The organism is Clostridium sp. D43t1_170807_H7 (assembly GCF_015555905.1).
Taxonomy (GTDB): Bacteria; Bacillota; Clostridia; order Clostridiales; family Clostridiaceae; genus Clostridium.
In genome coordinates, this window is record NZ_JADNLK010000002.1 from 1 (window position 1) to 57,671 (window position 57,671).

At 27.6% G+C, this 57,671-nt stretch carries 41 protein-coding genes, 2 pseudogenes and 1 other annotated feature (1 of these 44 running past the window's edge); of the genes and pseudogenes, 8 read left to right on the plus strand and 35 right to left on the minus strand.

All coding sequences use genetic code 11. The annotated features are described in order from the left end of the window. Positions 1-278: 278 nt before the first annotated feature. The 19 genes from I2E98_RS01325 to gltB all read right to left on the minus strand — a co-directional run bounded on the left by I2E98_RS01325 (position 279) and on the right by gltB (position 32,003). Positions 279-1,349, minus strand: coding sequence for a HAMP domain-containing sensor histidine kinase (locus I2E98_RS01325; RefSeq protein WP_195455036.1), 1,071 nt, complete (start codon positions 1,347-1,349; stop codon positions 279-281). A 2-nt stretch (positions 1,350-1,351) separates the two neighbouring features. After that, the gene (locus tag I2E98_RS01330; RefSeq protein ID WP_195455034.1) at positions 1,352-2,035 is read right to left on the minus strand and encodes a response regulator transcription factor; all 684 of its coding nucleotides are present in this window, start codon (positions 2,033-2,035) and stop codon (positions 1,352-1,354) included. A gap of 76 nt (positions 2,036-2,111) precedes the next feature. After that, complete coding sequence (locus I2E98_RS01335; protein ID WP_195455032.1) at positions 2,112-4,700, minus strand: ABC transporter permease; 2,589 nt, start codon at positions 4,698-4,700, stop codon at positions 2,112-2,114. A gap of 6 nt (positions 4,701-4,706) precedes the next feature. After that, the gene (locus I2E98_RS01340; RefSeq protein WP_195455031.1) at positions 4,707-5,381 is read right to left on the minus strand and encodes an ABC transporter ATP-binding protein; all 675 of its coding nucleotides are present in this window, start codon (positions 5,379-5,381) and stop codon (positions 4,707-4,709) included. Between the two features lie 293 nt (positions 5,382-5,674). Beyond that, on the minus strand, positions 5,675-6,604 hold the full coding sequence (gene rbsK / locus I2E98_RS01345; RefSeq protein WP_195467184.1) for a ribokinase: 930 nt from the start codon (positions 6,602-6,604) through the stop codon (positions 5,675-5,677). Positions 6,605-6,887: 283 nt separating this feature from the next. Next, positions 6,888-7,262, minus strand: coding sequence for a hypothetical protein (locus tag I2E98_RS01350; protein ID WP_195467185.1), 375 nt, complete (start codon positions 7,260-7,262; stop codon positions 6,888-6,890). Between the two features lie 125 nt (positions 7,263-7,387). After that, positions 7,388-9,133, minus strand: a complete 1,746-nt coding sequence (locus tag I2E98_RS01355; RefSeq protein ID WP_195467186.1) for an ammonium transporter — start codon at positions 9,131-9,133, stop codon at positions 7,388-7,390. A 119-nt stretch (positions 9,134-9,252) separates the two neighbouring features. Next, positions 9,253-10,740, minus strand: a complete 1,488-nt coding sequence (locus I2E98_RS01360) for an immunoglobulin-like domain-containing protein (RefSeq protein WP_195467187.1) — start codon at positions 10,738-10,740, stop codon at positions 9,253-9,255. 163 nt (positions 10,741-10,903) lie between these two features. Further along, the gene (locus I2E98_RS15905; RefSeq protein ID WP_243250891.1) at positions 10,904-11,866 is read right to left on the minus strand and encodes a discoidin domain-containing protein; all 963 of its coding nucleotides are present in this window, start codon (positions 11,864-11,866) and stop codon (positions 10,904-10,906) included. Between the two features lie 113 nt (positions 11,867-11,979). Then, positions 11,980-15,801 carry a fibronectin type III domain-containing protein gene (locus I2E98_RS01365; RefSeq protein WP_243250893.1) on the minus strand — a complete coding sequence of 1,274 codons (3,822 nt, stop codon included), beginning with the start codon at positions 15,799-15,801 and terminating at the stop codon, positions 11,980-11,982. A gap of 455 nt (positions 15,802-16,256) precedes the next feature. Further along, the gene (cplR, locus tag I2E98_RS01370) at positions 16,257-17,915 is read right to left on the minus strand and encodes an ABC-F type ribosomal protection protein CplR (protein ID WP_195467188.1); all 1,659 of its coding nucleotides are present in this window, start codon (positions 17,913-17,915) and stop codon (positions 16,257-16,259) included. A gap of 545 nt (positions 17,916-18,460) precedes the next feature. Continuing rightward, complete coding sequence (locus I2E98_RS01375) at positions 18,461-20,773, minus strand: cation-translocating P-type ATPase (RefSeq protein ID WP_195467189.1); 2,313 nt, start codon at positions 20,771-20,773, stop codon at positions 18,461-18,463. Between the two features lie 176 nt (positions 20,774-20,949). Further along, positions 20,950-22,461 (minus strand): bifunctional UDP-sugar hydrolase/5'-nucleotidase, encoded by a 1,512-nt coding sequence (locus tag I2E98_RS01380; protein ID WP_195467190.1) that lies wholly within the window; start codon positions 22,459-22,461, stop codon positions 20,950-20,952. A gap of 112 nt (positions 22,462-22,573) precedes the next feature. After that, on the minus strand, positions 22,574-23,872 hold the full coding sequence (locus tag I2E98_RS01385) for an MBL fold metallo-hydrolase (protein WP_243250896.1): 1,299 nt from the start codon (positions 23,870-23,872) through the stop codon (positions 22,574-22,576). 67 nt (positions 23,873-23,939) lie between these two features. Then, positions 23,940-25,067, minus strand: coding sequence for an SLC13 family permease (locus I2E98_RS01390; protein WP_195467191.1), 1,128 nt, complete (start codon positions 25,065-25,067; stop codon positions 23,940-23,942). A gap of 40 nt (positions 25,068-25,107) precedes the next feature. Continuing rightward, entirely contained in the window at positions 25,108-25,431 is a 324-nt protein-coding gene (locus I2E98_RS01395; RefSeq protein WP_195467192.1) for a thioredoxin family protein, read from the minus strand. 125 nt (positions 25,432-25,556) lie between these two features. After that, on the minus strand, positions 25,557-25,823 hold the full coding sequence (locus I2E98_RS01400; RefSeq protein WP_195467193.1) for a hypothetical protein: 267 nt from the start codon (positions 25,821-25,823) through the stop codon (positions 25,557-25,559). A gap of 129 nt (positions 25,824-25,952) precedes the next feature. After that, complete coding sequence (locus tag I2E98_RS01405; RefSeq protein ID WP_195467194.1) at positions 25,953-27,422, minus strand: glutamate synthase subunit beta; 1,470 nt, start codon at positions 27,420-27,422, stop codon at positions 25,953-25,955. Positions 27,423-27,434: 12 nt separating this feature from the next. After that, positions 27,435-32,003 carry a glutamate synthase large subunit gene (gltB, locus tag I2E98_RS01410; RefSeq protein WP_195467195.1) on the minus strand — a complete coding sequence of 1,523 codons (4,569 nt, stop codon included), beginning with the start codon at positions 32,001-32,003 and terminating at the stop codon, positions 27,435-27,437. Positions 32,004-32,550: 547 nt separating this feature from the next. Between gltB and I2E98_RS01415 the strand changes: the two genes are divergently transcribed. The 4 genes and pseudogenes from I2E98_RS01415 to I2E98_RS01430 all read left to right on the plus strand — a co-directional run bounded on the left by I2E98_RS01415 (position 32,551) and on the right by I2E98_RS01430 (position 38,464). Then, complete coding sequence (locus I2E98_RS01415; RefSeq protein ID WP_195467196.1) at positions 32,551-33,780, plus strand: dicarboxylate/amino acid:cation symporter; 1,230 nt, start codon at positions 32,551-32,553, stop codon at positions 33,778-33,780. An 88-nt stretch (positions 33,781-33,868) separates the two neighbouring features. Then, positions 33,869-34,876 (plus strand): cysteine synthase family protein, encoded by a 1,008-nt coding sequence (locus I2E98_RS01420; RefSeq protein ID WP_195467197.1) that lies wholly within the window; start codon positions 33,869-33,871, stop codon positions 34,874-34,876. A gap of 448 nt (positions 34,877-35,324) precedes the next feature. Next, a complete protein-coding gene (locus I2E98_RS01425; protein WP_195467198.1) occupies positions 35,325-35,894 on the plus strand; it encodes a hypothetical protein in 570 nt (189 codons plus the stop codon). A 122-nt stretch (positions 35,895-36,016) separates the two neighbouring features. Next, a pseudogene (locus I2E98_RS01430) lies at positions 36,017-38,464 on the plus strand (GxGYxYP domain-containing protein). 364 nt (positions 38,465-38,828) lie between these two features. On the opposite strand, the gene I2E98_RS01435 reads toward I2E98_RS01430, so the two are convergent. From I2E98_RS01435 to fsa, 3 genes are all read right to left on the minus strand, one after another. Further along, positions 38,829-39,401: a hypothetical protein gene (locus tag I2E98_RS01435; RefSeq protein WP_195467199.1), complete on the minus strand. Its 573-nt coding sequence runs from the start codon at positions 39,399-39,401 to the stop codon at positions 38,829-38,831. Positions 39,402-39,546: 145 nt separating this feature from the next. Further along, a complete protein-coding gene (locus I2E98_RS01440) occupies positions 39,547-39,951 on the minus strand; it encodes a hypothetical protein (protein ID WP_195467200.1) in 405 nt (134 codons plus the stop codon). A gap of 152 nt (positions 39,952-40,103) precedes the next feature. Beyond that, positions 40,104-40,748, minus strand: coding sequence for a fructose-6-phosphate aldolase (fsa, locus tag I2E98_RS01445; protein ID WP_195467201.1), 645 nt, complete (start codon positions 40,746-40,748; stop codon positions 40,104-40,106). A gap of 393 nt (positions 40,749-41,141) precedes the next feature. Here fsa and I2E98_RS01450 point away from each other — a divergent pair, with 393 nt between their 5' ends. Next, positions 41,142-42,554: a subtype B tannase gene (locus I2E98_RS01450; RefSeq protein WP_195467202.1), complete on the plus strand. Its 1,413-nt coding sequence runs from the start codon at positions 41,142-41,144 to the stop codon at positions 42,552-42,554. A 124-nt stretch (positions 42,555-42,678) separates the two neighbouring features. Here the strand turns inward: I2E98_RS01450 and I2E98_RS01455 are convergent, their stop codons facing one another. After that, positions 42,679-43,617, minus strand: coding sequence for an alpha/beta hydrolase (locus tag I2E98_RS01455; protein ID WP_195467203.1), 939 nt, complete (start codon positions 43,615-43,617; stop codon positions 42,679-42,681). Positions 43,618-43,745: 128 nt separating this feature from the next. On the opposite strand from I2E98_RS01455, the gene I2E98_RS01460 reads away from it, so the two are divergent. Next, complete coding sequence (locus I2E98_RS01460) at positions 43,746-44,252, plus strand: TetR/AcrR family transcriptional regulator (protein ID WP_195467204.1); 507 nt, start codon at positions 43,746-43,748, stop codon at positions 44,250-44,252. Positions 44,253-44,297: 45 nt separating this feature from the next. On the opposite strand, the pseudogene I2E98_RS01465 reads toward I2E98_RS01460, so the two are convergent. Next, positions 44,298-45,181: pseudogene (locus I2E98_RS01465) on the minus strand (UbiD family decarboxylase). Further along, on the minus strand, positions 45,174-45,743 hold the full coding sequence (locus I2E98_RS01470) for a UbiX family flavin prenyltransferase (protein WP_195467205.1): 570 nt from the start codon (positions 45,741-45,743) through the stop codon (positions 45,174-45,176). Before I2E98_RS01470 ends, I2E98_RS01465 begins: the two are co-directional and overlap by 8 nt. A gap of 321 nt (positions 45,744-46,064) precedes the next feature. On the opposite strand from I2E98_RS01470, the gene I2E98_RS01475 reads away from it, so the two are divergent. After that, the gene (locus I2E98_RS01475; protein ID WP_195467206.1) at positions 46,065-46,949 is read left to right on the plus strand and encodes a LysR family transcriptional regulator; all 885 of its coding nucleotides are present in this window, start codon (positions 46,065-46,067) and stop codon (positions 46,947-46,949) included. A 91-nt stretch (positions 46,950-47,040) separates the two neighbouring features. Here the strand turns inward: I2E98_RS01475 and I2E98_RS01480 are convergent, their stop codons facing one another. Further along, positions 47,041-47,439, minus strand: coding sequence for a MerR family transcriptional regulator (locus I2E98_RS01480; RefSeq protein ID WP_195467207.1), 399 nt, complete (start codon positions 47,437-47,439; stop codon positions 47,041-47,043). Positions 47,440-47,547: 108 nt separating this feature from the next. On the opposite strand from I2E98_RS01480, the gene I2E98_RS01485 reads away from it, so the two are divergent. Beyond that, positions 47,548-48,408 (plus strand): aldo/keto reductase, encoded by an 861-nt coding sequence (locus I2E98_RS01485; protein WP_195467208.1) that lies wholly within the window; start codon positions 47,548-47,550, stop codon positions 48,406-48,408. A 123-nt stretch (positions 48,409-48,531) separates the two neighbouring features. Here I2E98_RS01485 and I2E98_RS01490 read toward each other — a convergent pair whose 3' ends face one another. The 9 genes from I2E98_RS01490 to I2E98_RS01530 all read right to left on the minus strand — a co-directional run. Further along, on the minus strand, positions 48,532-49,083 hold the full coding sequence (locus tag I2E98_RS01490; RefSeq protein WP_195467209.1) for a hypothetical protein: 552 nt from the start codon (positions 49,081-49,083) through the stop codon (positions 48,532-48,534). Between the two features lie 34 nt (positions 49,084-49,117). Further along, positions 49,118-49,411 carry an RNA polymerase sigma factor gene (locus I2E98_RS01495; RefSeq protein ID WP_195467210.1) on the minus strand — a complete coding sequence of 98 codons (294 nt, stop codon included), beginning with the start codon at positions 49,409-49,411 and terminating at the stop codon, positions 49,118-49,120. Positions 49,412-49,562: 151 nt separating this feature from the next. Next, on the minus strand, positions 49,563-50,738 hold the full coding sequence (locus I2E98_RS01500; protein ID WP_195467211.1) for an aminotransferase class I/II-fold pyridoxal phosphate-dependent enzyme: 1,176 nt from the start codon (positions 50,736-50,738) through the stop codon (positions 49,563-49,565). Next, positions 50,735-51,217, minus strand: coding sequence for an Lrp/AsnC family transcriptional regulator (locus I2E98_RS01505; RefSeq protein WP_195467212.1), 483 nt, complete (start codon positions 51,215-51,217; stop codon positions 50,735-50,737). Before I2E98_RS01505 ends, I2E98_RS01500 begins: the two co-directional genes overlap by 4 nt. 43 nt (positions 51,218-51,260) lie before the next feature. Then, positions 51,261-51,551: a binding site (T-box leader), on the minus strand. A 340-nt stretch (positions 51,552-51,891) separates the two neighbouring features. Continuing rightward, positions 51,892-53,496 (minus strand): family 20 glycosylhydrolase, encoded by a 1,605-nt coding sequence (locus I2E98_RS01510; protein ID WP_195467213.1) that lies wholly within the window; start codon positions 53,494-53,496, stop codon positions 51,892-51,894. 167 nt (positions 53,497-53,663) lie between these two features. Continuing rightward, positions 53,664-54,902 (minus strand): flagellin lysine-N-methylase, encoded by a 1,239-nt coding sequence (gene fliB / locus I2E98_RS01515; RefSeq protein WP_195467214.1) that lies wholly within the window; start codon positions 54,900-54,902, stop codon positions 53,664-53,666. A gap of 112 nt (positions 54,903-55,014) precedes the next feature. Beyond that, positions 55,015-56,271, minus strand: coding sequence for a HAMP domain-containing sensor histidine kinase (locus tag I2E98_RS01520; RefSeq protein ID WP_195467215.1), 1,257 nt, complete (start codon positions 56,269-56,271; stop codon positions 55,015-55,017). Further along, a complete protein-coding gene (locus I2E98_RS01525; RefSeq protein ID WP_195467216.1) occupies positions 56,268-56,963 on the minus strand; it encodes a response regulator transcription factor in 696 nt (231 codons plus the stop codon). Before I2E98_RS01525 ends, I2E98_RS01520 begins: the two co-directional genes overlap by 4 nt. Positions 56,964-57,053: 90 nt before the next feature. Then, positions 57,054-57,671 carry the final stretch of an FtsX-like permease family protein gene (locus I2E98_RS01530; protein WP_195467217.1) on the minus strand. It continues 1,764 nt past the right edge of the window, so only the last 618 of its 2,382 coding nucleotides appear in the window; its start codon lies off the right edge, out of view — the gene reads right to left on this strand; it ends in the stop codon at positions 57,054-57,056.

A 57,671-nucleotide genomic window follows, 5' to 3' on the forward strand; every position in this document is an offset into this window, starting at 1 on the left:
GATATTGCAAAGTTATTTTTCTATTATTATCAAAAATTAGCCATAGGCTATTTTTTCATACCAAACTTTACACTATCATATTGTTTCACTTTTATAAATCTGTATGCAGTTATGTTTTTATTATTTCTATATGTCAATACTTCTATTTCTACCAATAAAAATAACAGAAGAAACCGTATCATTATTACTGATACGGTTCACTATAATTAATCCTAAATATCTTAATAAAAATCCAATTTTACAATTAAAGTATTTTTCTTTATTTAATTATAATGTTTTTATTCTAAATTTTGTAAAAACACAGAAAATGTTGTTCCTTTTGATTTTTTTGATGTTACTTTAATATAACCACCTTGTTTTGTTATTATTTCATTAGCTAAATAAAGTCCAACTCCTACACCTTCAATATCTTGAACCTCACTACACCTATAAAATCTTTTAAATATTTTATTTATATCTTGTTCTGATATTCCTATACCTGTATCACTAATATCTATCTTAGTAAACAACTCCCACTGTTCAACTACTATATCTATCTTCCCACCAGCATTACTATATTTAACTGCATTTTCTAAAATATTAAATAATGCCTCACTTGTCCATTTTTTATCATGATTTAATTTAATATCATCAGAACACTCTACTTTTATACTTATATCTTTTTCTTCTGCTTTTAAATAAACTCCACTTAAAACAGTAGCAATTGTATCTTTTATATAGGCAAAACTTTTATTTAATGAAATTATGTTATTTTCTAATCTAGACATTTTTATTAAAGCCTTAACTAACCAATCTAATTTAGAAACTTGAGATTTCATAGTACTTAAACACATTATTTGTTGCTCTTTACTTAATTCTCTTTCAATTAAAGTCTCATTATACATTGATATATTTGCTATAGGTGTTTTTATTTGATGTGAAATATCTGAAATTAAAGTCTTTATATTTTCTTTTTCTATATTTGCCTTATTTCTATCGTTATTTAAAATCTCAATTAACCTTTTTAATTTTTGCTGTATCTTTGACAATAAAGTATCTTCATTATAGTCAAATATTATATTTTCTTTTTTCTCTATAATACTATCTATAGTTTCACACATTTTATCTGAGAACTCCACAATAGTTTTTCTCAAAGAATATACTAATACTGATGATATTAAAATAATTATAAAAGTAAAACATCCAGTCATAATCATTATCTTTTTAACTTCTTTGTATAAATTAGGACTTATACTAATCATATTATCTAAACTTATCTTTGCTAAAAGAAAAAACAAACTACTTATTATTATTACAGTAAACATGAAAATGCTATAAATATTTTTATAAAAAAAATTCTTTACCCTCATGATTATTTATCTCCTGCCCAAGTATATCCAACACCGTATACCGTTTTAATATACTTAGGTTTTGAAGGATTATCTTCTATTTTACTTCTAAGCCTATTTATATTTACAGTTAAAGCATGCTCCTCTATATACTGATCATTTTCCCATATTTCTTCTAATAAAGCTTGTCTTGTTAATACTTGTCCTTTCTCTGTAACTAACTTCTTTAAAACTTTATATTCAGTAGGTGCTAACACTATACTTTCATTATTTTTCTTAACTGTCATTTTATCAAAGTCAAATGTAAATTCATTTATTTTAATTACTTTAGGAGTTTCATTATCCTTTCCGTATCTTCTTAAAACTGCCATTACTCTTTCTCTTAATATATTTATACTAAAAGGTTTAGTTACATAATCATCTGCACCAATTCTTAATCCTGTTATTATGTCAAGCTCCATATCACATGCTGTTAAAAATATAATTGGATTTTTATAATTTTCCCTTATCTTCTTACAAAACTCAAACCCACTTCCATCTGGCAAATTAACATCTAACAATATTATGTCTATTTCTTCAGTATTTATTTTTTCTTCTGCTTCTTTTAATGTAAAGACTGATATAACCTTAAATCCATCCATTTGAAAATTAAAAGACATTCCTTGATTTAACATTTTATCATCTTCAACTATCATAATGTTATACATACCATATCACCTCTATGTAATTATAGCACCCCACATAAAAGGTAACAATTACCTTTTATGCAGGATGCTTCAAATATTATTCTGCAATTCTTAATCTTTCAACTATACTTTCTTTACTTATATTTCTATATCCTATTAATGGAACTACTAACATTATTATTGATATTATACTCATTGCTACTATTACTGAGACTAAGTATATTCCAATTTTAAATCCTCCATATATAGGGAACATCATTGGTGCTAAAAAACTTGCAACTAATCCTAATGGAATAACTAAAACTGCTGTTAATATAATGTAATACATACCTTCAAATAAAATCATTTTTTTGCTTTGACTCTTTGTCATCCCAATAGATTCAAGCATTGAGAACTCTAACTTTCTTGATATTATTGAAGTTAACATTGTATTAATAACATTGATTATACCTATAAATCCTAATATTAATGCAACGGTTCCTCCAATTAATGATACTATTAATTTCATTTCCTCCATAGCATCTATATAAAAATTTTTAGAACCTAAGAAAAGCATGATATTTCCTGATTCATTTATAATTTTTTGAATTTCTTCATCAGCTTCAGCTAAATCAACATTATCTTTTAAATCAATATCAATACTCTTTATATAATTATTATAATCTGGAAATAACTCTTTAAATGCATTTTCTTCTATATTAAGCTCTGTCATATTACTAGCAGAGAATCCCCCTGTGTTATCTGCTACTACTGCCATAACTTTGAATTCTTTTGTAACTTCTTTAAGTACTCCATTTTCATCTGGTATTTTCACTGTTAAAGGTAATATATCTCCAGCTTCTATTACATATGATTCTCCAACCCCAACATTGTAAATTATATAATCACCCTTTTTAAATTCTTCCTCATCTATCTTTCCATCAATAACTTTAAACTTTTCTAACTCTTTATCTAATCTGTCTGCTTTTAAAGCTGTTAAATTAGCTATCATCATATCATCTGCAAATCCTAACATAGTAGTTCTAATATTTTGATTTCCTGACTCTATTCCTCTTTTAACTTCTTCTTTAAGCTTTCCACTTAAAACAAACTCAACACCAAAATCATATATAATACCATCTTCATCAGGTGTAATTGCTTTATAATTAATTCTTGCATCTTTAACTATATCTAACTCTTTTACTTTATTTATTAAATCTTCAGTTATTGCTTGATACTCAACCTTCCCCCAAAAATTACCTATAACATTACTAATAGTAATATCAGCAACCACTTCATTTTCAGCATGAGCTTCTGGATCAATTCCTAATGTTGCACTTATTGTAAATATAACTATCACAGCACTTAAAGAAATAGATAAGACTGATAACATAACTCTCTTCTTATTCTTAACTATATTACTCCAAGCCATTTTATTAAGCTTTGCACCATTAGTTCCCTTCTTATTTTTCTTCTTTAAATTTTCTGCATCTGAAGATACAAATCTAACAGCCTCTATTGGCGATACCTTGCCTGCAATCCTTCCTGGTTTATTACAGCTTATTAATACTGTAACTAAAGAAAATAATATAGATAATATAAAATTTAATGGACTTTTAGAAACTACAACTATATTTCCCATAAAAGTAAATGATAATGCCATTGGAATTATAAATGTTGCTACTGCATATCCTAAAACTAGTCCTATTGGTATACCTATAATTGATAACTTCAATGCTTGTCTTATTATTATTCTCTTTAACTGCTTTGAGGTTGTACCTATAGTTTTTAATAAACCATAAAATTTAATATCCTTACTTACTGATATATAGAATATATTATAAATAATTAAATATCCTGTAGCTATAATTAATACAATCCCTACTGCTATAGCTATAAATTGTTGAATTTCACTATCACTACTTATACTTTTTTCACTATCATACTTTGGATGAGCCTTAGCTTTTGTTCCATCTATTTCATTAGATATTCTATTAAGTTCATCTTGGACAGTATCATAACTTGAATTACTATTTATATTTTTAAGTGTTAAAAAAACTGCTGTTGTACCTTCAATTTCTGTTATACCTTTATTATATTTTGGTATAAATTCATTAGATACAAATGCTCTAATAGTACCTGTTCCTCTTACAACTAAAGATTCATAATACCCACAAAGATTAAAATCAATACTTTTTACCTCATTATTAATTACAATATCTAAACTAACGGTTTCACCAATATTTTTATCCATATTTAATACATCTAATACCCAACTTGGAAGTAATATATCATTAGCTTTTTTAGGATATGTACCTTCTATTGGTACAACCGCCATCATTTCATAAACATCTTTATCATCTGTAGAAAATAAACATACATTTTCAGCTAATAAAACTTCATTTTGTATAATATCTGTGCTTGCTAGTTGTATAATTCCCTTTTTCTTTATGTTATCTATATTATTTAATTTATCAATATTTTTTATATTAAAATCTATATATCCATCTGCATCAACACCATATGAGCTTACATTAGTATAAACTTTATTAGTATTATAAAAAGTTATTCCCCCAACTATAGTTGTAGTTATAAGCAAGGTAGTTAATGCTATTGCTAATATTGCAAATATATTTCTCATTTTATTTACTTTTAGACTTCTATTACTTAACTTTTTTATTATTTCTCTATTATTATTTTTTAGCACTTTCTCCTACCCCCTTTTTGTTACAATCTTTCCATCTTCAATTCTTATAATTCTATCTGCCATTTGTGCAATTTGTTCATTATGAGTTATCATAACTATTGTTTGGTTAAATCTTCTACTAGTTATCTTTAACAATCCTAAAACCTCTTGTTCTGTTTTTGAATCTAGGTTACCAGTTGGTTCATCAGCTAAAACTATTGAAGGCTTAGTTGCAAGAGATCTTGCTATAGCAACTCTTTGTTGTTGTCCTCCTGAAAGGTTATTAGGTAATCTATCCTCTTTTCCCTTTAACCCTAAAGTTTCAATAATACTATCTACATATTTTTTATCAACTTTATTACCATCAAGCTCTATTGGTAATACTATATTTTCATATACATTTAATATTGGTACTAAATTATAACTTTGAAATACAAATCCTATATTCCTACGTCTGAAAATTGTAAGCTCATCATTATTCATTGAAAATATATCTTTTCCATCTACTACTACTTTTCCTTCTGATGCTCTATCTAATCCACCTAACATATGAAGTAATGTACTTTTACCAGAACCAGATGTTCCTACTATTGCAATAAATTCACCTTTATTTATTTCTATATTTACATCATCTAGCGCCTTTACTAAATTTTCATCTTTTCCATAATACTTTTTTAAACCCATAGTTTTTAATATAGTCATAATATAATCTCTCTCCTCATATATCCTTTATATTTATTAATTACTTTTTTTTATTTCATAATTTTTATTACCTTTTCCTTACAATATAATAATATCATTAGTACTTATAATAAAACCTCACATCTTTGAGAGATTCTTATAATAAAATGTAACAATTTTGAAATATTTAGATTATTTTCTAGGATAGTACCTTTCCTAAATATAAAAATACAAGTTTGTACTTAATATATAAGTTTAAGTACAAACTTGTATTTTCTTATGTTTTAAACTATGTTTATGATATTTCTCTTAATTTAATCCTCCCCATATATTTCTTCTATTTCTTTTAAATATGGAATTGATGGCTGAGCACCTTTTCTTTGAACTGATATTGATGATACCTTATTTCCAAAGTTAACTGCCCCTATTAAAGTTTCTTTATTAATATTTCTAAAATCTAATTTTGAACTTAAACCTCCAATAAAACTATCACCTGCTGCTGTTGTATCAATTGCATTCACCTTATATGATGGTACTAATTTACAGAAATCTTTACCTATTACTGCAGCACCTTTATCTCCTAAAGTAATTACTACAAATTTAACTCCTTTTTCTAAAAACACTTTCCCTGCCTTATTTGCGTCTTCTAAAGTTTCAACTGTAATTCCTGTTAATACCTCTGCCTCTGTTTCATTAGGAACTATAATATCCGTTACTTTTAAAAGTTCTTCATTTATCTTCTTTGCTGGTGCTGGGTTTAATATTGTCACTTTTCCAAACTCTTTAGCCTTCTTAAATGCTTCTAGTGTCATTTCTTCAGATGTTTCAAATTGAGCTATTAATATATCCGATTCTTCAATCTTTTCTAATGAAGCTTCAATATCTTCCTTATTAATTGTCATATTTGAACCTGCTACAACTATTATAGAATTATTTCCATTTTCATTAACCATTATAAATGCCATTCCTGTTGATTCATTCTTATCTTCAAAGACATATTTTACGTCTATATTATCTTCTTTTAACTTATCTTTAAGAATTTCACCATTTTCATCTTTTCCTATTTTAGCTATCATAGCAACTTCAGCACCACATCTCTTAGCTGCAACAGCTTGATTCGCTCCTTTTCCTCCTGCTATCTTTTCGAATGATTTTGATAAAATAGTTTCTCCAACTCTTGGTATATCATTTACTTTTACAACTAAGTCCATATTCATACTTCCAAGTACACATACTCTATTCATAGTTTTTTCTCCTTTAATTTATAAATTTTAATTTCTTCCTAAATAGGTTAATTACATAATACACTTTATATAAACCCTTTTAAAACTTTTTAAAATTCTTTATTTATAAGTTTGTTTTGAACCAGTATTTATAATTAAAAAGTGAAGTGGGTAAGATAATTTATCCACTTCACTTTTTAATTAGTATACTCTTAAAATTGTTACTCTAATCTTCTATACAAATAAGTATTTTTTTCTTCTAAATAATTAAGTACTACAGATTCCAAGAGGTAATTTTTATTTTTTAATAAGGATAAAATGGATATAGATATGGATACGGATATGGGTAAATTGGATAAGGTGGTATAATATATGGAAACCTTAAAGGCCTTACCCTATTAATATTTCGCATTGGGAAATTTCTTCTATTAAATCGTCTAAATCTTCCTGGCTGCCTATATCCCATATACTGCTGTCTATTCATTTCATTCTCATAATCACTTTCCATTACCTCTTCTGCAACTAATACACTTACAGTATTATTATTTACCTCTTCAATAATTCCCTCTAGTCTACCTCCATTACTCATTATAATAACAGAATAATAAGATATACATTTTTTACATTCATCATATAGAGATTCTTCATCACGATATACGCCGACAACTTCTAATGACACTATTTAATTCCCTCCTTTCAGTAATATATTATTCAATTCTGAAATATAGGTGAATTAATTTATATATTTCTATTATTTAATATAAAGTCAAGAAATTCTGAATCTCCTAGCTCAAAAGTAAATTATTACTCTTCATCTTGTAATGCATCATATCCATGTTCATTAGTACGAATTTTAATTACATCTTCAACATCATAAATAAATATTTTTCCGTCTCCAATATTTCCTGTATAAAGTACCTTTTGAACAGTTTCAACCAATGTTTGAACTGGTATTTTACATATTACAACTTCAACCTTAACTTTTGGAAGTAACCTAGTATCTATAGCTCTACCTAAGAAATAAGTTAATTGTCCTTTTTGCATACCATATCCAAGAACATTTGTAACAGTAACACCTGTTATACCAAGCTTATCAAGAGCTTCTTGAAGTTCTGATAACTTAGTTTGGTTCATAATAATAGTAACCTTTGTCACCTTAGTACCAGAATGTTCATTATGCACTACTGGTATTGCTTCATCAGGTAAAACAGTATTTTCAGATTTTGAAACAGTAGTAACAGCTGATTTTGTGGCTTCAATTCCAGTTGCTAATCCTGCCATAGTAGTAACTGGCGCAAAATCTGGATAAGCAATATTTCCATGTTCACCAATATCAAGACCAGCAATTTCTTCTTCACGAGATACCCTAATTCCTATTGTCTTCTTAATTATGACCCAAACTAATAAAGACGCAGCAAATACAAATACACCTACGGCAATTATTCCCAAAAGCTGAATACCTAGTAATTTAAATCCTCCACCATAGAAAAGACCATTTTGAGTAGAAAGAGTTGTAACTCCTTCCTTTGCAAACAATCCAACGCAAATAGTACCAAAAACACCACAACCAAGATGAACTGATGTTGCACCAACTGGGTCGTCAACTTTTATTCTATCAAAAAACATCACTGCAAATACAACTATAACCCCAGCAATTGCTCCAATTATTAATGAAGCAGAAATACTTACATATGCACAACTACCAGTAATTCCAACTAAACCTGCCAAACATCCATTTATAGTCATTCCTAAATCTGGTTTACCTATAAAAATCCAAGAAGTTATAGTTGATGTTAATATAGCTGCAATTGCTGCTGTGTTAGTTGTCATAAGTATATGCATAACATCTGATGGTTTTTGAAAGCTCATTGTAGATCCAGGATTAAATCCAAACCATCCAAGCCAAAGAACAAATAACCCTATAACAGCTAATGACATATTATGTCCTGGAATAGCATTTACTTTTCCGTCTTTACCATACTTTCCAATACGTGGCCCAAGAATTAATGCTCCAGCAAGTGCTGCCCAACCTCCAACAGAATGAACAACTGTATCACCTGCAAAATCCATAAATCCAAGATCAGCTAACCAGCCTCCTCCCCATACCCAATGTCCTACAATCGGATATATAAAAAGTGTAAGAATAAATGAAAATATAATAAAAGATATATATTTAACACGTTCAGCAACAGCTCCTGAAACTATAGTTGCTGCAGTACCACAGAAAACTAATTGAAAGAAAAATTTTCCCCCAAAAGGAACATTTGATGTTAATGTATCCTTGTAATAAGAAAGGTCTGAATCTCCTAAAATAAATAGATGTTGTGTTCCAATTAAAGGATTGTCACCTCCAAACATTAGCCCCCAACCAATAATTAGAAATCCTAAAGATGAAACGGCAAATACAATAAAGTTTTTTGATAATATATTAACCGTATTCTTTGATCTTGCAAATCCAGCCTCAACAGCTGCAAATCCTAAATTCATAAAGAAAACTAAAATAGCAGTAAGAAACACCCACATAGTATCAACAATCATTGTATTATTCATATTTACACCCCCTAAAAAATAAGAAAAGGACAAAGGTATTCTTTCTTAGAACACCTTTGTCCTTTATATTTATTATATATTATTCTATTATATTTTTCAATACAATAAATGTTAATTTTTTACTTTTTCTTTTTTATTACTAAATATACTCCAGCACCAATAATTACAACTGCTACAGCTATAATTACTCCATAGAATACACCTTGTCCAGTCTTTGGTAAATCATTTTTATTTTCTTCAGTTATCTTATCATCATTAATAATATCATTATTACTATTATCTGATGAATCAGGATTATCTGGTACTTGTGGCTTATTTGGATTGTCAACACTTCCATTATCTTCTACATTCCCAGAACCTGAATTATCTGTTTCTGTATCTCCGTTATTTTCGTTATCAACGTCGCCACCGTTATTTCCGTTATCAATGTCAGCACCGTTATTTCCGTTATCAACGTCACCGCCATTATTTCCGTTATCTCCTGATGTATTATCATTTGAATCATCTGATTTTTCAATAACTAAAGTAATTTCTTTTTCAGTGACATTTCCAAATCTATCTGTTGATACTGCAGTTATATTATAAGTTCCTGGAACAGTTAAATCATAATCTCCTTTTATTTCAACATCAATAGCTCTTCCTAAATAATCAACTGCAGTTATATAGTCATTTAAGTCAACTGTATCTCCAGCAGTAATAGTTAATTTATCACTATCACTATTATTAACAGTTATCACTGGATTAGTTACAGTATCTACTGCTATATCTTCAACAATTACTGTTGTTTCTAAATATGAAGTATCTCCTTCATTATCAGATACACTGTATTTAATAGCATAAGATCCAACTACTTTAGTATTAACTTTCCCTTCAACAGTAACATTGTCAGTAGAAATTATTCCATCTTCTTCGTCAGTAACTTCTATGTAAGTTTTTGCATCAAAAGTATCACCTTTAGATATAACAATCATTCCATTAACTACTGAAGGTGAATTCTTTAATGCAATTATAGGTGATGAATTTATAGTTAACTTATCATCACTTAAATTAGCCATATCAATCCCAGTAACTTGCTTATTTGTATCATTAATTACATAACTATAAGAAACTCCATTATTATTTAAAGTAGCATCAATAAAATATGCTGAGCTTCCATTTGATACTTTAGAAACTTCTATTTCACATATATCTAATGTTCCACCAACCTTCTTTAAAGCATCACTAGAAACAGCGAAAATTTCTATTTTCTTATTGTCATTGCTCATTTTCACGTGAGTCTTTAAATCATTTGAACCAGAAGTAACAAGCCAATTAATGCTATCTGCCTTAAACTTAGCATTACCATTAATTTCTAAACTTAATTGTAATGATTTTATTACTGGTGTAAAATCATTTAATGATATTTTAACCTTATCTCTGCTTATTTTCTCAACATTTAACTCTACAGAAGGATTACTAACTTTATTATTATCTGCAGAACTATTTTTTGAATATGCAAATACACTTATAAAAAGTGCAAATATAATTGCTAAAGATATAATTTTTTTATTTAATTTTTTCTTAGAGTATCTTCTATCAGATCTCTTTTCGTAAATTTCCTTTTGCATAACAATCCTCCTTACGGCTCATTATTTTTTTATTTTAAATTAAAGCTTTATCTTACTAAAAAAACTAATATTCTGTTATATCAAAATGTTGGTAACAACAATTTGATATAACAGTTTTATATAACAATTGAAAAGACACGTTAGTTAATAAGAATATTTTTTATTATCTGCTTTCTGTAATCTTATTAACTGTAGATTCTTTAATTTCAATTGCTTTAACATTGTCAGAAGTTAGACTTCTAGTCTTTCCAGATGTTAAGCTTATTTGTGGTAATACATCTGGTACTGCAATTCTAAATGTATCACTCACAAGTCTTTGTCCACCTTCTAAGGCATCAGCGCTATCTGTTCTGTATAATTCAGCAAATATTTCAGTATTATCTTTCATAAACTCTGATGCATATTGTGGCTCAACCCAATAAATCCAATTTCCTTCAGCTATTTCTTCTAAATTACCATTATCAGGTACTTCAGCTAAAAGTATTCCATTATATTGATCTGCAATATGCTCTTCATTTTGATTTAATACTAAAGGTACATTAAATGCAGGATTTCCTCTATACTCACCTGTTATAACAATTGAACCTGCCGGTATTGATTTTTCTTCATTTTCAGTAGTTGTAGGATCATCAACTACATAAATATACTTATCTTTTAATATTCCGATACCATTCTTATAGTTAATATTGTCATCAGCTACACCTATTTCGATATTATCTCCAGGAGGTGTTAATATCTCAATCTCAGCTGCTGAAATATCCTTAGTTCCTAAAGCTGTTATCTTAACATATCTTGCATTATATGAATTTAATTGATTTCCACCAGTAACTCCTTCTTTATCAAAGTAAATAGTTTCTGTAGGATTATCTGCAGTTAAGCTTAATGTTCCTTCTTTAACAGTTGTCCAATTAGAACCGTCTTTACTTACTTCAATTTTAAACTTATTAAGAGCTGTACTTGCTACTGATTGCTTCTTAAATATAAATCCTGAAGTTTCCACTGGTGCTGTATATTTAATACCAACTAAAGTTTTCATTTCAGTTGTATCTAAGATTAAATATGGATTGTTATTTGGATTCATTTCTGTTAAGTGAACTGAACTATTATACTCAGCCTTCGTTAACATTCTACCTTCATAAGCCGTAGTAGCATCATCATCTAATGCAAGTTTTAAATCTGCATTACTTTCACATGAGTGAATATCATTACTATCTTCGTGCGTACTTATTGTATTAGTAGTTAAAATTGTACTAGACTTAGCAACTCCACCATCATTCTTTGATATTTGATATTTAATCTTGTAAGTGGTGCTTTGTGCTTATTAAAGTATGCTCTATCTTCATCATCAATTTGACCATTTCCATTGAAATCTTGAACTTCTTCAAATACACCTTTCTTAGCAAATCCAACTTGTACTTCTTGCTCCCATGCTAAAAGTGCATCATAAACTCTTTCAACTTGAGCATCTACATTACCTGCTAATCCTGATTCAATACCTTTTAATATTTCTGATGCAGGTAAAGTAAGAGTAAATCTATCCCCTTCAATATCTGTAGTATTTAAAACTGATGTTTTTTCATCGTAAGTATATATATTATTTGCATTATCTATATCACTAGCTTGTGCTGGGTATTTATTTTTAATATCTGCAACATAAGTCTTTAAGTCTGATATATATGTTCTAATCTTATCTTTAACTTCACTTTCTTTAGAAGCATCATTTATTAAATTATTAACATTTAAATGAGGAATTTCTGTAACTCCACTTAAACGTATTTGAACATCAGCAGTTGTAGATCCTTGAGTAACTCTAGCCATAACTTGACCACCCTTTTCAACATTTGCTGAAATTATTTCTGGAATTACTATTTCTGTTCTTCCTGGAGAAATTGTAGTTACTTTACTTATATATTCTCCTGGCATTCCATAATTTTGTAAGAATACTATATCAACTTTTGTATTAGGATCGCTTGAACCCATATATACAGTTATTGATTTAGATTCATTATTTTGGTCTTTTCCTGGTCTTGCAACACTACCTAAAGATTGATAGCTATTTTGCATTCCTAAAGATGGTGTTCCATTAGGAGTTCTAATGCTAGCATCTAATGTTGTTATTCTCTCAGAAACTTGCTTATCGTTAAATAATTTTTGTGCAATTTCTAACTCTTTTTCTAATATTTCTTTATCTGGATGATATTCATTGCTTATAGGATCAGGAGTATTTAATCTCTTAGCTAAATCATCTAACATAGGTTGAGTTACTGTATCTTTAAGAACAAGTCTTAAATCATCTTCATATAAGTTCTTAATATCATCTGCTATACTATCATATTCATAGAATCTAAGCTCAGATACTGCGTGCATAGTTCCAGCATATCCTGAAAAGTCAACTTTTATTTTCTTTGTAGTTATTGGTTGATCTAATTTAGCAATATAATAATTATTGTTGTTAGAAACTTTTCTCTGAACTGATTCTGTACGTACTTCATGTTTATTTCCGTTTTCATCCCAATAAGTAACCTTAACTTTATATGGAGAAATATTATATCCCTTCTCTAAAGTCTCTGCAAATGCTATTGAACCTATTGTATATGTATCATCAAATGTAATTTCTGAACCTCTATCAGCCCCGTAACTAGCACCGGTATCCCAATCATTAACTTTCCATGTAGTTGTAAAATCACCATCTACTAATGCATACTCTGAATCATATGTTAAAGCTGTATCATCTTTAGCCCAACCATCTTCATCTAACTTATTACGTACATCAATAATATGAGTAGTTCCTATTTCATTATCGCTAGTAGGTCTATTAATAAGCTTATACTCTGACATAACTGGTGGATTTACTGAAGTTGTACTAGCTATATATGTTTCACTCATCTTACTAGTTCCTAAATGGTTTGTTGCAGTAACTCTTACCTCATAAGAAGCATTATCATCAAGTTCATTTATTGTATAACTATGACTTCTTACTAACTTAGACTTATCTGGATTTACTACTTGTTGACTATCTTCAGTAACTTCAATTCTATCTTCATTTGCTTTTATCCAATTTTTATTTGTATCTCCAAGTTTTCTATAGTAAATATCAAAGTCTCTTGCTTGAGAGTGTTGCTCCCAACTTACTGTAAATGATTTATATCCTTGTTCTGTTGTTAAGTTTCTTGGTGGTTCAGGAGATTGTATTGGAACAACTTGTATTTCTGATACACTTCCCTTATCGCCATTGTAGTAGCTTTCAATTGGATTGAAATTTGAATCTACATTATCTGCTTTTCCATCAAAAGCTGATGGCACATCATTTTCAGTTAAGTAACCACTGCTCCAATCACCATTTAATGATTGAATACTTACTCTATATAAATCATAAGGCTTAATATCTTTATCTAATATATTTAAATTAGTTTCATTTGTTTGAAGTTTCTTTGTGCTAACAACTTGTCCATTTTCATTAAGCTTTTGATAAGTTACTTCATATGATGTTACATTTGGTTGTGCTTCCCATGATATTGTTATTCTTTCATCATGTAAGTTTGTTGATGTTTCAAGTGTTTTTATTTGAGGAATATTCATATCTGGCTTTGGAACTTCTTTATAAACATTATTTAAAAATTCTATCTTAGCTATTTCAGAAATGTTTTTATTTCCTCTATTCCCTGTTACATTAATAGTAATTTGTTTAACAGCTACTTGTTTTCCAAGATCTATTACTAAGTCTCCTGAGTCTGTGCTTCTAAAAGCTGCAACTGCTATACCTCCAAAGCTTATTGTTTCAACATTTCCATTTTCATCTTCATATGTTACAGTTCCTGCTTCTGGAAGAGCTGCATCTGCATTACTTGAATTTTCAGGTGCTTTAAGAACTATTTTCTCCATTACTACAGATTCATTATTTCCTGCTGATAAATCTATACCAATAGATAATGGTGATTCTTCAGTTGGAGCTTTTCCATCAGCTTTAGCTATTGTAACTGACTTATCATTATCTACAAGTATATCTCTTATATCTGTACCTGCCTCTAATTTTAAATTTTTATCATCAATATTAATTTTATCTACTTCTAATATTGCATCAGTATTTACTATTTCTACACTACCTTTAGTTAAACCTATATTTTCATTAACATAAGTTAAATCAGCAACATCGACTTTTCCATCTTTATTAATGTCATATTTTGAATTAGATGATCCTATATTTTCAAATACTAAATTGTAATCACCCATATCTATTTTGCCATCACCATTAACATCTCCGGCTAAAAATACTCCATTATACTTTAAAGCTTCATTATTGCTATTTCCTAAAACAACTCTCTTTGAAAAGTCTTTTATTTCTATATTATCTACTGTAGTGTCTATGTAACTTTCTGATTTAATTTCAGCACTATATGTTCCAAGCTCTAGTTTTTCAACTGTAATATGTACGAAGTAGATTGAATTATCTCCATCTTCTAATGGTTGCTTCTTTGAATTTAGCTTTTCAATTTTATAAGTTGACCCATTATCTAAAGTACCTTCTTCAATTGATAAATCTGATATTTGCCCTATCTTTTGATTTTCATTAAATAAGTTAATATGTATTGAATCAGTATTAATTATTGGCATAGCAAAATTAATATCGAATTCTAATTTTCCATATTTTTTTACTTGCGCATAGTTAGTAGCTTTATTTTCAATCTCTTTTTCATTTACATCAATTTCATCTATATTATTAGATTGTTCATCTTCTACATTTGAGTTGATTTCAACCTCACCACTCTCTAACTTATCATCAGAAGATATATTACTTTCCTCTAATGTTTGTCCATTACTTTCAGTTAATGATTCTTCAGAATCTGAATCATTAGCACTTTCATTAGCTGATTGATTTTCTTCAATATTGTTTTCTATTTTATCAGTATCTTCAACAATTACCTCTGTTGAGTTATTAATATTTTCATTAACATTAACAGAATCATCTACTTTAGTAGTTGAATTCATTGCTTCTACTGACATAGTAGATAAATTTGTTGCTGCCAATGCTGTTGCAATAGTACATGATACTATTTTTTTCATTTATGCCCTCTCCTTTTTGTTAAATTTAGTCAATATAACTTAGCATTCTACGTTTCATATTATTATTTATCATTTTAAAACCCTTTTTTTAATATTTTATTTAATAAAATTAAATTTAATATCATTTTTCATTTTTCAACTTCTATTCTTATTAATTATTATTAAAATATTTAAAATAATAATAAGTAACATATATTCAGCTTATCTCTTTTACCTATATTCTTATGAATAATTAATATAAAAAAATAAACTTCTATCATTACTTTGACTACCATAGCCATTAATTTCAAGCAATAAAAAAATGCATAAATCCTTAATTAGAATTTACACATTTTTAATTAATCTAACTCATATTGCACTTTTGTCAATTGCAACTTAACTCTCTTATAATTAATTTTATATGAAGCATCAATAAGTCTTCTACCTTCTGAAGTTTCATAATAAAAATATCTACATTAAGATTTTCTTTTTAATTTTACTTCTTTTAAGGAATTCACAAGTTCTAAATATTCTTCATTAAGTTTCTCCTTTTTCTCTTCATCAGATTCTATTGATAATAAAGAAATTACCTCCGATACCTTGTTTTCAAGAAGTAATATCTCATCATCTAAATGCTTATTTTCTGAATTCTTATTATTATTTTCAAAACTTTTAATGTATTCAGGATAAGTTCCTATAAATTCATGTATTTTTTTATCCTTAATTTCAATTATATGATTACATACATTAGATATAAACTCTATGTCATGAGATACTAATAATAAAGTTTTATTTGTATTAACTAAAGCATTTTCTAATGCTTCTATAGTTTTTATATCTAAATAATTAGTTGGTTCATCTAGTATTAATAAGTTATTATTAGATAATATTATCTTACATATAGCTACTTTGACTCTTTCTCCCCCGGATAATTCACTCACTATTTTATTTACAGAATCATTTTTAAATCCAAATTCACTTAAATTTATTCTTATAAAACTTTCATCCCACTTAGAATCTTTCTTTATATTTTCTAAAATACTACTTTCACTATCTAAAATATCTTGCTTTTGATCAAAATACCCTATTTTAACACAACTTGATATATTTATTTTTTCTGAATCATTGTTTAAAATTTGTTTTAATAAAGTTGTTTTTCCACACCCATTAGCTCCAATTAATGCAATCTTTGCTCCATTTCTTATATTTAAATTAATTTTATCTATTAAAACCTTATCTTCTACTAATAATTTAAAATCTTTAATTTCTATTAAGTTTTTAGAAGCGACTTCACTACCTTCATTTATATTTATAATAATCTTTTCCTTCTTCTTAGGTGGTACCTTAACTTCCATATGTTTTATTCTTTTTTCTATTGATTTTATATTATTCTCAATATGCTTTTTTCCTCTCTGATCTCCCATTTTAATAGTCTTTGCTTCTGACTTTCCCATTCCCTTAGGAGCTTTTTTTATTCTATCTCTCAATACTTCTTTTTCACTTATTACATTCTCTAATCTTTCTTTTTCATGTCTATAATTTTCATATTCTTTTTTTTGCTTTTCATAGTCTTCTTCTTTTAAACTTATATATTTACTATAATTACCCTTATAGACTTTTAATTTTCCATCTTCTATTTCTACAATCTCATTACATATGTCATCTAGAAACTTTCTATCATGTGAAACTATCAATAGTGCTCCATTATACTTTTTAAACATATTATCTAGACTCTTTATACTTTCCCTATCTAAATTTGAGGTAGGTTCATCAGCAATAATAAGGCTTGCATTTTCTTCTAAGGCACTTACTACTCTCATTTTTACCTTTTCCCCTCCTGATAAATAATCCTCATATTCATCAGGAACATTAAAGATTTTTTTAATCTTACTATTCTCACACATTCTATATCCATCATCTAATTGACTTATATAAGAATAACTATCTGTCAAAGTTATTGAGCCTTCATCAGCCTTTATTTCCCCAAGTAAAATCTTTAATAATGTTGTTTTTCCTACTCCATTTTCACCAACAATTCCCATTTTATCTTTTTCTTCTATCTCAAACTTATCTATATCTAATATTAATCTATCGCCATAATACTTTTTTAGATTTTTAATTGTTGCAAGCTTCATTTCACACCTCCAAGTACTTCTATAAAAAGTTTGTGCAAAATCTTTATTAATAATCTTTAATTTTATTTATTACGAACTAAGGAGCTGTATCAGATTGAATTAATAAATTCAGTCTGAATACAACTCCTTTTTAATTGTTCAAAATTTTATACACTAATTTTTATGTAAATATTGCTATTAATTTTGTTTTTACATGACAAAAAGAAGGTTAGATGCCTTCTGATATAATTTTCATATATAGTTTTTATTATGCACCTTCAACTTGAATAGATCTATTTATTCTTAAACATATACCTTCTTTGGTTGTTATATTAGCTGAAATATAATGTTCTTACTGAATCATCTTTTGGTATAATAATTTCTAAATTAATTGGGAATCCTAATTGATGGATGTGTATAATATTTTTTTTGCACACATTATTTTTCATGAAAATATTATGTGCAAAAAGGAGGATTCGAATTCGAACCCTCCTTTTTTTTATCGGCTAGTATCAAAATTTATTTTGATACAGCCCCATTTTTTTATTAAATTTAAAAATATATCTCTACTTAACTCTCATTAAATAATTTTTTATTAAAATTAAAATCGTACTTAATGTAGCCATTACTAAAAACACTGTTAATTCTTGCATACCTAACTTACTTAAATGCAATAAATTTCTAAATAAAATTGTTGCTACGAAAAATCCTATAGCAGTTGTTGTACATAAAAATACACGCATTTTATTAAATGGTCTACATACTCTTATTACTGCTAAAATACTAGTAAATCCAATCATATAATACATTAATGTTGTCATTTTGGCCTCTGCTATATCTAAAGCTGGAGCTAAGAAATATAGTACAATAATATTTATTATTATAACTACAGAATAAGGAAATGAATTTTTTAATACACTTTTTAAGAATTTTTCTTTTATTTGTTTTCCATTAGGTTCAAAAGATATAAAGAATGATGTATATCCCTCAATGGCAAGATCCACTAATGTAATTTGTATTGGAATAAATGGGAATGCTGTACAAGTTATAATATTTAATATTGATAACATTACTGAATATAATGTTTTTATAAAGAATATTGTAGCAACATTAGTAATATTATTTACAACTCTTCTTCCCTCCATTAAAACATCTTTTAAAACACTAAAGTCAGAATTTAAAAGCACAATTTGCGAAACTTGCTTTGCCACATCACTTGCTTCTGGTAATGTTATACTACAATCAGCCTGTCTTAATGCAATAACATCATTTACTCCATCACCTGTCATTGCAACAGTATGCCCTTTTGCTTGTAATGCTTGCACTAACAAACTCTTCTGATTTGGAGATACTCTTGCAAATATACTATATTCCTCTACTAAATCTATTATTTCCTCATCACTTTCTATAGTAGATAAATCAATATATGATTCATAATCCTCTAAGCCTGCTTCCTTAGCTATACTAGAAACAGTCAATGGATTATCACCTGAAATTATTTTTACAGTTACACCTTCTCCTTTAAAGAATCCAAGCATTTCTTTTGCATTTTTTCTTAAAAGATCTGATAATTCTATTGCAGCAATAATCTCTATATCTGGTAATACATCTTCTACTACATATTTAGAAAACCCTACAAGAAGTACTCTTTTTCCTTGTCTTTGTGCCTCTATTATATTCTCTTTAATTTCAAAGTTACTTTTAGCTGTTAATCTTTCAGGTGCTCCAACTATTATAGATCCTATATCCTTAAATGAAATAGAACTCCATTTTCTCTCAGATGAAAATGAATTTTTATAGTCAACTTCAAAGGTATCATTTTCTTTAAAATACTCCTTTAAAGCCTGAAAAGTACCGTTGTTATCTCCTATTTCATTAACAAATGCACTTAAGGCCTGATTTACTGAAATAGGCATTACATCTTCATTAAATATTTCAACATTTGAAACTTTCATCTTACCTTCAGTAATAGTACCAGTCTTATCAAGACATAATGTATCTACATGTGCTAATGTCTCAACACTATATAAGTCTTGAACTAATACTTTTTTCTTTGCAAGCTTAATTACTCCAGCTGCTAGGGATATACTAATTAATAAAACTAATCCCTTTGGTAGCATTCCTAGTAACGCTGCTGCTGTTGATACTACAGAACTTTTTATTACTTGATCTCTAAAGAAGAACGCCTGTACAAATAATAGTAGTCCTACTGGTATTATTATAAAACTTGTAAGTCTTGTAACTTTTCTCATAGAGTTTAGTAATTCTGAGTTTACCTTTTTATGCTTTTTACTCTTTAATGTAATTTCTGTTGCTAAGTTATCCTTACCTACTTTTTCAACCTTAGCATAACATTTTCCACTAACAACATAACTTCCTGAAAATAGTTTATCTCCAGGCATTTTTACTATTGTATCTGATTCTCCAGTAAGAAGAGATTCATTTACTTCTACTTTTCCGTCAATAACAACCGAATCTGAACAAATTTGATTTCCCATGTTTAGTATAGTTATATCATCTAAAACTACTTCATCAACATGAATAGTTTTCTCTCTTCCATCCCTTATTACATCAACCTTTGATACTGTAAGTACTGATAGCTTAGCTACCATATTTTTTGCATGTATTTCTTGAAAACTTCCAATACATATATTTAAAATAATTATTAACATAAAAGCTAAATTAGAATATGCTCCAACTGACATTAAAGCAATAGCAATAAGAAAATTGTACAAATTAAATAATGTAAATACATTACTTGATATAATCTCCCAATTAGATTTCACAGTTTTTTCTTCTACAATATTAATTTCTCCTCTTTCTTTTCTCTCTAATACTTCCGCTTCTGTTAATCCTAATATAGTTTGCTGCTCTTCCATAATAAACACACTCCATATCAATTTCTCTTATAATTACATTCACCATATACTTACATATCAATTAATAATAACATTTATTATATATCTTAAATGTAAAATCTATGTTAAATATTATTGATAATATATTATTAAAGGAACTATTGCATTGAAGAATTTGTGCAACAGTTCCTTTAATTCTACTTTATTGTGTAATTACTTTTTTCAACAACTTTAATATTTTGATTTTTTAAGAAATAATTAATTATAAGTTCACTTATATCAACATTAATTTCTCGAATAACTTCAGCGCCTTCATAAGATGGATAAATTGAAGTATTAGTAGCACGATAATTATTCATAACAACATTATAATACTTATCTAAATCAATATTCTTACCATCCTTTTTCATAGAAACTACTCTATCTCCAAAATTTCTTGATAAGTCAATTTCATAATCAAGTCCTCCAAAAGTATCATAATTATAGTTTTGAACCTTTGGAACTAAGAACCCATCACTAATTTTTACTTTTCCGTTATCAATGACAAAATAAGTCGCAGCCTTTTCAATAGCTTCCTTTAACTTATCTCCCCTAACTCTTAAAACCATTAAGGTATTAGGGTAAGGATAATTTATTAATACATCTCTAATAGATACATTTTTCTTAAATCCAATTGCACTATCAAATAATGATAAAGCTGAAAAATCTGCATCCGAAGCTTCTAATTGTACTTGATGTAAGAAATTAATAAATGGATGTCCATTTAATCTTGCTTCAAAAATATCATTCATAAGTATATCCTTATCAAATTCACCAATTTCTTTATCTAAGTAGTCTTTTAACTTTAACTCAACATTATTAAATATTTTTTCCATATCTTTATTAATCTCATCATTTAATAAAGAAACATCAACTAACTCATAATTTGCTTCTTTAGTTTCTGTATCTAGTATAATTTTACTGAACTTTTGTCCATTATGAAGTGGTTGTGCACAAACTACTCCATTTATTTTAGTTATAAATGCCCTATGCTGATGTCCACTTAAAACCATATTAATTGAATCATATTTTTCTAATAACTCACTTCCTTGGTTTTCCTTAGTAAGCTTTTCTGTAGGTATATTACTTCCATCTAAACTCTTTTCAAATCCTCCATGGTAACAAACTATAATGTAATCTGCCTTTTCCTTTAATTCCTTTTCATATTTCCCATACATATCAACTGGATCTAAAAATTCTAAATTAGTAATATTTTTTTCATGTTCCCAATTAGGTATAAAGGATGTTGTAAGTCCAATACATGCTATTTTGAATCCCTTAAAATCAAATATTTTATAGGGCTTAGTTTTAAGATCTAAACCTTCAATATTAGCATTTATTATTTTATCCTCAACAAGTTTATATGAATTATTTAAATAATCCAATCCATAATTAAATTCATGATTTCCTATAACATAAGCATCATAACCTATAAATTCTAATCCTTCTAATATAGGATTTTTATCTAATTTTTCCTTTGATAAATAATGTGCTAAAGCTGAGCCTTGTATTAAATCCCCACAATCAACTTTTAAAGACGCATCATAATTTTTTTCATCATTTAATATGTAACTTCCTATTTTAAGTATTCCAAGTGGCTGATCTTTTACATAGTTAGTTGGATAAACATATCCATGCAAATCACTTGTTTGATATATGGCTAACTTCATATATTATCTTCCTTCCCATTTAAATAGCTAAGCTGTATTAAATTTATTATTTAATTTTTTACTAAATTTTTAATACAACCTACTACTATATCTTCTCTTTAGTTTAAATATATTATATTGTTTGACCCTTTTTAGGTAATAAAACAGCTCCATTTTCATTATAAAGTTTTTCTGGACGATAAGAGTGAATTGGAACTAATAACTTAGGTTTAATTAGGTTAATTATTTTTATTAAATCATAAGGACGAGCATGACCACTACATGGTATATTCATAAACTCTATATTATACTCCCCGAACTGTTTAATAAATGGTTCATAGGCTGGATCAAACGCTCCTAGTGGTTGAGCATCAGTATGAATATAGATTCCACCACTTTTTAATTTATTTATATGTTCTAAAGCTAAAGTATCTAATTGCCAGAAATACTTACTTTCATCATTTAATAATTCTTCAAAATCCACTTTTAAATTTTCATCTAGCCCATATCCTTTATCATCTAATTGATAATAATAAGTTTCAATTCCAGATGCTTCTTTTACTACATATGAATAATATGCATCTAACACAACAGTTCTTGGATTACTCTTAATTATATTTAAAATTCTTTCTACATTTGATATATAGTAATTAAATGTTATTTGTTTATTAGGATTATTATTAACTACTTCATTAATTTTTTCTATAAGTTCTGGTTCATTCACTGCCTCTGTCTCTCTTATAGGATCTCCAAACTCTTGAAATGAAACACTTACTCCTTCTATTAATAATACATCACAATTTTCACTTGCCTTACAAAAATTTAATGTATCATTTTCTCTATATCCATGAAGTCTAATATCTCCTGTATACGCTATAGTTAAATCTGGTGTTTCTATTACTAATCCACTAGCTCCATAAGCATCATGATCAACAGGCATAACTTTAACTTTTATTTTTCCAACTTCAACAACTTCATTTTCTTTAACTCCAACTACTTCCCTTGTATTAGAAGCTTGTTTTTCATATAGAGGAAAAATAAAATCATTATTAATGTTCAAAGTATTTAGTAATGATTTTGTCCCTTCTAAAGTATATAGCGGTATTTCAGGATTTAAGTAATTAACTATTTTAGAATGGTCTAAATGAATATGAGATAAGAATACAGCAGTATTTTTAAAAGTATTTTCTTTTGATTCATATCCTATTAAAGGTATTTTAGGATCAAATATATTATTTAAATATGGCACTAAATTTTCATCCAATAATCCCTGTAAATCATTGGGTTGCACTTCTGCAGACGGATTATACTCGCTACCAAAATCAAAGAAAATATGACTATCTTCATATGCAATTTCTATTATTGTTCCGCCAATTGTTAAAACACCACTATGAAATGTTATTTTTGTCTTTTTATCCTTAAGCATAATCATAAAACAACTCCTCTTTGTTATATTTTATATCTAGTTATCTTTATAGTTATTAAAATTAATCTTCATTTTAAATAAAAAAATATATAATCAATCCTATTATAACTAATCCTAAAACATTATAAATAGTAAATTTTTTTATATAATCAGCGCCATCTTTTGGGTATTCGTTAATATAGAGTTTATAAGAAATTACGCTAGCAAGTGAAGCTATAATTGTTCCTAGTCCACCTATATTTACTCCTAATAATAGTTCCTTATAATACGGTGTAAATGCTGAAATAAGCATCGTTGCTGGAACATTACTTATAAACTGACTAGATATTATTGATGATATAAATGTGCTCTTTTCTGAAGACAATATATTTACCATAAAATTTTTAATTAAACTCATAGAAGATATATTACCTATAAATATAAAAAAAGCTACAAAAGTAATAAGTAATGAATAATCTACTTTTTTAAATAATCTTTTATTAAAAATCATTATAGCTATTATTGTTATTATAAAAGTAATTCTATAATCAATTAAATGAAATACTGAAAGTATTGTTATGAAAAATAAAACTGAATATATTATTATATCCCTATTATTTTCTATTTTTATATTTTCAACTTGAAAATATAACTTCTCCTTTTTTTCATTCATTGTTATAGCACCTAAAAATACAACTGATAATAAAACTAATGGAAATGTTATCTTAAAAAACTCCATAATATTAACATTGAAATAAGAGTAAATAAAAAGATTTTGTGGATTTCCCATTGGAGTTAACGCACTTCCTAAATTAGCGGCTAATGTCTGAAATACAATAAGCTTTAATGGATTTACATTAACTTTTTTAGCTATAATTAATGTTAATGGTACAAAAGTAATTAAAGCAACATCATTTGTTACTATCATTGCTGAAAAGAAAGTTAAAAATACTAACGTATATGTAATTGCTTTAAAACTTGTACATCTTTTTAATAATGAAGTAGCTATACTATCTAAAAGCTGTAACTCTTTAAATCCTGCTACTACTATCATTAAATTAAATAATAGAATTATTACTTTAAAATCTATATATTCAAACTTAGGTAATGATATAAGTGATGTTCCTATAGCTAATGTTATTGCAATTATTAATACTATTTCCTTTTTTATAAATTCTAAAAATATCCTTTTATCCTTTATTAAATTCAACTCTAAATTCATCTTAAAACCTCTATTCAATTTCTAAATATTTAAAATTAACCTAAAATATCATTTCATAATATCTTTTTATATTTCTTTCAAGCTCAAGTAAATCTACGTTTCTACCAATTCTCAATGTTTCTTTCCCTTCAATAAATAATAAAAATATAGGTAATGAAAATACACCATATTTTGCAGCTAAAGCTAAATTTTCCTCCCCATTAATTTCTCCACTCTTAATTTGTGGTAAACTTTTTAAAATACTTTCAATTTTATATTTTATTGCTTCACAAGCACCACAATCCATTCCTGTAAAATATAGTACAGCTATTTTATTATCATTAACTAAATTTATAATATCATTTTCACTAAATAATGTATTCAAAATATTTTTCACCCCTTTTATAAAAAAATTATATCTTTAATCTTATCTTTGCTCTTAAATTATATACCTATAATCTACAAAAAAATAGCTACTACTTAAATTTATAAGTAATAGCTATTTATCTTCTAATTATTATTTTTATAAAAATATTCTAAAATATCATCAAAAGTTTTAAACTCCAATCCAGCCGATTCACAACATTCAGTTATAGCTTCTTCCATCTCATTTATTGGAATATCCTTTATTGTCTTACACTCTATACCTTCTTTACAATATGATTCACAAATTGCCTTTTCTAATTCCTCTTCTGATACTCCCTCTTCTCTAAACATACTTAAAAATATTTCTCTAATATGATTTTCTCTCTCAATTGTTGTTAATATATTCTCCATATACCCTCCGAAACAAACTTTCAAAAATTATAATCCAATCATATTATATCATAATTTAAGCTTTTATAACCTAACTTAGAATGTAAATACTTAATTATAGTGACATCTCCTTATTATATAAAAAAGTTGTTATTCCATTAAATATTTATCTACTGATAAAGCAGCATTTCTACCTTCTGTAATTCCCCATACAACTAACGATGGTCCTCTTCTTGCATCTCCAGCTACAAATACCTTTTCCTTAGATGTTTTGTAATCTACATCAGTTGCATTAATACTTCCTCTATTGTTTAACTCTACACCTAAGTCATTAGCTATATAATCTTCAACTCCTGTGAATCCCATAGCAATTAAAACTAAATCAGCATTCCAAATCTTTTCAGAACCTTCAATTTCCTTAAGATTCATTCTACCATCTTCACCTTTAACCCACTCTACATCAACAGTTTTAAGAGATTTTACATTTCCATTTTCGTCTCCATAAAACTCTTTAACGCTAGTTAAATATCTTCTCGGATCATGTCCAAACTTTGCAATATACTCTTCTTGACCATAATCAACCTTTAATATTTTTGCATATTCTGGCCAAGGATTATTTTCACCTCTGGTTTTTAAAGGCTCACCCATTATTTCAAATTGATTTACAGATTTACATCCTTGTCTAAGTGCTGTACCAACACAGTCAGTTCCTGTATCTCCTCCACCAATTACTATTACATCTTTATCAGTAGCTAGAATATCTGCTCCTTTATTAAATGCTGAACCAATCACTCTCTTTGTGTTATTAGTTAAATATTTTACTGCAAAATGGATTCCATTAAGCTCTCTTCCAGGCACCTTTAAATCCCTTGGTTTAGATGCACCTATTGTTACAACTATTGCATCATATTCTTTATCTAATTCATCAAAAGTAATATCAATACCAACATTTACACAAGTTTTAAAGGTAATTCCTTCTTCTTTAAGAAGATTAACTCTTCTTTCTATAACAGTTTTTTCAAGCTTCATATTTGGTATACCATACATCATAAGTCCACCAACATGGTCTTCTCTTTCATATACAGTAACACTATGACCTAATTTATTTAAAAAGTCTGAACATGCAAGCCCTGATGGACCTGACCCTATAACAGCAACCTTTTTTCCTGTTCTTATTTGTGGTGGATTAGCTTTAATAACACCTTCACTAAAGCCTTTTTCTATTAAATACTTTTCATTAGCTTTAACTGTAACAGCATCTCCATGTAATCCACAAGTACAAGCATTTTCACATAATGCAGGGCATACTCTTGAAGTAAACTCTGGAAAATTACTAGTTTTTAAAAGTCTTTTTAACCCTAGTTCCCATTTTCCTAAATATACAAAGTTATTCCATTCAGGAATAAGGTTATGCAAAGGACAACCAGTTGCCATTCCATTTAACATTATTCCTGATTGGCAAAATGGAACACCACAGTCCATACATCTTGCCCCTTGATTTTTTCTCTCCTCTTCAGTAAGAGGTGTATCAAATTCATTCCAATGATTTATTCTATTTAGTGCATCCTCTCTACTACAATTCTTTCTACTAAATTCCATAAAACCTGTTGCTTTTCCCATGATACTCCCTCCTTACATTACCTTTCCTGTTTTTTCATAGAAAGCATTAACTAAAGCTTCATCTCTAGTAAATCCTTTTTCTTCATTTATTTTAACAAGCTCTAAAACTTCCTTATAATCCTTAGGAATTACTTTTTTAAATTTAGTTACATATAAATCAAAATTATCTAAAATAGTTTTAGCTTTTACTGATTTTGTAAGATTATAATGTTCAGTAATTATTTCTTTTAAGAAATTAACATCTTCATCATTTGGTTCTTCAATAAGTACCATCTCCTTATTAACTTTAGAAACAAACTTATTATTTTCATCTAGAGCATAAGCAATACCACCACTCATACCAGCAGCAAAATTAACTCCTGTTTCTCCTAATATAACAGCTCTTCCTCCTGTCATATATTCACAACCATGAGCTCCACACCCTTCAATTACAGCTGTTGCTCCTGAATTTCTTACACAGAATCTTTCACCAACAACTCCATTAAAGAATGCCTTACCAGATGTAGCCCCATATAATGCCACATTACCAACTATAATATTTTCAGCTGCAACTATTTTGCTATTCTTAGGTGGATATACAACTATTTTTCCTCCTGATAATCCCTTACCAACATAATCATTACCATCACCTTCAACTTCTAAAGTTAAACCATTTGGTATAAATGCTCCAAAGCTTTGCCCTGCTGCTCCTGTACATTTAATCCATACTGTATCTTCTGGTAACCCTTCTGTCTTATGTCTTCTAGTAATTTCAGACCCTAAGATAGTACCAAACGTTCTATCTGTATTTAAAATATCAAGTTCTATTTTAACTTTTTCTTTATTATCTAAAGCAGGTTTTGCAAGATCTAAAAGTACTGCTGAATCTTTAACTGAATCAAGCTTATGATCATACTTGTTCTCTGAATTGAATCTAACACCATTTTCAGAATCAACTTGTGATTTATCTAATACTAATGATAAATCAACTCTTTCAGCCTTCCAGTTATTAAGATTTTCTTTTTTCTTTAACTTATCTACTCTACCAACCATTTCGTCAATAGTTCTAAATCCAAGTTTAGCCATATATTCTCTTAGTTCTTCTGCAATAAACTCCATAAAGTTTACTACATATTCTGGCTTACCAGTAAATCTCTGTCTAAGTTCTTTATTTTGGGTAGCAATCCCAACTGGACAAGTATCTAAATTACACACTCTCATCATTACACAACCTAAAGTTACAAGTGGTGCAGTTGCAAATCCAAACTCTTCAGCTCCAAGTAATGCTGCTATTGCAACATCCCTACCTGTCATAAGCTTACCATCAGTTTCAACTCTAACTCTATCTCTTAAGTTATTCATAACAAGTGTTTGATGTGCTTCTGCAAGACCTAATTCCCAAGGAAGACCTGCATGTTGAATAGAAGTCTTAGGAGATGCCCCTGTACCTCCATCATAACCTGATACTAATATTACATCAGCACCAGCCTTAGCAACACCTGCTGCAACTGTTCCAACTCCAGCTTCTGCAACTAACTTTACAGAAACATCTGCATATATATTAGAATTCTTCAAATCATATATAAGTTGTGCTAAATCTTCTATTGAATAAATATCATGATGAGGCGGTGGTGAAATAAGTCCAACTGCTGTAGTTGAATGTCTTGTTTTTGCAATCCAAGGATATACCTTTGATGCAGGAAGTTGTCCACCTTCTCCTGGTTTTGCACCTTGAGCCATCTTTATTTGTAATTCATCTGCATTAACTAAATATTCTGAAGTAACACCAAATCTACCTGATGCTATTTGCTTAATTTTAGATCTCTTTGAATCACCATTAGCAAGTGGAATCCATCTTTCTCTATCTTCCCCACCTTCTCCAGTATTAGACTTACCGCCTAATCTATTCATTGCTATAGCAAGTGCTTCATGGGCTTCCTTAGAAATTGATCCATATGACATTGCTCCAGTTTTAAATCTCTTTACAATTGAAGATACTGGCTCCACTTCTTCTAGTGGAATAGGATTTGCTTCAAATTCAAAGTCTAATAATCCTCTTAAAGTTAATCCTTCTTCCTCTTTATTTATTAATGTAGAATATTCTTTAAATTTATTATAATCTCCAGTTTTTGTTGCTTGTTGTAACATGTGAATAGTTGCTGGATTGTATAAATGCTTTTCCCCAGCACTTCTTAATTTATCTCTACCAAAGTTATCTAAATCAAAATTAAGTTGTTTATATCTCTTGTTATAAGCTTTTTCATGCTTAGATAAAGCTTCTTTTTCTATATCTTTTAAAGTTAATCCACCAATTCTACTAGTTGTATTTGTAAAGTATTTGTCTATTACAGATTTATCTATACCTAAAGCTTCAAATATTTGAGCACCTTGATATGATCTAATTGCTGAAATTCCCATCTTTGAAAGTATTTTAGTTATTCCTTTAACGACAGCTGTATCATAATTATTGATAGCTTCTTCATATGAAATTGTAATGATTTCATCTTCAACTAACTCGTGAATACATTGATAAGCTAAATATGGATTAACAGCTGTAGCTCCATATCCTAAAAGTGTTGCAAAATGATGAACTTCTCTAGCTTCTGCAGTTTCTATAATAATATCTGCTAAACTTCTAACACCTTTTTTAATTAAGTAATTATTCATTGCTGCAACTGCTAATAATGAAGGAATTGGTGCATTTGATTCATCAATAAACCTATCACTTAATATAATTACATTTGCACCTTCATTAATAAGCTGAAGTGCTTCCCTACATAAATATTTTAATGATATTTCTAAACTATTTTCTTTAGTTTTATCAAAAGTAATATCTAAGGTTTTAATATTATATCCATGTCCATCCAATGATTTTATTTTTGCTAAATCTTTATCATTAATAATTGGATTTACTATTTCTATTTGTCTACAACTTTCAGGACAATCATCTAATATATTTCCTTTAGAGCCTAAATAAACATTAGTTGATGTCACAACTTCTTCTCTTATTGCATCTATTGGAGGATTAGTTACTTGAGCAAATAATTGCTTAAAGTAATTAAACAATGGTTGCTCTTTTAATGATAATACTGCAAGAGGAGTATCAATCCCCATAGCTGCCATTGGCTCATGGGTATTTTGAGCCATTTCATATATATTAGTTTTTAAATCTTCATATCCATATCCAAAAGCTTTTTGATAGGTTGTTCTTTCTTCTTTATCCATAAACTTTTGTTCATAATTATCTATATTTATACTTTTAAGTGGTGTTAATCTTTCATCTAACCACTCTTTATATGGATTTTCTAAACTATACTTTTTCTTAACCTCTTTATCTTCAATAAGTTCACCCTTAATAGTATCTACTAATAAAATTTTTCCTGGTTCTAATCTATCTTTTCTTACTACTCTTTCTTCATCTATGTATACTGCTCCAGTTTCTGATGAAAGATACAGATATCCATCATCTGTTATATAATATCTTGATGGTCTTAATCCATTTCTATCTAAAACTGCTCCTACTCTATCTCCATCAGTAAATACTATAGATGCTGGTCCATCCCACGGTTCCATTAATGTTGAATTATATTTATAAAAAGCTTTCTTATTTTCATCTATATTTTTAGATTTTTCCCATGGTTCAGGTATTAACATTAATATTGATCTAGCTAAATCCCTTCCACCCATGTATAAAAATTCTAATACATTATCAAAAGTTGCAGAATCTGACCCTTCTTTATTTATTATAGGTAATACTTCAGGAAGCTTATCTCCAAATACCTCTGAAGTAATAGAGCCTTCTCTTGAATAAATCTTATTAACATTACCTCTTAAAGTATTTATCTCTCCATTATGAACCATCATTCTGTTAGGGTGTGCTCTTTCCCAGCTTGGGAATGTATTCGTTGAGTATCTTGAATGAACTAAGGCTATAGCTGATTCAACATCTTTATCTAACAAATCATGATAAAATTCTCTTACTTGTGTTGATAACAACATACCTTTATAAACTATTGTTTTTGAAGAAAGTGATGCTATATAAGCACTACAATTATTTAATTCTTCTTCTGCATTAAAAGCTTTTTCAATATTTCTTCTTAATATATATAATTCTCTTTCAAACTCTCTTGTATCTTCTATATTATTAGGCTTATCTAATACAATCTGCATAATATTAGGCATAGACTCTAAAGCTGCTTTTCCAAGTCCACTATAATCTACAGGTACATCTCTTAATAATAAAGTTTTATAATCCTTGTCCACTAAAACTTTATTAATTATATCTAATGCTAATTCTTTTTTCTTTTCTTCAGTTGGAAGAAATAATACACCTACTGCATATTCTCCACTCTCTGGCAAATTAACATTAGATTCTTTACATACTTTCTTAAAAAAGTTATGAGGTATTTGAATTAAAATACCAGCTCCATCACCAGTATTTTCATCTGCTCCAGTTCCACCTCTATGCTTTAAATTTTCTAAAATATCTAAAGCATCATTTATAACTTTATTAGATTTTTTTCCTTTAATATTTACTACAGCCCCTATTCCACATGCGTCATGTTCAAAACTGCTGTTATACAGACCCCAATTTTCTTTCATATATAACGCTCCTTTTTTATAGTATATTTTTATGTCTGAAAACCGAATATGAAATTATATCTTTCAAAAAAATCTCATTTTTCAATTTTAATCCAATTATTGTATTATTAACATTATATACAAATTTATATGTAATTTCAAACTTTTATTATTATTTTTATATACTTTTCTTAAAAAAATTAATTATTATGTTCCTTAAACTTATTTTTATTAATAATTTATTATTTTAATCCTGTAATTTTTTTAATAATTTATAAGTATTTATTTTAAAATTTATGAATGTTATATTTTTTCTTCTGTCATTTTCTCGGAAAATTTTATTAAATTTTTATATAAAAATATTACATTATAATGATAATGTGACATCTCCTTATTTTTCATATTAATAATCTCTTCATAAAATACTTATTTTCTATATAAATACATAAGTTCATTGACATTCTAACCATTGCATAATATTATTAAAAGTCGGTAGTGATACCAACTTGTATACACAAAAGATAAAGTATGTAAAAATACTAACTTACAAAAGAAAGGTGAGATATAATTGAAATTTCTAAAAAATTACGCTTCTTCCTTAATATTACTTATGGCCATACTAATAGGTGGTTTTTTAGGTGTAATACTAGGCGAAAAAGCTATAATCTTTGAACCAATAGGTAATTTATTTTTAAATTTAATTTTTACTCTACTGGTTCCTATAGTTTTCTTTAGCATTTCTTCTTCTATAGCTAATATGGAAAGTTCAAAAAAGCTTGGTAAAATTCTAGGAACAACTATTATAGTTTTTGCTATTACAGCAATTATTTCAGGAATTATAGGTGTTATTAGCTTTAAATTATTTAATCCTACTAATAATTTAGATTCATCTATATTTAATAATCTTCTTAACTCTACAGGTTCTATAGAACAAGAAAATGTTGGCATAATTCAAAAAATAGTTTCAAGTATTACTGTTAATGATTTTTCTGAACTTTTATCTAGAAATAACATGTTAGCTTTAATCTTATTTTCTATTCTTATTGGATTTGCAACTATGCTTTCTAAAGAAGATGGAAAGCCATTTGCGGCATTTTTACAAAGTGGCTCTGTAGTAACTATGAAAATGATGGGATTAATTATGTATATTGCCCCATTAGGACTTGGTTGTTACTTCGCAACAGTTGTTGGACAACTAGGTAGTCAAATACTTGGTGGATATATAAAGGTGTTTATTTTATATATTGTTGTTTCTATCATTTACTTCTTTGGATTCTTTACTATTTATGCTTATATTGCTGGTAAAAAACAAGGTGTAAAAATATTTTGGAAAAATGCTACTCCTCCTGCCGTTACAGCATTAGCAACTTGCTCTAGTGCCGCTTGTATTCCTGTTAATATAGACGCAGCTAAAAAAATGGGGGTTTCAGATACACTTGCAAATATCGTTATGCCACTTGGTGTTAATATTCATAAAGATGGTTCTATAATTGGCGGTATCTTCAAAATAATGTTTTTATTTGGAATCTTTGGAAGAGATACTAACAATATAGAAACTTTACTGTTGATTCTTGGTGTGGGCTTACTTATCGGTGCAGTAGTTGGAGCTGTTCCTGGTGGTGGTGCAATTGGAGAAATGCTTATTTTAAGTATCTTTGGTTTCCCTGCTGAAAGCCTGGCAATAATGCTTGTTATAGCTACAATAATAGATGCACCAGCAACATTATTAAATTCATCTGGTAATACAGTTTGTACTATGATGATTTCTAAATTCATGAAAGAAAATTCTAATAAGTAATTCTTTTAAATTATATATGAAATAACTTTTACTAAAATAAAAAGTTATTTCATATATTACTATTGAAACAATTTTTTCAGGAGTTTTTATGAGAGATATATTTAGTAAAATAAATGATTTAGAAAAACTTATAGGTAATACTCCTTTAGTAGAAATTTTATTCAAATATAAAGAAAAAAATATGAAAGTTTATGCTAAACTTGAGTATTACAATTTAACTGGAAGCATTAAAGACAGAGTTGCTATATATATGTTAAAACATGCTTATATAAGTAAAAAAATTAACGAAAATGATCTTATTTTAGAAGCTACTAGCGGTAATACTGGTATATCCTTTGCAGCCATTGGAACTTATTTAGGTCATAATGTTCATATCTATATGCCAAATTGGATGAGCTCTGAAAGAATCAAATTACTAGAAAGCTATAATGCTAAACTACATTTAGTATCAAAGGATGATGGTGGATTTCTTAAATGCATATCTTTAACTGAACAATGTAAAGCCAATTGTCCTGATATTTTTTTACCTCAACAGTTTTCAAATACTGATAATATACATTCTCATTATCACTCTACAGCTCCTGAAATATACTCAACATTAAAAAGACATCATATATCACCTTCAATCTTTGTTGCTGGAGTAGGTACTGGTGGGACAATAATGGGTATATCTAAATTTTTAAAAGAAAAAAATCGCCATTTAAAGGCTTATCCTATTGAACCTGCTTCATCACCAACGCTTTCAACAGGTACTCATTCAGGTTATCATCGCATTCAAGGAATTTCAGATGAATTCATTCCTTCAATAGTAAATTTACATGAATTAGATGATATTATAAGTGTTGATGATGGTGACGCTATAATTATGGCTCAAATGCTTTCTAAAGAATTAGGACTTGGTGTTGGAATCTCCTCTGGTGCTAATTTTATAGGTGCTATTAAAGCTTTAGATATTAACAAATCTGTTTCAGGTGCTATAACTATTTTTGCTGATGATAATAAAAAGTACATCTCTACTGATTTAATGAACAAGGAACCTGTTAAAGATGGATTTATTTCTTCTGACGTTAAATTCCTTGACTTTAGAGTTTTATAGCTTGAATGCCGTGATTACGAAAATTAATGATATTACCTCCATGAATTGTGTAATTTGCGTTAAGAATTTATATTGTTTTTTTCGGGAAAAGTGCTAAAGCTTCGAAAGTCACCTTTGTTCCCTCATCTTCTTAACGCTCTTTTTCCTCCAAAAACAATTAAATTCTAAAACTTAATTACAATATTCACTCCGATAATATCATTAATTTTTCTCTATCACTGGCTTTTAGGCTAAATATACAATTTTCTGCATAACCACTTAGAAGATAACGACTTCTGCTATATTTACTCTGAAAAATTATTAATTAAAAATACTTTAACTTTGATGAAATACATTTAATTAAAAAGATAACTATAATATCAGAATAATTTATAGTATAAATCATGAATACAAACATCTATCTTAAGCAAACTATAAGTATAAAAGAAAATTTAAGGAGATGTTTGAAATGAGAAAAAGATTTAAAATCTTATCTTTATTACTATTATCTTTATTATTATTTGGGTTAGTTGGATGTGGTAATAATAATACTAATAATAGTACAACTAATGATTCTACTAAGAAAAATCCACCTACCAATCAAGAATATTATGACTACTTAACAGAAAGATATAATCATTATTTTAATAATGATGCTCTTGACACTACATATGATATTTATGTAGATGATTTTACATATGATAATACATATGATGAATTTATAACTGAATATAATGATTCTTATGATCAATTAAAAACAAACTTAGAGGATTTTAAGAATGACTTGGAAAATAATGTTGTAAAAGGAAACGATGAGGTTGATAAATATAATCAAGAAGTAATAACAGCTACTGATAAAGCTATTATTGCAGTTGATGATTATACTGGAACCTTTGGTGAAAAAACAAAAGATTATGCTACTTTATCTAAAGATGAAGTAATAAAAGGTTTAAGATCATTAACATTAGGTGCACATGATGCTAGAGTAGATTTAAAAAACTTAATTGATGATGCTAAAAATAAACTAGGAATAAAATAAAACAAAGTTAGCCCCGGTTTTTAAGTAAATCGAGGCTACTTTTATTTTACTATATATAAGAAATATATTTTCATTATTTCTTATAATAAATAACAAACGATACAATTAAGAGGTATATACTAATGAAAAAAAGCATTAAACTTTTCTTTATTTTTTTATTAACAGCTATAATTTTATTATCATCAATTTCATATCCAGTTAAATCTTTATCTGATGTTAATATTATTCAAGATTCAGATAGAACTAATTCGCTACCAAGTCATTTTCGTAAGACAACTGACATATCAAAAGCTACCGCACTTAAATCAATAAATACAAAAGGATTAGATAAATTAAATATATCCGGCAGTGGTCAATTTACTATATCTAACCTTCCTTTATTGATTGAAAATATTGATAGCAATCTTTCTATAATTGTTGTTGATTTAAGGGAAGAATCACATGGCTTTATAAACAACACCGCCATTAGCTTTTCAAACTTAAATAATAATGCAAATTTCGGACTTTCCTTAGAAGAAGTTATAAAAAAAGAAAATCAAGATTTATCTTCTATTAAATTAAATGAACCTTTAACTTTACATAATAACAATATTACTATTACACCAAATATAGTAACAAATGAGCGTACTGTAGCCGAATCTAATAATATATCATATCTTAGAATTCCTGTAACTGATGGAAATTTACCTAATGATGATATGGTTGATTACTTTATTAAGTTTGTAAAAAATCAACCTGAAAATACTTGGCTTCATTTTCACTGTAAAGCTGGTGCAGGTAGAACTACAACCTTTATGATAATGTATGACATTATTAAAAATGGCAATGATGTCAGCTTGCATGACATTATTGGGCGTCAATTATTATTATCAGATATTACACCAAAAAGCTTCGTAGATTTTTATGTAGGTAAAAGATATGATTTCTTAAATAAATTTTATAATAAATATAAAACTTGCAAACTTTCAATTTCTACAAGTAATTTAACTAATAATATAAATTCTATAAATAAAAATATCAACTTAGTAAATTGTAGTTGTAATACTTCTATTGAATCTAATGATTCTTACATTAAAGGTAATATAATTCCTAAATTTCTTTATGTTATATCTGATAGTAATATGACTAAAGCAGAAAAAACAATGATTGTAACTCTTCAAGGACTTATAGCATCAAAATCAGAAAATCAAATATATATTCTAAGTTCTAGTGAGCCTGATTATAAAATATGGCTTGAGGATTTAAATAAAAATTATAATGTAAAATATAAAATAATTAAAGACCCTTGGAAACTTATAGATAAATTTAAGTCTCAAATTAATGGATATGTTTTATATAGTACTGTAAAAGAGCCTTCAATAAATAACGCTTGCACCTTTGCATCTCTGAAAGACTCCATAGCCATTGATGAATCTATAGAATCTACACTAAATGATCATGGCATAACAACTTTAATTAAAGATTGTAGAGATACGGATAAATATTGGGCATTTAATAATCTTTGGAATTCTGGATTAAATCATTCTACTGTAATAGAATTGCCTAGTGACAAATACATGTCATTACGTGACTATGCAATTCTTTCAAAATCATTGATTTTTTACGAAAATGATGTAAATGATAGTTCTTTAAGAGAAGCTATTTTTAGCTCTATGGATGATGGTGGTAGAATATTAGGCTGGGGACCTGATGAACATACTAATGTTTCTATTGCTTCTAGTTTTGGAATTGATATGATTGCTGCAGATTGGTCTTATAACCTTTCAGTATTAAGCTCATATCCATCAATACCTAAGAATCAAAAAACTAGTGAAGATATGATTCAAGAAGATGGAATTCATTATGTTACTTTTATAATGTCTGATGGTGATAATCAACAATGGCTTCTAGGCAGTAATTATAATACTAAAGACTGGTTTGGTTCTCCTTATAGAGGTAATTTCAATTTAGGCTGGTCTTTAAGTCCTTCATTATATTATTTAGCTCCTACAGTTTTTAATAAATATTATGAAGCTGCAAGCTCATCAAAATTTAATGATAATTATGTAGTTGCTGCTTCTGGTAATGGATATATATATCCTAGTAAATATCCTAATGATAAACTAACTAGCTATACTAAACGACTTAATGACTACATGGAAAATGTTGATCAACATAGTGTATTAATTCTTGATGATGAAACTTTTTATAAAAAAGATTTATGGGATAAGTATACTTGTAATTCTAATATAGATGGTCTTCTTTACTTGAATTATGATATAAACAATGCCTATAAAGGTAAAATAATTTGGTCTAACAATAAGCCTATCATTTCTTGCCGCGACTTACTTTTGGGTGGTATAGAAGATTAAAATCAGTTGCTTTCTAACATTAACAATAGAATTAATTTAGGCTATACAAACATTAAAGATCCAAACTCTTATACCTTTGTATATGTTCATGTTTGGAGTAATACAATGGATAATGTTAATGATGTTATAACTAAATTAAATAAAAACCCTAAAGTTAGAATTGTAACTCCTGATACCTTCGTTAAGTTAATCCAAAACAATATTTCACATAATCTATAAAATAAAAATCTCATAGATAATTATAAAGTTTCTATGAGATTTCCTTTAAAAATCCTCTATTACAATACGGAAGATAAAGATATATTACTATTAATTAACTTAAATGTTAGTTGTTAAATTAAAGTCTTAAAAATATTAAGGGAATAGGTTCCTCTCTTTTTATACATAAGATAAAGCTTAATATATATTACGTAAATATACTTAATTATGTTACATATTCAATCATTTATTTTTACTATACGCTTATAAACTTTTAGTTATAAGACCCTATTTACTTTTATATAACAGTACACACTTTATTGTTATCTCATAAAAATAAAAGGCCTTATTAACCTTCATTAACAAAACCTTACAGACTTTATTATTATCTTATACCAAATACAGGTTGATTATTATCTCTAGCTAGTATTTCTTCTGCCGCCTTAATATAATAAATAGATGATATTAACTCTAATAAATTAGCATTATTTATTAATATATTAGGTTCTAAAGAATATGGAAATTCTCCCTTAAGTTTTTTATTATAAACGGTATTATACCTGGTAAATGCTATTTGTATAAATAAAATTTTCATTAAGAAAAAAATATATGTTGCTTCTAAAACAGTCTTATCTGGAGTAACTTGTGACATCGTATCGCTATTGTTATTATTACTATTATTTATATCATTATTGTCTTTATATTTACTATAAATAACTTCCCTTCCTTGGAAATTAGCTTGTATTAATAATAACTGTCCATATATAATAGTTAATGTTCCCTTTAATTGTATCTCCAATAAAAGTAATGACTCTATATCTTCCTCGCTAAACTCTTCAGTATTATATGTTGAACTATTATTACTATTATAATAATTAGCATCTTTACTTGAATTACTTTTTCTATTATAAGAATTTTTATATTTATATGATTTATTTTTTCTCTTATTTTTAGCCATTTTTATATTTCCTATAATTAATATTCACACTTTATCATATTATAAAAATTTTATTTTGTTATTTAAATTCATTGCAAAAAAATTTACTACATCCTTATATAAATTATCTATGTCTAAAAAATATAATAGATGTAGTAGCTAAATTTTATTTTCTATCTGTTATTTGAATAGCCTTAGCTAATACTTGAGGTGGATTTGATTTTGTCATAGCTTCACTTAAAACAAGGAATATAACATCACCTTTTTCTACCTTAAATGTCTTAGGATCAACTTTTTTAATATCTATTTCTTCCCCTTCCTTTGGACATTCATTTGGAAGTATTAATGTCTCATTATTTACAACTGCTATTAATTCTTGACTATTTACAGTAAGCCCTTTAAGATATCCCTTAACCTTTATGTTTAAAGTATTGTCTTTTTCATTTTTTTGAACTTCTTCTACCTCTCCCATAAAAATCATATTAGGTTCTGGTCTCTTACTTGCAAAAACATTACAACTACATATTAATAAAAATAATAATGTTAATACCAATACTCTCTTGTGTTTCATAATATCCTCCTTAGTTAAATTTAGTCAATAATATTATTATTCTTCTAAAAAATGATAAGTATACATTATTAATTTCTAATTCTTAATTTCCACTTTTCTCTATCCCAGGGGAGCCGTAAACTGGGCCCCTGGGGTATAGCTATTTACCATAACTATTTTTGAACTTTACTATAATCGCTTATAAATCTTTCAATTCCAGCTGTAGTTAATGGATGCTTAGCCATATCTTCAATTTGTGCATATGGTATTGTTGCAATATCTACACCTGCTAATATACATTGAAGAATGTGTTCTTTTGTTCTTATACTTGCAGCTATTATTTCTGTTTCAAAACCATAGTTTTCTTTAGCTATAATTAAATCATTTATTAAATCCATTCCATCTAGTCCGATATCATCTAGTCTTCCAACAAAAGGACTAATATAAGTTGCCCCAGCTTTAGCTGCTAAAACTCCTTGATGAACACTAAATATTAAAGTAACGTTAGTTTTTATTCCTTCTTTAGATAAAACTCTAACTGCACTCAACCCATCTAAAGTCATTGGTATTTTAACAACTATATTTGGGCTTATCTTTGCTAATTCTCTTGCTTCTCTAATCATTCCTTCAGTATCTAAACTCATAACTTCTGCACTTATTGGTCCATCTACTATTTTACAAATCTCTGGAATCACTTCTGCCATTGTTTTATTTTCTTTTGAAACTAATGATGGATTTGTTGTAACTCCATCAATTAACCCCATATCATTTGCCTTTTTAATTTGTTCAACATTAGCTGTATCTATAAATATTTTCATAACTTTCTTTCCTCCCATAAATTCACTATTATATTTAATAAAATTTTTAACATTATATTAATTTAATTTTTCAACTATATTTTATATTTAAAACCTAAGCTTTATTCCCTAAATAATTTACTGCTTCTTTTTTAACATTTAATTCCTTTTTATTAATATTTTATATTAATTTTACATATTTCTCAACTTTTCCCATATGAATTTTAAAATTATTACAAAAAATAAAGGGAGCATTTTTTTATTTTTTTATAGTATATACACTTTCTAATTATCCTTCACATAATAAGAATATATTCCACTGCGGAATATATTTAATTATAAATTGAATTGCTTATACCTTAATAATAAATTTAAAATTATATAGATGAATATTATTGAGAGGAGTTATACATAATGAATTATGATCTAAAATTTGATGATAAAAAATATACTATACAAACAATTACCCTAGACGATAAAACACTCGAATATCGTGCTTTCGAAAATATAATATATGTTAAAAATCCAGTAGATACTAACTTTCAAAAACTAAGCATATTTGTACCTGAAACTTATTATGAAGAAAATTCAATAGGTATCTATAACTTAAAAACTGCACCTATTTTCTTTCCAAATACAGTAGGTGGTTATATGCCTGGCTCTCCTGAAAGACCTGGTATTAATAAATTTTCTAATAAACCAAATGCTACTTTCTATGCACTTTTAAATGGATATATTGTTGTTTCTCCTGGTGCTCGTGGCAGAGGGCTAAGAGATGAAAATGGTAAATTTACAGGAACCGCTCCTGCTTGCATTGTTGATTTAAAGGCAGCAGTACGCTACCTTCGTCATAATAAAGAAATTATTCCAGGTGATGTAGATAAAATAATATCTAATGGTACTAGTGCTGGTGGTGCTTTATCATCACTTCTTGGTTCAACAGGAAATCATTCTGACTATGAACCTTATTTAAAAGAATTAGGAGCTGCTGATGAAAGAGATGATATCTTTGCAGCATCTTGTTACTGTCCAATAACTAATTTAGAAAATGCAGATAAAGCTTATGAATGGGAATTCTGTGGTTTAAATGATTATCATAAAGTGAAATTTGAAAGAGTAGAAGGTTCTTCAAATCCTAAAATTGCTCCTATTAATGGAGAAATGTCAAAATTACAAATAGATCTTTCTACAAAATTAAAAGCGTTATTCCCTAAATACTTAAATAAATTAAATTTAAAATCATCAACCGGTATACCATTAACAATTGATGACGAAGGAAATGGAGCATTTAAAGATTATATTAAATCTTTTGTTATTAAATCTGCTCAACTGGAATTAGATAACGGTAGTAACTTATCCGACTTAGAGTGGATTACTATAGTAAACAATGAAATAATTGATATAGATTTTGATAAGTATATAAAATTCCGTACTAGAATGAAAGATACACCTGCATTTGATAATATTGCTATGGGAACTCCAGAAAATGAGTTATTTGGTACACCTGAAATTCAATATCGTCACTTTACTGAATTTAGTAAAAATTATTCAACAGTAAATGGTGAATTAGCGGAAGAACACCAAGTTAAATTAATGAATCCTATGAATTATATTTCAGATAAATCTTGCAATACAGCTAAGAATTTTAGAATTCGTCATGGAGCTATTGACCGTGATACTTCACTTGCAATTTCAGCTATTTTGGCAATAACTTTAGAAATGAATGGAATAAATGTAGATTATCATCTTCCATGGGGAATTCCTCATGCAGGCGATTATGATTTAACTGAACTATTTGCTTGGATAGATGAAATAGTATCAAAATAAATTATAATCCAATTAAATAAATATATATTTTTACATCAATAGCCTAATAATAGGAAGAGTAGATATATGGTTATTATAAGTAACTCTACTCTTCTTACTATTCATTCACTAATTAATATTTTTCTTAATCTAACTTTTTAATTCTTACATCTTGCCAATTATCTGTGTTCTGCAATATTTCTGGTGAATCTCCACCAAAAATTCCACTTGCCTCTTTGTCATTCATCAAAGTATATCTAAACCAAGCAGTCATATAGCTATCAGCATAAATTAGCATATCTCCATGATCAACATTTTTTCTTCTTGCCATAATTGATTTTATATTATCACTTAAATTTTCATAGTTTTTTATTAAAGAATCTAATGGAGCTATGGTTTCTGAATCACTCTTACCAGTGCCTGCAACCATAAAATAAGGTATGCTTATCTTACTTACATCATAATTCCATTTAAGTGCATTAGCTAATTCTAAAGATGTTGTACTTGCTGTATAAATTGACGTAAATCTAGTACTATTTTCAAAATTACTTACAGCATTTATTGCACCTACTCCACCTTGCGAATGTCCCGATATTCCTATATTTTCTATATCTAACTTATTATAAAATATACTTTCCTTATTATCATTTAATGATAATATATAATTCAAAGTAATAGAAGAAGATTCACCAGTTGCAGTGTTTGCATCATCATTTCCTATAACAATAAATCCCCAGGAAGCTAAGTGTTCAAAGGTTGCTCCATATTTAGAGTATGGTACACCTGTACCATTTACAAATAATACAACTGGATATTTCTTATCACTTTTTTCTTCAACTTCTTCAGGATACCATATCTTATATTTATTAAATAATTCTTCATTACTATCAATTTCTAGAGAATTAACAGTATATTCTCCATAACCTGTATATTTATTTTCTAATACTCCACTTGTTATAATCTTATTGAAATACGTACTACTAATAGGCTTTGATGCCAAGTATTTTAACATCATTAAAAGAATACATATTAATAAAAAAATAATTACAAGCATAATTAAAATAATCTTTATAAACTTTTTCATCTTACACCTTCCCCCTTTACAATTTTATGATACAGTTGTATCCTCAAACTTGAGACAAGTGTATCATACACTTTATTTTAAAACCATATTTTTTAAAAAATGAGACAAATTAAGAGGTTTTGTATCAGATGAAAATAAACGAAAATACTACATATGTAAAAAAACAAATTACTCAGGCGCTTTTAACATTAATGGAAACTACAGCTTTTGAAGAAATAAAAATAACTGATATTGCTAAGTTAGCTATGGTTGGTAGAGCATCATTTTATAGAAATTTTGCTAATAAAGAAGATGTAATTCAACAATATCTTATACATCTCATTAAAGAGTGGGAAGCAAAGGTTAAACTTGAAAAAAGAGAAAATGCAGATTGGATAGAAAACTTATTCGGCCTTTATAAAAACTACAGTGAAGTTTACACATTGCTATATAAGTCTAATTTGTCACATTTAGTTTTAGACAATATCAAAGCTGTTTGTGGTCCAAAAACTGAACAAGATAATTTGCAAGCTTATTTTAATTCATGGCTTGCTTATGGTTTATTTGGTTGGATTAACGAATGGATAGCAAGGGGAATGAAAGAATCTCCGGAAAAAATGGCAAAACTAATTAAAGAGGCAAATCAACCTTCTTAATTTAATAAGGACATCAAAAATTATTCTGATGTCCCTTAATTACTCTTAATTATAATCTTCTATTTTAAACTTCTCTAAATCAACTTCAGTAAATTTAGCTCTCTTAAACTTATTCTTTAATTCATAAGGTACTGTACAATCAAATATAGTTTTGCAAGCTATTCCCCTATCTCTAATAGTCCAGCTATATTCAGGACTTTGTGAAGGATCTAATGGATGACATCTTACCCCTGGAATAAATATTGTATCAATATCTCCTTGATACCTAGTATTTAATGCCCATAAAACATCATTACTATCAAATGGATCTACATCTTCATCAACTAATATTACAGTCTTTAATTCTGAAAATGCTGATAATGCTAATAGTGCTGCTTGCCTTTCTCTTCCTTGATCACTAGCCATACTCTTTTTAATTTGTAAAATAGCCATATACTTTCCACCACCAGCTGGATGAGCATATACATTTACTAGTCTACCTGGCATTGCTTTTTCGACCATTTGAATTATACTTGCTTCTGTTGGAATCCCTGCCATTCAAACCCTTCATCAGTTGCATAATGTACAACTTCTTGACATGGAGCATTTTTATTGTCTATTATAATTGGATTTATTGGATTTTTTACCGCTTCATTTAATAAAAAACCTAACTTCTTCGGTTCACAATCTAGAAGCATTCCAACTCTTTCTCTGCTAGCTAGAAGCCCTATTATAACTTTAGCATCCTTATGTCCTTTTATATTATTAAATATCATTGCAGGCCCTATTTGGGTTGGTCTTTTTACAGTTCCACCAGCTCCAATGTATCTGTATACCCCTGCTAATTCCCCGTGTGGATTTACTTCTACATCACTTTTCACTAATTGACCCTTAATATTTTTTAAATATTCAATAGCACTTCTTAAATCATTGATTTCTACCTTATTCATACTTATTATCCTTCCATCTTAAATCATTGCCTATATTTATATTAAATTGATCTAATATTTTCATAACATGATGATTTATAATATCATCTAAAGATTTAGTATTTGAATAAAATCCTGGCATAGGAGGCACTATTCTAACCCCTATTCTTGAAAGCTTTAACATATTTTCTAAATGTATTGGACTTAAAGGAGTTTCTCTTGGTGAAATAACCAACTTTCTTCCTTCTTTAATCATTACATCTGCTGCTCTATCAATTAAATTATTTGAAAATCCATTACTTATACTGCTTAATGTTTTCATACTACAAGGAAGTATAATCATACCATCTGTTATAAATGAACCACTAGCAATACAAGCCCCTAAATTATCGTTATTATGTACAAAATCTGCTAAACTATAAACATAATCTAATGAATAATCTGTTTCAACTTCTAAATTATTAATTGCCCATTTACTCATTATTAAGTGAGTTTTTATTTCCTCTATATCCTTTAAATATTCAAGCAACCTAACTGCATATACAGTACCTGTTGCTCCTGTTACTCCTATAATTAAATTCATTTTTCCACCTCAATTAATTTAGTAGTAACCTTTAAAAATTCTTCTTTTGAATATACAGATATTTCTCTAACAATTAGTATAATATTGTTTCTAATCTTATATTTATATTTTTATAATTACGTTTTATTTTTATCATATTTAGCAAAGTATTTTTAAAGTTGCTACTATATACTGAAATTATATTTAACATTCAAACCTGGAACAATTCTTTAATTAATATGTTTTTATTCCAATTTGGAATAATTTCTAAGTATCTGTATATAAATGAATTATTATCATGATATAATATAGATATATTAAAGAAATTATGGTGATTAACTTATGAATATAGAAAGTCTAAAATACTTCTTAACTGTAGAAAAATATAACAGTTTTTCCTTAGCAGCTGAAGAATTATGTATATCTCAATCTTCATTATCTAAACATATAAAAAAGTTAGAAACAGAACTTAACTGCATACTTTTTGAAAGATGTACTAGACATGTTAATTTAACTGATGCTGGAATTTCTCTAAAAAAGTATGCTTCAAATATAATTGCTAACTATGATGAATTATTAATTGATATAAATAAGTTTACTTCTTCTTGCCCTAAACTATCTATTGGATATATTCCAGTAATAACCCAATATAATATTGCTAATCTTATTGGCGACTTTAAGAACAAAGTTACAAACTTACAATTAACTTTTCATGAAGGTGAGCATGTTGAAGTACTTAATTTATTATTATCTCAAAAAATAGATTTTGCATTTTTAAGAAGTGATATATTAGATTATTCGAATTTAGATATTACACCTTTAGCTCAAGATGAACTTGTACTAATTGTTCCTAAATCTCACCAACTTTCAAAAAGGAAGTATGTTTCTATTTCTGAATTATCAAATGAAAGTTTTATCTCTTTAGGAAGAAACTCTGGGGTTTATGATTTCTTTGTTAGTGAATGTAATAAAGCTTCATTTGAACCTAATATAGTTTGTTTTAATAGTAGAATAGAAAACATAATAGGTCTTGTTTCTGCAGGTATGGGTATTTCTCCTCTTATGAGAAAAACCGTAGAATGTTTTGATAAAAAAAATATTTCACTTGTTCTTTTAAAAGAAAAAATATATAGCAATTTATGTTTAGTTCATTTAAAAGATAAGAAATTATCTAAAACTGAAAATGAATTTAAAAACTCTTTAATTAAAAACACGCCTCTGAGATAAATCCATATATTGGATTGACCTCAGAGGCGCGCGCTTTATGTCGAATAGTTAATTTTTAAGAATTTCTAATTCTCCTTCATCCATTTTAATATTAATCTTCATCATCTATCAAATTACTATAATACTTAGTCTTTCCTGATAGCACATCATCATAAAACTGTTGTTTCCAGTTTATATACTCTACACACTCTTGTAATTCATTAATTCTATCTAATAGTTCATCCTTTTGCTTATCAAGCATTATTTTACGCTCAGGAATACTAGATTCACCTTCTAGACATAACTTAATATAAATTTTCATATCCTGAATACTCATACCACACTTTTTAAGGCAGGTTAAATTTCTTATCCACTCTATATCATTTTCATCAAAAACTCTATAATTATTTTTATCCCTTTTTACATTTGGAATTAGCCCTTCATTGCAATAATATTTTAATGTTTCATAAGTCATTCCTACTGCTTGACATGTTTGCTTCATAGTATACATAAAAATCCTCCTAAAAAAATTTTAAACTCCCCCTTGCCCGGTTGTTACTACCGAGGTATACAATCGCATTGTAAAATTAATTTATAGATAAATCAAGGAGGGTTTATTATGGAATATGTAACTTTAAATAACGGTGTAAAAATGCCACTTTTAGGCTATGGGGTTTATCAAGTAACAAAAGAGGAATGTGAAGCTTGCGTGCTTGATGCAATAAAAATAGGATATCGTTTAATTGATACTGCCCAAAGCTATTTCAATGAAGAAGCTGTTGGAAACGCAATAGAAAAATGTGGAGTTCCACGTGAAGAATTATTTATCACAACTAAAGTATTGATTAGTAACTACGGGTATGATAAAATTAGAGAATCTGTACTTAATTCTATGAAAAAATTAAAAGTAGATTATCTTGATTTAGTTTTACTACATCAGCCATTTAGTGATTATTATGGAGCTTATCACGCTCTAGAAGATTTATATAAAGAAGGAAAATTACGTTCAATTGGTGTAAGTAATTTTTATCCTGATAGATTATCTGATATATGTGCTTTTAATGAAATTATCCCTCAGATAAATCAAGTTGAAACAAATCCATTTAATCAACAAATTGAAGCACAAGAAAATATGATTAAAAATAAGGTTCAAATTGAAGCATGGGCTCCATTCGGTGAAGGAAGAAACAACATGTTCAATAATCCAGTTTTAAAGAAAATATCTGATAAATATCAAAAAAGTGTTGCTCAGGTAATTTTAAGATGGTTAACTCAAAGAGGTGTTGTTGCATTGGCTAAATCTGTTAATCTAAATAGAATTCAAGAAAATTTCACAATATTTGACTTTAAGCTATCTGATGATGATATGAATACAATAAAAGAGTTAGATACTAAAAATAGTTTATTCTTTAACCATCAAGATCCAAATACAGTTGATATGTTCGTAGAGCTTATAAAGCAAAGAGCTGATATGGAATAATCAATACTATATATTAATTACTTACTCATAAAAATAGGTAGTGATATCTACTACCTATTTTTTTATTTTATGTTAAGAAAATCTCCATAAGTTATTCTTAGTATTAACTTATGGAGATTTCATTTAGTTTGGATATTGTGGTAACACCATTCCTTCTTCCCAAATTAATAATTTATCACTTTGATTTTTTCCTATATAATAAATATTTTTTATATTCTTATTTACACCAGTATTTTCAATTTTCAATTCATTTACTAATGATTCTAAATTTTCTTTTCTCTTTTCTTCATTATTATATGAATCATCTTCATCATTATAAAATTCAACATTTCCATTTTCAATATTTACTATAAAAGTCGTGCTCTTATCATCATCAATATTAGCCCTTTTAGGTACAATTGTTCTACTTAATCCGACTGATGCACTTATTCCTTCTGTATCATGAGTAATAAATTTAGCACTTCCAACAAAATACGGTTCATTTGATTTTACAGTAAAATATATAATATTATTATCTAATTGATATAACTCAGTTATTTCTATATCTTCACTTTTTATTTCATAATTAGTTATAGTAAATAATTGTTGATAAACCCAATTTCCTCCATACGCTGTAATAACTGCAATTATAATTCCTAAAAATAAATTTACTAATTTAATTTTTTCATATACCATTTTAATTTTTTTGCCTCATTTTTATTTTCATTTTTTAATAAATCTGATTCCAAATTATAATTGCATGATACTTCAAACGCAACTTCATCATATGATTCAAACTCATTTTTTTACTTTTCTCTAAATGCTTGTACCATAAATGTTTAGCAATCTGACAAAGCCAAACAGATACTCTACACTCCCCCTTGAAGTTCTTTATAGTCTTCGAGGCTTGATAAAAAGTTTCTTGAGTTAAATCTTCAGCTACATCTTTATCCTTAGTTAAACATAATAAATACTTATAAACAGTCTTTGCATAATTAAGATATAGCTCTTCAATTTGCTTCATTTCATCACCTCCACTATATATGTACTAACTTTTAACATTTCGTTACATAAATTATAAAATTTTTTATAAAAAAATAGCTATTAAAAATAATTAAAATTTAATAGCTATCATTTTATTAAGTTTATATTTATTATAAACACTCTATATAAGCTTATTTATTATTTACTTCTTCGTCTAAGAACTTTTCAATTCTCTTAAGTGCTTCAATTATGTTTTCCATAGAAGATGCGTAACATGCTCTAATAAAACCTTCTCCACATTCACCAAATGCATTTCCTGGAACTGCTAGTACCTTTTCTTTTAATAAAAGTTTTTCACAGAATTCATCAGATGTCATTCCTGTAGATTTAATACATGGAAATACGTAGAAAGCTCCAAGTGGCTCAAAACAATCTAATCCAAGTTTCCTAAATCCATCAACAAGAACTCTTCTTCTTCTATTATATTCCTTAACCATCTTAGTAACACTTTCATCACCATTCTTTAAAGCTTCAATTGCTGCAAATTGTGCTGTTGTTGGTGAACACATTATTGCATATTGATGAATCTTTTTCATAGCATCTAAAAGTATTGGATGTCCACATACATAACCTAATCTCCATCCTGTCATTGCATAAGATTTTGAAAATCCATTTATAACAAGAGTCTTTTCCTTAATCTCTGGAAAACTTGCTATAGATACATGTGGTTTATCATAAGATAATTCTGCATAAATTTCATCTGAAATAACAATTATATCCTTGTCCTTTAATACTTCAACAAGTGGAGCTAATTCTTCTCTTGTCATTATTGCACCTGTTGGGTTATTAGGGAATGGTATTATAACCACTTTTGTTTTCTCAGTAATTGCTTCTTCTAATTCTTGTGCAGTTAATTTAAAGTCATTTTCTGCTTTAAGATTTATTATTTTTGCTGTTGCACCAGTAAATGCTGTACATCCTTTATATGCAACAAAACTTGGCTCTGGAATAATAACTTCGTCCCCAGGCCCTGTTAATGCTCTTAATGCAATATCTATACCTTCACTTCCACCAACAGTAACTAAAATCTCATCCTTTGGATTATACTTTAAATCAAATTTTCTATATAAATACTTAGCTATTTCCTCTCTAAGTTCTATAAATCCAGCATTAGAAGAATAGTGAGTATCCCCTTGCTCTAATGAATATATTCCGGCTTCTCTAACATTCCAAGGAGTAACAAAGTCTGGTTCTCCTACCCCTAAAGATATTACGCCGTCCATCTCATTTACTATATCAAAATATTTTCTTATACCTGAAGGAGGCATTTCTCTAACTTCTTTTCTTATCATCTTCTCTAGTATCATATAAATATTACCTCCCTATTTGAAGTTTTCTTCTCTTTAAATATAGTTCCATGATCTTTATATTTCTTTAATACAAAATGTGTTGCTGTTCCAATTACATTATCTTGTACTGCTAACTTTTCTGATACAAACATAGCAACTTCCTTCATTGTTTTTCCTTCTACTATAACAGTAAGGTCAAAACCTCCTGAAGACATTAAGTAACATGCTTTAACTTGATCAAAATTATATATTCTTTCTGCTACCTTATCAAAACCTTCACCTCTTTGAGGTGTTATTTTAACTTCAATAAGAGCAGTAACTGTTTCTTTACCTGTATTTTCCCAATTTATAAGAGTAGTATATCCAGCTATTATACTTTTTTCTTCATAGTCTCTAATAGCTTCTCTAACTTCCTCTACAGTTTTCCCCGCCATTACGGCTATTTGCTCATCACTATATCTACTATTTTCTTCTAAAATCTCTAAAATTTCTTCCATAACTAGCCCTCCTTAATAATAAAAAAGCCTCATCCCTCTATAAAAAAGGGACGAAGCTATAAAATTCCGCGGTACCACCCTCATAAGTAAATTTCTTTACTCACTCAGTAAGAATACTTCTATAACAACTCTTTATTTAATAACTAAAGTTGCAAATTAGTATTCTATTCCTTATAACGTTAGGATATACGTCTTTGCCTACATTAAGAATACTTCTTAGTTCTCAGCAAGCGATTCAAAGGCTGCTTCATAAAAGTATTATTACTAAGTTACACCTACCCTTAGCTCTCTAAAAATAATTACTTAGATTACTCTTCCTTATCATAATCTTTAATTTTTATTTTCTAATTAGTTAATTGAACTTTCATCTTCGATTGTTAATGAGAATATGTTTCCTAAAGTGAAATTCCAAATTTACAATTTGGTTAATTAAACTTTCATCTTCGATTGTTAATGAGAAGATGTTTCCTAAAGTGAAATTCCAAATTTACAATTTGGTTAATTAAACTTTCATCTTCGATTGTTAATGAGAAGATGTTTCCTAAAGTGAAATTCCAAATTTACAATTTGGTTAATTAAACTTTCATCTTCGATTGTTAATGAGAAGATGTTTCCTTTATAATATTATCTATTATATCCATTTTTAAGTCAATAAAAAATAATTTATTTCTTTATTATAATTCTGTCCATTTATAATAATTTACACCTTCAACTGTTAACCTTTTTTCTTGTGAAGCTAATCTTACCTTATACTCATCCCAATTCCTATTAGCTTTAGCTGTCCATCCTATTTCAGCATATCCTGGCAATCTTGGATATATCATATAATCCATTTGATCTTGTGTTGATATTGTTTCTGTCCATAATGGTGCTTCTAACCCTAAAACTAAATTTTTTGGTGCATAATCTGTTGGATCCCATTTATATGCTACATCAACTGGAATATATCCTGCCCAATCAAGACCATAAGGTGTTTCTTTATTATATTTCATATCTAAATAAGTTTTACCTGCAATTGATACAATTATTTTCATATTCTTTTTTACAGCCTCTTCATTTGAATCTTTCCAATTTTGAAGTATTACACTTGAATTTATTTCTGGAGAAGTATCTATTGGATCCCAACCTATTGGTGTCTTTCCATACTTCTCCGCTATTTTAGCTACTCTTCCTACAAAATAATCATAATCTTCCTTTTTAGTATTAAGTGCTTCATCTCCACCAATTTGAAGATATTTTGATGGTGATATTTGTGAAACCTCCTTAAATACATCATCTATAAATTCATAAGTCTTTTCACTATGGGCCATAAAAGAACTAAATCCAACTTCTGTTCCCCTATATAAAGCTGCTCTTTTACCATCTGGATTCAAGAATCCATAAGAAGCTAATGCTGCATTTGTATGACCTGGCATATCAAACTCTGGAACTATTTCTACATATCTTTGCATTGCAAAGTTTACTATATCTTTAAACTGCTCTTGGGTATAGTATCCACCTGGTCCTCCACTGACTTCAGTGCTTCCACCTATAAGTGTTAAGTCCGGATATTTCTTTATTTCAAGACGCCATCCTTGATCATCACTTAAATGTAAATGAACCCTATTTATCTTATATTGAGCCGCTAGGTCTATTTGTCTTTTTATTTCATCAACAGTAAAGAAATGTCTTGCAACATCTATCATTAATCCTCTATAACTATACTCTGGTTTATCTTTAATTACTGATGCTGGTACAATCCATTCTATATTATCAACAACTTTGTTACTATCAATTTCTGGAGGTAACATTTGTCTTAATGTTTGAACCCCTCTTGATATTCCTTCTGGTTTGTAAGCTGTAATTTTAATAACTTTTGGAGTTGTATTCATTTCATATCCTTCATTACCTAATTCTTTACTTGAATTAATAGTTGTTAAATAAATACTTCCATCAACGGGCTTATCACTTACAATAATTTGCAAATCAAATCCCGTTGATGCATTTAGTTTTTCTCTTATAAATTCTGCAATCCACCTAATTTGTTCTGTTTCTTCATCAGTATTACCTTTTATATAAATTATACTATCTTTTGTTAAGATAAATCTTCCTTCTTTACTTTGGTAACTCATTGGTTTTGGAATAATATTAATTTTACTACTACTCCCTTCTTCATTGAAAACCTCTCTTACATAGTAACTATCTCTAATATATATTTTAAAACATATCATAGATATAATTACTATTCCCATTACTATTAATAGAAGTTTTACTTTATTCCATCTAACTATATTTTTCATATGTACACGTCCTTAAAATTTATATTTTTTAATAGTTGAATTTATTAAGTTTTACAATTTTTATTATTTGTCTTTATTATCATAATAATACAAAATCATTTACATATTTTATATAAAAAAAGCTACTAATATTGATTTTATATACCTCAATATTAGTAGCCTTAAACTTATAAAATATTCTTTGCAAACTCCATATTATCAAATTCTTTTCTCTTAATATAATGTAATGAATCTATTAAATAACTTTTATGATGCTCAATAGTTTTTGAGAATACTTGTATAAAATTAACTATTCTTTCATAGCTTTCAGCTTTGTTATCTAAGTATAGTCCAACTAAATAAAATCTTATGAAACTAAATCTTATTATAAGCATCATATAACTATCAAAAAATGACATAACTTCATTAAACGGGAACATATTATTATAAATAAAATTAACTAAATAATTTTCTAAAATGTAACTATATTTATCAAAATACTTTTCATTATATTCTTCAAAAGCTTTTATATAAAATCCTGATTTACCTTGTAAATTTTCTTCTTCATCAAAATTATATCCATTTAGCATTTTACTTGTATATTCCTTAAATCTAACACTTTCAACATCCTTGTCTACTCTTAATATCTTAAGCATCTTTCTAAATAAATCTATTTGTATAATATGATTCATGTTACTATTTCCTAATAACAGGCTAAGATCATCATCTAGATATGATTTAGCAACTAACTCAACGTTATAATTCTCTATAAATTTATTAATATTCTTAATTTCAACTTCTTCAAGCTGCTCTATAAAACATCCCAATGAATATAGTCTCTCACTTATAGTAAATCTCCTATCTTGAATAATTTTTATACAAAACTCTCTTATTTCTTTAAAATATTTTAAAGGTGTATTTTTTACTTCTTTTAAATTTGTATTTATTTGTGCAGATATTATATGTTTTCCTAGCTCTTCTTCTCTATTTAAAAATTTTATTCCTTCTTCTTTTAATAAAATAAGCCTTGCTGCTTCTGGGCATGCCACATCTAATGACATTTCATAAGTTTCATCTATTTTATTAGTTACTCTTGGAAAGCATGTACAAACATTTGAAAGATAATCTTCACCTAGATTTGAATGAATAACACAATAATTTTCTTCATCTAAGAAAGGACATCTTTTCTCTTTTTTTAATTTAACTATTCCATAGTCAATATCTTCACTACTATATCTTTCGTTATTTTGAATATTTTTTTGAAACATTCTCTTCATTTCTGGATCTTGAACTTTAAAATATCTTTTAAATGTTACTTTATCTATATCTATATTCCATCCAATGCAGCAGCTATCTTCACATTTTCCACCTATGCATTTAAAGTTTTCAAAATATACTGGATATCTTTTGTTAATCTTTTTAGCCATTGTTTACTTCCTCTAATTATACTGATATTTAAATTAAATTATATCATATATAAAATATTATTTAATATTGTTAACACAACACTTATCTTCTAATTAAATTAATATAAACTTATTAATTTTTAGGTAATAATAATGTAAATTCACTTCCTTGTCCTTCTACAGACTTAACCATAATACTTCCACCTTGGTCTTCTAAGATCTTTCTAGTTAAATACAATCCTACTCCACTACCCTCAATATGGTCTTGCTCTACATTTTTACACCTGTAAAATCTTTTAAATATATTATTAAACTCTTTTTTATTTATTCCTCTTCCATTATCTTTTATAAGTATCTTAATATAATTTAAGCTTTCTTCAATATCTAAATATATTTTTCCACCTTCATTAGTATATTTTATTCCATTTTCTAAAACATTAAAAATAGCTTCTTCAGTCCACTTAGTATCGTGTTTAACTACTATATCTTCTTTTATTTCTCCTAATTTAATATTTATTTTTTTATTATTAGCCTTAATATAAGCACTATTATAGGCTCTTATAATAGTATTAGTTAAGTTATTATATTCAGGCTTTAACCTTATCATTGCAACTTCTAATCTAGATATATTAACTAATGAGTCTATTAGAGAGTGTAACTTATTTATATTTTTATTGCTCATCTCGAAAAATTCTTTTTTCTCCTCTAAAGTTAATTCATCCTCCTCTAATATAGAATTACACATACTTATTGATGCTAATGGAGTTTTTAATTGATGTGATATATCTGTTACTAAAGCCTTCGAACTTTCTTTTTCCTCTTCTAACTTGGCATAGTTAAAACTTATATTTCTTCCTAATTGACCTAGTTGTGAACTAATTACACTTACAATTCCTTCATCATTAAATTCATCTTTATAATCAAGATTACCACTTATAAAATTATCTAATATATTTGATATTCTTCCTAAGTAACCAAATATGTATTTAATAAAAAATATCATAATAGAAGCAATTATTACTACAATAATAGCTACTGTAATTATGTTGTTAATCATATATGAATTTTTATATGATATAAAAGTAGGATCCTCACTCATTTTAACCTTCAAATTATACCCATATTTATTTAATATCTCTTCACCTGTTTTCTCTGAATCATTACTACTGTCATTAAATAATAATGCATTTACTATGTTAGACTCTTCATCTGGATATTCCTTAACTAAATTTCCTACTACTCTTTGGAAAGATTTTATTTGAGTATTATGAATAAGATTAAATTGTTTATACTGAAAATTTAAAAATCCACCTATTAAAAATAAAGTTATTATAAACATTACTATATATACTCTTTTTATTTTTGGTTCAAATATAACTTTATTCATCATATCTTATTGCACTCCTCATTCCACCTATAACCTACTCCCCTTATATTCTTAATAAACATAGGATCTGATGGAATAGGTTCTATTTTTTCCCTTAACCTTCTTATGTTAACTGCAACAGTATTTTCATCTACAAATATTCCATCCTTATCCCATAATGATTCTAACAATTGCTCTTTAGTAACAACTTGTAATGGATTATTTATAAGACAATTTAATAGCTTGTACTCATTTTTGCTTAAAATAATTTCTTCCTCATTATTAATTAACTTCATTTCATCAGCATAAAACTTTAAGTGCTTACATTGAATACCTCTTTTATTAGTAGTTTCATTTGATACTCTTCTCATTAAAGCATTTACTTTTGATATTAAAACCATAAGACTAAAAGGCTTAGTTATATAGTCATCAGCTCCTAAGTCATATCCTGTAACCATATCAACTTCTTGATCTAAAGCTGTTAAAAATATTAAAAGTACATTGCTTTTCTTTCTTATTTCTTGACAAAGTTCAAATCCATCCCCCTCTTCTAACCCTACATCACTTATAACTAAATCTATTTTATTATTATTAAATATTTCTAAAGCCTCACTAACTTTAGCTGCTGTAAAAACTTCATATCCTTCTTTTTTTAGCCTGAAACTAACCCCTCTACTTAAAGATAAATCATCTTCAACCAATAGTATCTTTTGCATATAATACTCTCCCCTTTATAAAACATTTATTCTAAATTATACCATAAAAAAAAAGAAGGTGTTTAAATAAATACCTTCTTTTTAAAACTACTATTCACTATATCTTACTCTATCTACTAATGATTCTTTTCTAAAATTGCTAGCTATTAAATAAGTTATTAAAATTTGAGCAACCGTAACTGCTGCTACCATTATTATAGTTTGTACTAATGGATAATGATATGTTGCATATGATGCCCCTGAATTTTTAAATATTAGAAATGCAATATACCCAATAACATTTCCTAAAGTTAATATTATTCCTAAAGAACCAAATGTATAAAATAATCCTTCCATTTGTAGCATTTTTACTAATTGACTATCTGAAAGTCCTATAGCTTGTAACATTCCAAGCTCCTTCTTTCTTGTAATTATACTAGTTACCATTGTATTTATAAGATTTACAAATCCTATAACCCCTAATATTATTACTAACGAATACCCCAAAGTTTTTGTTACACCTAATACCATTTCATTTAGTTTTATACTTTCTTCTAATGAACTCATAATTATAAATCCATTGCTCTTTGTTATTTCTTCTAAATAACTTTCTACTTCATCTAATTTATTACTTGAAACTTTAATCCCAACCATTGAAGTTATGTCTGTTTTTATTAAATCTTTTCCAACAGAATACGGAATTAAGAAATCCTCTCCTGAAAGGTCTGA

Bases quoted from the DNA above. Each gene is read 5' to 3' on its own strand.
- I2E98_RS01325 (WP_195455036.1), bottom strand. From the start codon at position 1,349: ATGAGGGTAAAGAATTTTTTTTATAAAAATATTTATAGCATTTTCATG.
- I2E98_RS01330 (WP_195455034.1), bottom strand. From the start codon at position 2,035: ATGTATAACATTATGATAGTTGAAGATGATAAAATGTTAAATCAAGGA.
- I2E98_RS01340 (WP_195455031.1), bottom strand. From the start codon at position 5,381: ATGACTATATTAAAAACTATGGGTTTAAAAAAGTATTATGGAAAAGAT.
- rbsK (WP_195467184.1), bottom strand. From the start codon at position 6,604: ATGAATAGAGTATGTGTACTTGGAAGTATGAATATGGACTTAGTTGTA.
- I2E98_RS01355 (WP_195467186.1), bottom strand. From the start codon at position 9,133: ATGAATAATACAATGATTGTTGATACTATGTGGGTGTTTCTTACTGCT.
- I2E98_RS01360 (WP_195467187.1), bottom strand. From the start codon at position 10,740: ATGCAAAAGGAAATTTACGAAAAGAGATCTGATAGAAGATACTCTAAG.
- I2E98_RS15905 (WP_243250891.1), bottom strand. From the start codon at position 11,866: ATGTTAACGAAGGCTGAGTATAATAGTTCAGTTCACTTAACAGAAATG.
- I2E98_RS01365 (WP_243250893.1), bottom strand. From the start codon at position 15,801: ATGAAAAAAATAGTATCATGTACTATTGCAACAGCATTGGCAGCAACA.
- cplR (WP_195467188.1), bottom strand. From the start codon at position 17,915: ATGAAGCTTGCAACAATTAAAAATCTAAAAAAGTATTATGGCGATAGA.
- I2E98_RS01375 (WP_195467189.1), bottom strand. From the start codon at position 20,773: ATGGAAGAGCAGCAAACTATATTAGGATTAACAGAAGCGGAAGTATTA.
- I2E98_RS01380 (WP_195467190.1), bottom strand. From the start codon at position 22,461: ATGAAGTTAGCCATATATCAAACAAGTGATTTGCATGGATATGTTTAT.
- I2E98_RS01385 (WP_243250896.1), bottom strand. From the start codon at position 23,872: ATGATTATGCTTAAGGATAAAAAGACAAAAATAACATTTCATAGTGGT.
- I2E98_RS01390 (WP_195467191.1), bottom strand. From the start codon at position 25,067: ATGAATTTAGAGTTGAATTTAATAAAGGATAAAAGGATATTTTTAGAA.
- I2E98_RS01400 (WP_195467193.1), bottom strand. From the start codon at position 25,823: ATGGAGAATATATTAACAACAATTGAGAGAGAAAATCATATTAGAGAA.
- I2E98_RS01405 (WP_195467194.1), bottom strand. From the start codon at position 27,422: ATGGGAAAAGCAACAGGTTTTATGGAATTTAGTAGAAAGAATTGTAGT.
- gltB (WP_195467195.1), bottom strand. From the start codon at position 32,003: ATGAAAGAAAATTGGGGTCTGTATAACAGCAGTTTTGAACATGACGCA.
- I2E98_RS01420 (WP_195467197.1), top strand. From the start codon at position 33,869: ATGAGAGATATATTTAGTAAAATAAATGATTTAGAAAAACTTATAGGT.
- I2E98_RS01425 (WP_195467198.1), top strand. From the start codon at position 35,325: ATGAGAAAAAGATTTAAAATCTTATCTTTATTACTATTATCTTTATTA.
- I2E98_RS01435 (WP_195467199.1), bottom strand. From the start codon at position 39,401: ATGGCTAAAAATAAGAGAAAAAATAAATCATATAAATATAAAAATTCT.
- I2E98_RS01440 (WP_195467200.1), bottom strand. From the start codon at position 39,951: ATGAAACACAAGAGAGTATTGGTATTAACATTATTATTTTTATTAATA.
- fsa (WP_195467201.1), bottom strand. From the start codon at position 40,748: ATGAAAATATTTATAGATACAGCTAATGTTGAACAAATTAAAAAGGCA.
- I2E98_RS01450 (WP_195467202.1), top strand. From the start codon at position 41,142: ATGAATTATGATCTAAAATTTGATGATAAAAAATATACTATACAAACA.
- I2E98_RS01455 (WP_195467203.1), bottom strand. From the start codon at position 43,617: ATGAAAAAGTTTATAAAGATTATTTTAATTATGCTTGTAATTATTTTT.
- I2E98_RS01460 (WP_195467204.1), top strand. From the start codon at position 43,746: ATGAAAATAAACGAAAATACTACATATGTAAAAAAACAAATTACTCAG.
- I2E98_RS01470 (WP_195467205.1), bottom strand. From the start codon at position 45,743: ATGAATTTAATTATAGGAGTAACAGGAGCAACAGGTACTGTATATGCA.
- I2E98_RS01475 (WP_195467206.1), top strand. From the start codon at position 46,065: ATGAATATAGAAAGTCTAAAATACTTCTTAACTGTAGAAAAATATAAC.
- I2E98_RS01480 (WP_195467207.1), bottom strand. From the start codon at position 47,439: ATGTATACTATGAAGCAAACATGTCAAGCAGTAGGAATGACTTATGAA.
- I2E98_RS01485 (WP_195467208.1), top strand. From the start codon at position 47,548: ATGGAATATGTAACTTTAAATAACGGTGTAAAAATGCCACTTTTAGGC.
- I2E98_RS01490 (WP_195467209.1), bottom strand. From the start codon at position 49,083: ATGGTATATGAAAAAATTAAATTAGTAAATTTATTTTTAGGAATTATA.
- I2E98_RS01495 (WP_195467210.1), bottom strand. From the start codon at position 49,411: ATGAAGCAAATTGAAGAGCTATATCTTAATTATGCAAAGACTGTTTAT.
- I2E98_RS01500 (WP_195467211.1), bottom strand. From the start codon at position 50,738: ATGATACTAGAGAAGATGATAAGAAAAGAAGTTAGAGAAATGCCTCCT.
- I2E98_RS01505 (WP_195467212.1), bottom strand. From the start codon at position 51,217: ATGGAAGAAATTTTAGAGATTTTAGAAGAAAATAGTAGATATAGTGAT.
- I2E98_RS01510 (WP_195467213.1), bottom strand. From the start codon at position 53,496: ATGAAAAATATAGTTAGATGGAATAAAGTAAAACTTCTATTAATAGTA.
- fliB (WP_195467214.1), bottom strand. From the start codon at position 54,902: ATGGCTAAAAAGATTAACAAAAGATATCCAGTATATTTTGAAAACTTT.
- I2E98_RS01520 (WP_195467215.1), bottom strand. From the start codon at position 56,271: ATGATGAATAAAGTTATATTTGAACCAAAAATAAAAAGAGTATATATA.
- I2E98_RS01525 (WP_195467216.1), bottom strand. From the start codon at position 56,963: ATGCAAAAGATACTATTGGTTGAAGATGATTTATCTTTAAGTAGAGGG.